A 56,717-nucleotide genomic window follows, 5' to 3' on the forward strand; every position below is an offset into this window, starting at 1 on the left:
TCACCGCCGGTCTCCAGACGGCCTGGGTGCGCACCGAGAACGAGAAGTACCTCAGGGCGACGAAGTTCTGGGGCAAGCTCTTCCTGATCAACATCGCCATGGGTGTCGTCACCGGCATCGTGCAGGAGTTCCAGTTCGGCATGAACTGGTCCGACTACTCCCGCTTCGTCGGCGACATCTTCGGCGCCCCCCTCGCCTTCGAGGCGCTGATCGCGTTCTTCTTCGAGTCCACCTTCATCGGCCTGTGGATCTTCGGCTGGGACAAGCTGCCGAAGAAGATCCACCTCGCCTGCATCTGGATGGTGTCGATCGGCACGGTCCTGTCCGCGTACTTCATCCTCGCGGCCAACTCCTGGATGCAGCACCCGGTCGGCTACCGGATCAACCACGAGCGGGGACGGGCCGAGCTCACCGACTTCTGGCTGGTGCTCACCCAGAACACCGCGCTCACCCAGTTCTTCCACACCATCACGGCGGCCTTCCTGGTCGGCGGCGCGTTCATGGTGGGCATCTCCGCCTTCCACCTGGCCCGCAAGCGGCACATCGCCGTGATGCGGACCTCGCTGCGGGTCGGCCTGATCACCCTGATCATCGCCGGCCTCGGCACCGCGATCAGCGGTGACCTGCTCGGCAAGGTCATGTTCAAGCAGCAGCCCATGAAGATGGCCGCGGCGGAGGCGCTCTGGGACGGCCAGGCACCCGCACCCTTCTCCGTGTTCGCCTACGGCGACGTCGAGAAGGGCCACAACACGGTCGCGATAGAGATCCCGGGCCTGCTGTCCTTCCTCGCGAACGACGACTTCACCTCGTACGTCCCGGGCATCAACGACGTCAACAAGTCCGAGCAGGAGAAGTTCGGCCCCGGCGACTACCGGCCGAACATCCCCGTCGCCTACTGGGGCTTCCGCTGGATGATCGGCTTCGGCATGACCTCGCTGGCCCTCGGAGTCCTGGGCCTCTGGCTGACCCGCAAGAAGTTCATGCTGGCGCCGGGGCTGCGGACCGGTGACGACGAGGTGCCGAATCTGGTGCTGTTCAGGCGGAAGGCGCTCAGCCCCCGCCTGGGCAAGTGGTACTGGATCGTCGCCCTGTGGACCATGGCCTTCCCGCTGATCGCCAACTCCTGGGGCTGGATCTTCACCGAGATGGGCCGCCAGCCGTGGGTCGTCTACGGCGTGCTGCGCACCCGTGACGCCGTCTCCCCCGGGGTCTCCCAGGGCGAGGTGCTCGCGTCGATGATCGCCTTCACCCTCCTCTACGCCGTGCTCGCCGTGATCGAGGTGAAGCTGCTGGTCAAGTACGTCAAGGCCGGCCCGCCCGAGCTCACCGAGGACGACCTCAACCCGCCCACCAAGATCGGCGGGGACCCCGACCCCGACCGGCCCATGGCCTTCTCGTACTGAGGCTCAGGAGATCGAGGCATGGAACTCCACGACGTCTGGTTCGTACTCATCGCCGTCCTCTGGATCGGCTACTTCTTCCTCGAAGGCTTCGACTTCGGGATCGGAGTCCTGACCAAGCTGCTCGCGCGCGACCGCACCGAGAAGCGGGTCCTCATCAACACCATCGGCCCCGTCTGGGACGGCAACGAGGTGTGGCTGCTCACGGCCGGCGGCGCGACCTTCGCCGCCTTCCCCGAGTGGTACGCGACGCTCTTCTCCGGCTTCTACCTGCCGCTGCTGATCATCCTGCTCTGCCTCATCGTGCGGGGTGTCGCCTTCGAGTACCGGGCGAAGCGGCCCGAGGAGAACTGGCAGCGCAACTGGGAGCAGGCCATCTTCTGGACCTCGCTCATCCCCGCGTTCCTGTGGGGCGTGGCCTTCGGCAACATCGTGCGCGGGGTGAAGATCGACCGCGAGATGGAGTACGTCGGCACCTTCTGGGACCTCCTCAACCCGTACGCCCTCCTCGGCGGACTGGTCACGCTCACCCTGTTCACCTTCCACGGAGCCGTCTTCGCCTCGCTCAAGACGCTCGGCGACATCCGCACCCGGGCCCGGGCGCTCGCGCTCAAGCTGGGTCTGGTCACCGCGGTGCTCGCGCTCGTCTTCCTCATCTGGACCCAGGTGGACAACGGCGACGGCTGGAGCCTGCTGGCGCTGGTGATCGCGGCGGTGTGCCTGGTCGGGGCGATCGGGGCGATCAGGATCGGGCGCGAGGGCTGGTCGTTCGCGCTCTCGGGCATCACGATCGCCGCCGCGGTGGCGATGCTCTTCCTGGCGCTGTTCCCGAACGTCATGCCGTCCTCGCTCGACCCCGCGTGGAGCCTCACGGTCACCAACGCCTCGTCGAGCCCGTACACGCTCAAGATCATGACGTGGTGCGCGGCCATCGCGACCCCGCTGGTGCTGCTCTACCAGGGCTGGACCTACTGGGTGTTCCGCAAGCGGATCGGCACACAGAGCATCGCCCAGGCCCACTAGGCAGTGTCCTGCCCGTCCGACAGGCCGTAGCCGGACCCGCACCGGCCTCCTCAGGGGAGCATGTTTCACGTGAAACCGATCGATCCGCGGCTGCTCCAGTACGCCCGCGCCACCCGGGTCTTCCTCACAGCGGTGGTCGTGCTCGGCCTCGTCGGGGCGGCGCTGGTCGTCGCCCAGGCGATGCTCATCGCCGAGATCGTGGTGGGGGCCTTCCAGAAGGGCCTGTCGGTTTCCGCGCTCACCACGCCCCTGCTGCTGCTCGCCGGAGTGGCGGCGGGGCGGGGTCTGGTCGCCTGGCTGACCGAACTCGCCGCCCACCGGGCGAGCGCGGCGGTCAAGTCCGAGCTGCGCGGGCGACTGCTCCGGCACGCGGCCCGGCTCGGGCCGGGCTGGCTGAGCGGCCAGAAGGCCGGTTCGCTGGCCGCCCTCGCGACGCGGGGCGTGGACGCGCTCGACGATTACTTCGCGCGCTATCTGCCGCAGCTGGGGCTCGCGGTGGTGGTCCCGGTGGCGGTCCTCGCCCGGATCGTCACCGAGGACTGGGTCTCGGCCGCGATCATCGTGGTGACGCTGCCGCTCATCCCGGTCTTCATGATCCTGATCGGCTGGTACACCCAGGCCCGGATGGACCGTCAGTGGAAGCTGCTCTCCCGCCTGTCGGGGCACTTCCTCGACGTGGTGGCCGGGCTGCCCACGCTCAAGGTCTTCGGCCGGGCCAAGGCCCAGGCCGAGAACATCCGGTCGATCACCGCCGACTACCGGCGGGCGACCATGCGGACGCTGCGGATCGCGTTCCTCTCCTCCTTCGCCCTCGAACTGCTTGCCACCCTCTCGGTGGCCCTGGTCGCCGTCACCATCGGCATGCGGCTCGTCCACGGCGAACTCGATCTGTACACCGGCCTGGTCATCCTGGTCCTGGCGCCGGAGGCCTATCTGCCGCTACGGCAGGTGGGGGCGCAGTACCACGCGGCCGCCGAGGGGCTCGCCGCTGCCGAGGAGATCTTCGAGGTCCTGGAGAGCCCGGTGCCGGACGCCGGTACGGGGCCGGTGCCCGCGTCCGTACGGCTGGAGCTCGACCGGGTGACGGTACGTCACGCGGGACGCGCGGAACCCTCGCTCGACGCCGCCACGCTGAGCGTGGAGCCCGGCGAGACGGTGGCCCTGGTGGGGCCGAGCGGGGCCGGTAAGTCGACGCTCCTCGACGTGGTCCTCGGCTTCGTGCCCCCGGAGGAGGGCGGCTCGGTCCGGGTCGACGGCACCGAGCTGGCCTCCCTGGACCTGGAGGAGTGGCGGTCGCGGATCGCCTGGGTGCCGCAGCGCCCCTACCTGTTCGCCGGGACCATCGCCGAGAACGTGCGCCTGGCCCGGCCGGACGCCCCCGACGAGGCGGTGCGCCGGGCCCTGCGGGACGCGGGCGCCGAGGATTTCGTCACCGAGCTGCCCGAGGGCACGGAGACCGTGCTCGGCGAGGACGGCGCCGGTCTGTCGGCCGGTCAGCGCCAGCGCCTCGCCCTCGCCCGAGCCTTCCTCGCCGACCGGCCGCTGCTGCTCCTCGACGAGCCGACGGCCGCCCTGGACGGCGCGACCGAGGCCGCCGTCGTGGACGCCGTCCGCCGCCTCGCCGCGGGGCGTACGGTCCTGCTCGTCGTGCACCGGCCGGCGCTGCTCGCGGTCGCGGACCGGGTGGTACGGATCGAGGGCGCCCCGGCCGCCGACGAGACCGCCGCCCCGGACTCCCCCGTCGTGGCGGCCCGCCTCACCGACGAGCTGGGCGAGCCGCTCCCGTCGCACGCGAACGACACGGCCGCGATCGACGCGAACGACGCGGCCGACCGAGACGCGCCCGCCGGAGACGCGCCCGAGGGCCGGGAGCCCGTGCGGGACGCCTCCGGCTCCCCCGCGCGCTCGGTCCTCGGGCGGGTCCGGGCCATGGCCGGGGAGCTGCGGGGCCGCATGGCGCTCGCGCTGCTGCTCGGCAGCCTGGCACTCGGCTCCGCCGTCGGGCTCATGGCCGTCTCCGGCTGGCTCATCTCCCGGGCCTCCGAACAGCCGCCCGTGCTCTATCTGATGGTCGCCGTCACCGCGACCCGCGCCTTCGGCATCGGGCGGGCCGTGTTCCGCTACGCCGAGCGGATCGTCTCGCACGACGCCGTGCTGCGGATGCTCGCCGACCTGCGGGTGGCCGTCTACCGGCGCCTGGAGCGGATCGCCCCCGCCGGACTGCGCCGCACCCGGCGCGGCGACCTCCTCGCCCGGCTCGTCCACGACGTCGACGCCCTCCAGGACTACTGGCTGCGCTGGCTGCTGCCCGCGGGCGCCGCCCTGGTCGTCGGCGCCGGCTCGGTCGGGTTCACCGCCTGGCTGCTGCCCGAGGCCGGCGCCGTGCTCGCCGCGGGCCTGCTGCTCGCCGGCGTGGGCGTCCCGCTGATCGGCGGCGCGCTCGCCCGCCGGGCCGAACGACAGCTCGCGCCCGCCCGCGGCACCCTCACCACCGCCGTGGTCGACCTGCTGCGGGGCTGCGCCGAACTCACCGTCGCCGGAGCCCTCAAGGACCGCGTGGAGCGGACCGGCGCGGCCGACCGCACGCTCACCGGCATCGCCTCCCGGCAGTCCGCCGCCACCGCGCTCAGCGCCGGTCTCTCCGCCCTGATCTGCGGGCTCACCGTCGCCGGGGCCGCGTTCGTGGGCGTCCAGGCGGTCCTCGACGGGCGCCTGCAGGGCGTCGCGCTCGCCGTCGTCGTGCTCACCCCGCTCGCCGCCTTCGAGGCCGTCACCGGGCTGCCGCTGGCCGTCCAGTACCGCCAGCGGGTGCGGCGCAGCGCCGAGCGGGTCTTCGACGTGCTCGACGCGCCCGTGCCCGTACACGAGCCGGAGGTCCCCGCGACGCCGCCGGCCGCGCCCTTCCCGCTGGAGCTCGCCGGGCTCACCGCCCGGCACGCCGGGCAGGGGCGGCCCGCGCTCGACGCCTTCGCGCTCACCCTGGAGGCCGGGCGGCGGGTCGCCGTGGTCGGCACCTCCGGCTCCGGCAAGACCACGCTCGCGCAGGTCCTGCTGCGCTTCCTGGACGCGGAGTCCGGCACGTACCGGCTCGGCGGCACCGAGGCCGCCGCCCTCGACGGGGACGAGGTCCGGCGCTTCGTCGGCCTGTGTGCCCAGGACGCCCACATCTTCGACAGCACCATCCGGGAGAACCTGCGGCTCGCCAGGACCGGCGCGTCCGACGCCGAACTGCGCGGCGCTCTCGGCCGGGCCCGGCTCCTGGAGTGGGTGGACGGGCTGCCGGACGGGCTCGACACCCTGGTGGGCGAGCACGGCTCGCGGCTCTCCGGCGGGCAGCGGCAGCGCCTCGCGCTCGCCCGCGCGCTCCTCGCCGACTTCCCCGTCCTCGTCCTCGACGAGCCGGCCGAGCACCTGGACCTGGCCACCGCCGACGCGCTCACCGACGACCTGCTCCGGGCGACCGAGGGCCGCACGACCGTCCTGATCACCCACCGTCTGCACGGCCTCGACGCCGTCGACGAGGTCCTCGTCCTGGACCGGGGCCGGACCGTGCAGCGCGGGACGTACGCGGAGCTGGCGGCGGCCGACGGACCGCTGCGGCGGATGCTGACGCGGGAGCGGGAGAGCGATCTGCTGCTCGCTTCCGACCACACCCCGACTTTTCTTGCCAAATAGGACTAACTAGGCTCAGGTCCATGACCGCCGCCGTGCCCGACGCCCCGGACCCGCTCGAAGCCGCGACCCAGGCCACGCGCAGCCTGCACGGCCTCTCCACGGAGCTCACCGCCCGCGTGCCCCAACTCCTGGAGGCCATGCGCTCGGTCGGCACCGGCCTCGAACTGCACTCCACCCTCGACCGGATCTGCGAGACCGCCGCCGAGCTGGCCGACGCCCGCTACGCCGCGATCGGCGTGGTCGACGAGGAGGGCGAGGGGCTCTCCGACTTCGTCACCTACGGCGTCGGGGACGACGTGGCCCGCCGGATCGGGCGCCGCCCCGACGGACACGCCGGGCTGCTCGGCGCGCTCATCCGGGACCCGCAGACGATCCGGCTCGCCGACCTGTCCGCCGATCCGCGCGCGGCCGGCTTCCCGCCGGGACACCCCCCGATGCGCACCTTCCTCGGCGTCCCGATCCGGGTGCAGGGCGAGATCTTCGGCAATCTCTACCTCGCCGAGAAGCACGGCGGCGGCGATTTCAACGACTACGACGTGCACATGGTCCGGGTCCTCGCCACCGAGGCCGGGATCGCGATCGGCAACGCGCGCCTGTACGAGGCCGCCATGCAGCGCGAGCGCTGGATCGACGGCTCGGTCGCCGTCACCACCGCGCTGCTCTCCGGCGGCGACGCCGACGACGCCCTCACCGTCGTCGCCGAGCAGGCCCGCCGGCTCGCCGACGCGGCCGTCGGGATCGTGCTGCTGCCCGCCGAGGACGGCGGCCTGGAGATCGTCGCCGCCTCCTCTCCGCACCCCACCAAGTCGCTCGGGGTGGTGATCCCGCCCGAGAGCCCCGTGGTGGAGCGCCTGATGGAAGGCGAGGCGGTGTTCGTCGCCGACGCCTCCAGCGACGTACGGATGGTCCACCGGCTCTCCGACCAGTACGGGCCCGCGATGCTGCTGCCCTTGCAGAGCGGCGGCCGGGTCCTGGGCGCGCTCGCCACCCCGCGGGCCCGGGGCGCCCGGCAGTTCACCGAGGCCGAGCGGACCCTCGCCACCCAGTTCGCCTCGCAGGCGGCGCTCGCCCTGATGATGGCCGAGGCGCAGCGGGACCGGGAGCGGCTCGCGGTCTACGAGGACCGCGACCGGATCGCCCGTGACCTGCACGACCTGGTCATCCAGCGGCTCTTCGCCACCGGGATGATGCTGGAGAGCGCCCAGCGGAAGTCGGTCGTGCCGGCCGTGCAGGAGGGCGTCGGCAAGGCGGTGGACGAGCTGGACGTGACCATCCAGGAGATCCGTACCGCGATCTTCGCGCTCCAGCAGGGGCCTGCCGAGGCCCCCTCGGGGCTGCGCACCCGGGTGCTGCGGGAGATCAACATGGCGGCCGTGCCGCTGGGCTTCAAGCCCTCGCACCGCTTCCTCGGCGCGATCGACGCGACGGTCGGCGAGCTCACCGGCAAGAACCTCATCGCCGCCCTGCGCGAGGCCCTGTCGAACGCCTTCCGGCATTCGGGGGCGAGCCGGATCGAGGTGGTCCTGGACGCCGGCGTCACGCTCCCCGACGGCACCCCAGGGGTCCGCCTCTCGGTCGCGGACGACGGCGTCGGCCTCCCCGACGGCGGCCGGCGCAGCGGCCTGCGCAACCTGGCCCGACGGGCCGAGTCGCTCGGCGGGGCGAGCTGGTGCGGCCCGGGCATCGGGGAGGACGACGGCGGGACGACGGTGGTGTGGGAGGCGCCGCTGTAGGCCTGGCGGCTCGGAGCTGCGGGGCGGATCGCGGGCGGTCCGGCGGTACCTCAGGGCCTGGCGTACGGACCGGTCTGGCGTCCGCCGCGGCCTGGCGGCTCGGACCCGCCTGGTGGGCCTAGCGCTTGGCCAGGGCCTCTGCCACGAGCTGTTCGATGATCACGGCGACGCCGTCCTCGTTGTTGCCGACGGTGTGTCCGGAGGCGGCGGTGAGTACGTCCGGGTGGGCGTTGCCCATCGCGTACGAGCGGCCTGCCCAGCTGAGCATCTCGATGTCGTTCGGCATGTCGCCGAAGGCCACGACCTCCTGCGCGGTGATGCCGCGCTCGGCGCAGCAGTGCGCGAGGGTGGAGGCCTTGGAGACGCCGAGGCCGCTGATCTCGATGAGGGCGGTGGGGCTGGAGCGGGTGAACGAGGCCAGGTCGCCGGCGGCCTCGCGGGCGGTGGCGAGGAAGGCGTCGGGGTCGAGCTCGGGGTGCTGGGCGAGCAGCTTGAGCACGGGCGCGGCGGCCCCGGGGGCCTCCTCGAACAGCAGCTTCTCGGCGGAGGCGACGGTGGCGCCGGGGTCGAGGTGGAACGGCGGGTACTCGGGCTCGTAGTGGATCCCGGTGGTGAGCTCGACCGCGAAGGAGGTGCCGGGCGCGGCGGCCCGCAGCGCGCGGACGACGTCCAGGGCGACGGGTCGCTCCAGCGGCCTGACCTCCAGGAACGTGCCGCCCGCGTGCAGGTCCACGACCGCGGCGCCGTTGGCGCAGATGGCGAGGCCGTGGCCGTGGACGTGGGCGCTGACGACGTCCATCCAGCGGGCCGGGCGGCCGGTGACGAAGAAGACCTCGATGCCCGCGCGCTCGGCGGCGGCGAGGGCCGCGACGGTGCGCTCCGAGACGGACTTGTCGTCCCGCAGCAGGGTGCCGTCGAGGTCGGTGGCGATCAGCCGGGGGGCCGGGGCTTCGGGGCGCGCGCGATGGGGTGAGGTCACCGATCCATTGTTCCGCAGAAAGTGCACGAGCGTGCGAGGGGGTGCACATCTGAGTGTGACGGTGTTCCAGCCGTGGGTGACGGTCCTGCCCCGCTCCGCCCGCCGGTGCGGGAGGAGCGGGGCTGCCGTTCAGGAGGAGAGGCGCTTCAGCGCCGCGGTGGCGATGCCCGCGACGGAGGTCGTGGGCCGGCCGGTCAGCTCGACGACGGCGACCCTGGTGCCGCTGCGCAGGACCGCGACCCCGCCGCTGACGGCGCCGTCGCCGTTGTAGGCCGCGTACCAGCGGGCGGTGCCGCCCGGGGTGGTCAGGGTGTGGGCGGCGCCGTAGCGCCAGTGGCCGGCGGGCTCGTCCTGGCAGTCCTGGACGAGCGCGACGAGCTGCTTCTCCCAGGTGGCGGCCGTGGTCTTGGCGGGGGCGTTCGCGGCCGACTCGGTCAGGAGGCCGGCGGTGTCGAAGGTCCAGGTCACGGACGCGTACCCGGTGGCCTTGCCCTTGGTCAGGCCGCGCATCGTCTCCTCGCCGGAGCACGCGGACAGCGCCTGGCGCCCGTTCAGCGTGACGGTCGCGCCGACCGGCTTCAGGCTCTTCGGGAAGTCCTCGCTCTGAACGAGGTCGGCGGAGCCGAGTCCGGGTGCGGCGGCGACCGCGGCCGGGCGGGCGGAAACCGCGGTGCGGTGCGCGGAGTTGTGCGCGGCCTCGGCGGCGGCCGTCTGGACGCCGACGGTGCCGGCCGTGATCAGTGCGGCGGCGAAGCAGGCCGCGGCGGCGACGCGGTTGCGGCGAGCGGACTTCTGCTGGACGGTCCGGTTCTCGGTCATCTGGTCCCCCTGTCGGTCGGGACGCCTGCTGCGTCCTCGTACAACCGGGGGAGATGCCGCCGGCGCAGGGAAAGTTGGAGTCCTGACCGGCTGTTTCACAGCCGTGACAAAGCGGTCCTGACGACGCGGTCCATCGCGGCCGTCCCCAGGCAGGCGTAGACCTCCAGCACCCCGTAGTGGCTGCCGCTGCGCAGCACGGCGATGCCGCCGCAGGGCTCCTCGCCCTCGGGCGCCGTGCCGGTGGTGTTGAGGTCCCCCCGGTACAGGCCCATCCAGTTCGCGGTGACGTCCGGGGCGAGCCGCACCGTCGTGGTCCTTCCGTAGACCCAGTGCCCCGGCGTCTCCTCCTGGCAGGGCACCTGCTCCAGCAGCAGGCGATCGGCGAAGTTCTGCGCCAGGGAAGCGCTCCGGGCCTCGGCGGCGACCTCCCGGGCGACCTGGTCCGCGACGTCCAGGGCCAGCGTGGGGTCGCTCGGGTCGGTGCGGGTGCTGGTCATGAGTCCGCGGAAGTGGGCACCGGGCCCGCCCAGGGTCTCCTCAAGGGTCTTCTCCCCGGTGCAGGCGGCGTTGGCGTAATGCCCGTCGCCGTACCGGTCGGTGACGTGGATCTTCCCGAGGCCGGCGTCCGGGCCGAACGCGGCGGGTTCCAGAAGGTTCGCGGTCGTCACCGGCCCGGTCGCACCGGTCCTGCCGGTCGCACCGGTCGTACCGGGCTTCCCGGCCGACGAGGCGGAACCGGATCCGGAGGCCGAGGCCGAGGGCGCCGGGACGGACCCGCCGGGCGTCGCGGGAGCGGACGCGCCCTGGGACGCCCCGCCGGCCGCGGCAACCGACCGCGCTGCCGGGTGCGCGGTGGCGCCGGGAGGCGGTGGCAGGAGGAACCGGCCGGTCGCCAGTCCGAGCGCGGCGGCCGCCACCAGGGCGGCGACGGCGGACCGGGTCCGCACGACGGCGTGGCCGCCGCCCGGGGAGGGACCGCCGGTCACGGACCGGTGACCAGGCGCTCGCGCATGAAGCGGCGGGCCTGGTGGATGCGGTCCTTGACGGTGCCCAGCGGGGCGCCCAGCTGCTCGGCCACCTGGGCGTAGGGCAGGTCGCCCAGGTCGCGCAGCACGAAGGACTCCACCAGGGCGGGGTGCTGCTGCTCCAGCGCGGCCAAGGCCTCCATCAGGTCGAGCCGGCTCCCGGCGATGACGCTGGTGGTGCGCGGGTCGACGGACTCGGGGAGGTCGGCGTGGCTGTCCTCGGCGCGTCGGCGCATCGAGCGGTAGGTGGTCCGGGCGGCGTTCGAGGCGATCACTGTCACCCAGCCCAGGAAGGAGCCGTGGCCGCCGTACTCGCCCAGGTGCGTGCTGATGGACAGCAGCGCGTCCTGCGCGGCCTCCTCCGCGTCGGCGTGGTGGGGCAGGAAGCGCGAGCAGCGGCGCAGCACCACCGGCCGCAGCTTGGCCAGCAGGTACTCCATCGCACCCGGGTCCCCGGCCTGAGCGGCCGTCACGAGCCTTTCCAGCTCGCCTTCCTCGAACACCCGCATCCCCCGTTTCGTCCCGCCTGGCATCCCGCCCGCCGAACGGGAGTTCCCCACTCCCCCCCGACTCCGGCAGAATGCTGCCACATGCGCAAGCTCGGCCGTTACCTCCTTCTGGAGCGGCTCGGAGCCGGCTCCTTCGCGACGGTCTGGAAGGCCTACGATCCGGAGCTCGACACCGAGGTCGCGGTGAAGGTGCTGGCCGACAACTGGGCCGCCAACGCCGATGTGCGCGAGCGGTTTCTCGCGGAGGCGAGGCTGTTGCGCAGGATCGCCAGCCCGCGGGTGGTCCGGGTGCACGACGTCGGGGTGCAGGAGGACCGGCCCTACTTCGTCATGGACCACGTACGCGGCGGCACCCTGGCGGACCGGGTCGGGCAGTGCGATCCGCAGGAGGCGCTGCGGCTGGCCGCGGAGGCGGCCTACGCGGTCCAGGTCCTGCACGAGGCGGGTGTGGTGCACCGGGACGTCAAGCCGTCCAACCTGCTGCTCGCGACCGGCCCCGCGCCGGCCGCGGTGCTGGTGGCGGATCTGGGCAGCGCGAAGCAGCTGGCCGACGCGTCGGGTCTGACGGTGACCACGGGCACGCCCGCGTACATGGCACCGGAACAGGCTTTCCAGACCGGCGGGTTCGACGGGCGGGCCGACGTGTACGCGCTGGCCGTCGTGGCCTACGAGCTGCTGACCGGGCAGAAACCGTTCGGCACGGGCGGGCGTGCCACGGCCCTGATGACCGAGCAGCCGACCGCCTCGACGCTGCCGGCGCTTCCGGCCGGCACGGAGCTGCCCCCGAACGTCGCCCTGCTGCTACGGGCCGCGATGTCCGTCGAGCCGGCGGACCGCCCGCCGACCGCCCAGGTCTTCGGGGACGCGCTGCTGGCTCCGGTGCCGCAGTCCCGGCCCCGGGAGGGCCGCCGGTCGCCGACCCCGCGCGCGGTCGGTCTGGCGGCGGGCGCGGTGTTCCTCGCGACGACCCTGCTGAGCTGGCTGCTGCGCTGAGTCCGGCAGAGAGGGCGCCGTCCGCTGACGGCTCCCGTAGGGTCGGTGGTATGCGTCTGAGTACCGTGATCCTTCCTTCCCGTCGTTGGCACGAGGGGGGCCGTGACCAGTGGCTGCGCGCTGAGCAGCTCGGCTTCCACACCGCGTACACCTATGACCACCTGTCCTGGCGGAGTTTCCGCGACGGTCCGTGGTTCGGGGCGATCCCGACGCTGACCGCGGCCGCCGGGGCGACCGAGCGGATGCGTCTCGGCACGCTCGTCACCTCGCCGAACTTCCGGCACCCGGTCACGCTCGCCAAGGACCTGATCTCGCTCGACGACATCTCGGGCGGGCGGATCACCCTGGGCATCGGCGCGGGCGGCAACGGCTTCGACGCGACCGCGCTGGGGCAGGAGGCGTGGACGCCGAAGGAGCGGGCGGACCGGTTCGCCGAGTTCGTCCCGCTGCTCGACCGGCTGCTCACCGAGGACACGGTCTCCGCGCGGGGCACGTTCTACTCGGCGGACGAGGCCCGCAACATCCCGGGCTGCGTGCAGCGTCCCCGGCTGCCGTTCGCGGTGGCGGCGACCGGCCCGCGGGGGCTGAAGCTGGCCGCGCGGCACGGGCAGGCGTGGGTGACGACGGGCGACCCGAAGCTGTTCGAGGACGGCACCCCGGAGCAGTCGGTGGAGGCGCTGCGCGGGCAGCTGGCCAAGCTGGGCAAGGCGTGCGCGGAGATCGGCCGGGATGTCGCGCCGATGGAGAAGGTGCTGCTCACGGGGTTCACCCCGGACCGTCCGCTGGACTCCTTCGACGCCTTCGTGGACTTCGCGGGGACCCATTTCGAGCTGGGCTTCACCGAGCTGGTCGTCCACATGCCGATCGCGGACTCGGTGTTCGCTGCCGACGAGTCGGTCTTCGAGAAGATCGCCACGGAGGCGCTCGACCAGCTCCGCTGAGGCGGCGGGCCCGGCCCGGTCAGCGGACCTGGCTCGACAGCCACGATGTGAGCGAGACCCCGGTGACGAGCTCCTTGTAGGTCTCGTCGCCGGGGAGCGGGACGATCAGCCACCAGCCGGGCGGGAAGAAGCGGCCCTTCACATGGGCCAGGCCGCCGTGGGCGGAGCGGAGGAACGCGGGGACCGCGTCACGGGGGACGTCGTCGAAGGCGATGCCCTCGACCGTGATCCTCGCGTCGTCCTCGGGGTGCAGCCGGACGGTGATCGAGGGGGAGCCGCCGAGTTCGACGTAGGCCTCGTGGGGGAGCGAGCCGTCCGGGTCGAGGACGGTGAAGGCGCCCGCGGAGGTGCGGCGGGAGGTCTGGTCGGCGCCGATGTCGTCGGTGACGGTCATCTCCAGGTTGAACTCCCGGGCGATCTCGCGGATCGCGGTGACGGCCGACTCGGTGGTGGGCAGGTGCGGATGTCCCATGGGAACGATCATGCCTCAGGCCGGGAAGCGGATGAAGTGCGCCGGAACGGCGTCGGTGAGCCAGACGCCGTTGGCGCTGACGTGGAAGACGTGGCCGGCCCGGTGCATCGCCCCGGCGTCGACGGCGAGCACCACGGGGCGGCCGCGGCGGGCGCCGACGCGGGTGGCGGTCTCGCGGTCGGGCGAGAGGTGCACATGGTGGCGGGCCATGGGGCGCAGGCCCTCGGTCCGGATGGCGGGGAGCACGGCGGCGACCGTACCGTGGTAGAGGTACGCGGGTGGTGTGGCGGGCGGCAGGTCCAGGTCCACCTCGACGGTGTGGCCCTGGCTGGCGCGGATGCGCGTCCCCTCGATCGCGAAGCGCTTCTTGTCGTTGGCGGCGACGACGTGGTCGAGTTCGGCTCGGGTGATCGGGAAGCCGTGCGCGGCGGTGGCCCGCAGGAGCGCGTCGATCTCGGTCCAGCCGTGCGGGTCGAGGGTGAGGCCGATGCGTTCGGGCTGGTGGCGGAGGTGTTTCGCCAGGTACTTCGACACCTTCACGGTGCGTTTCTCGTCGTTCATGAATTCATTGAAGCCGCAGGTTTGATCCACAGCCAAGTGGGTTTATCCACAGGGCAATTGACGATTCTGTGGACAACGACCCGATGTCCCCAGGTGAATTGACCGATTTAGGCGTCATTCTTGGCATTTGAGGCAAGGGTGTCCAATGTTCTTTTCTGTACCTCTCGTTCGGTGGCCGCGGCGATGAACGCCGGCACGTCCTGCGGGCCAACGAGCCGCTGAACGGCCCGAATCGTCTCCGCGGGGAGCGCCACCGCGAGCGGCTCCTGGCCCCTCGGCAGCGGGGTGTCCGCCGCGAGGTGCTGCTGGAGGTGGCGGGTCGCGAACAGGCGCATCGCCCGCGCGAGTTCGGCGTCGACCGTCTGCTGGGCGAGCGGGCGCAGCCGCCGCACCAGGGTCGCCGCCTCCGTCGCGTCGGCGTCCGTCGGCGGGCGGTGCTCCAGATAACGGGCGAAGACGTGCTCGGTCGTGAACTCCAGGAAACGGGAGGCGATGTGCTCGACCTGGCCGCGAAGTTCCCTCAGATGCCCCGTGATCGCGGGCAGCGGGACGCCCGCCGCGTACAACTCGGCGGCCACCGCCAGCTCTTGAGGGCTGGGCACCAGGTACTCCTCGGTGTCCCGGCCGGGGACGCGCTCCAGGACGCCGAGCTCTATCGCCTCCCGGACCGCGTCCTCGTCGGGCCGGCCGCCGAAGCGCGCGTCGAGCTCGGCCCGCGAGATCCGGTCCGCCTCCTCGTCCGTCCACGGCCCGTCGACCTCGGCGACCAGACCGAGCACCCCGCCGAGACCGCGGCCGGCGTCCCAGGCCTCCAGGAGCTCCTTGATGGAGGCCAGGGTGTAGCCGCGGTCCAGCAGGTCCGCGATCTGCCGCAGCCTGGCCAGATGCGTGTCCCCGTACACGTTCGACCGGCCGCGCCGCTCGGGGCGGGGCAGCAGACCGCGGTCCTGGTAGGCGCGGATCGTCCGGACCGTGGCCCCGCTGTGATGGGCCAGATCCTCGATCCGGTACTCCGGCTGTGCTGCCTGCTCCGACGAATGCACCGAGAACCCACTCCCACCGACCGCTGCCTTCTGCCCTGCGAGGGATCGTACGACCGCCCGCCCCGTCGTTACGCCGGCGGCTGCCAGCGGGCCAGCGCCCGCAGCAGGCCCGGGGAGAACCGGGAGGCCAGATGGGCGCCCCGGGCCTCCGGGGTCACCGGGACCACGGCCTGGTCGCGCAGCACCGCGCGCAGGACCGCGTCCGCGACCTTCTCCGGCGGGTAGTTGCGCAGCCCGTACAGCCGGGAGGCCTTCTTCTGGCGCCGCTTCTCCTCCGCCTCGTCGGTGACGCCGGCGAACCGGGTCGTGGACGTGATGCCGGTGTTCACGATGCCGGGGCAGATCGCCGAGACCCCGATGCCCTGGTCGGCGAGCTCGGCCCGCAGGCACTCGCTCAGCATCAGCACCGCCGCCTTCGACGTGCTGTACGCGGGCAGGGCCCGGGAGGGCTGGAAGGCCGCCGCGGAGGCCGTGTTGACGATGTGGCCGCCCTGGCCGCGCTCGGCCATCTGCGCGCCGAACAGCCGGCAGCCGTGGATGACGCCCCACAGGTTGACGTCGAGGACCCGCTTCCACTCCTCGCTCGTCGTCTCGAAGAAGGAGCCGGTCAGGCCTATGCCCGCGTTGTTGACCAGCACGTCGACCACGCCGTACTCGCTCGCCACCTTCGCGGCCAGCTTCTCCATCGCCGCCTCGTCGGCGACGTCGGCGGTCTCGCCCCAGGCGGCGGGCGCGCCGATCAGCCGGGCCATCTCGGCCGTACGGGCCGCGCCCTCGGCGTCCCGGTCCACCGCCACGACCCGGGCGCCGGCCTCCGCGAACGCGAAGGCGGTGGCCCGGCCGATGCCGCCGGCCGCGCCGGTCACCAGGACCAGCTGGCCGCCGAAGCGCTCCGCGTACTCCGGCCGCACCCCGCTCTTGGCCGCCGTCTTCGGCGCCTTGGTCGCCGGGTCCTCGTTGGCCTCGACGAACTCGGTTATCCAGGAGGCCAGTTGGTCGGGCCGGGTGCGCGGCACCCAGTGCTTGGCCGGCAGGGTGCGCCGGGTCAGGTCCGGCACCCAGTCGGCCAGGTCGTCGTAGAGCCGCTCGGAGAGGAAGGCGTCCCCGGTCGGGGTGATCAGCTGCACCGGCGTGTGCGCGTAGGCGTCGGCGCGCGGCCGGGAGAGCCGGGCCCGCACGTTGTCCCGGTAGAGCCAGGCGCCGTGCGCCGCGTCGCTCGGCAGCGACGGCGTCGGGTAGTCGCCCGCCGGGATCCGCTCCAGCCGCTCCAGGAGGCGCGGCCAGCGCTTGCCGAGCGGCCCGCGCCAGGCGAGCTCCGGCAGGACCGGGGTGTGCAGCATGTACACGTACCAGGACTTGGCGCCCTGGCCGAGGAGCTGGCCGACCCGGCGCGGGGTGGGCCGGGTCATCCGGCTCTTGATCCAGTGCCCGAAGTGGTCGAGGGACGGGCCGGACATCGAGGTGAAGGAGGCGATCCGGCCCTCGGTGCGCGGGACCGTCACGAACTCCCAGGACTGCACCGAGCCCCAGTCGTGGCCCACCAGGTGGACCGGGCGGTCCGGGCTGACGGCGTCGGCCACGGCCAGGAAGTCGTCCGTCAGCTTCTCCAGCGTGAACCCGCCGCGCAGCGGGGTCGGCGCCGTCGACCGGCCATGGCCCCGGATGTCGTACAGCACTACGTGGAACCGCTCGGCGAGGCGGGCCGCGACCTCCGACCAGACCTCCTTGGAGTCCGGGTAGCCGTGCACCAGCAGCACGGTCGGCCGGGTCTCGTCGCCCAGCTCGGCCACGCACAGCTCGATCCCGCCCGTGCGGACCCAGCGCTCCCGTGCCCCGTCGGTCGTCACGCCGCCACCTCTTCCTCGTTCCAGCGCCGCACGTGCGGCAGGTCGTCGTCCAGCCAGAACGCGCTCTGCTCGGGGTCCCGGGAGTCGGTGACGACCAGGATCTCCTCGAACTTCGCGCCCGTACCCCGGAATCCGAGGTGCGGCTCGACCGCCCACAGGCCCGGCCTGGGCGGGTGGTCGGAGAACCTGTACGGCGACCACAGCGGCGACCAGCCGTCCCGGTGGCCGTGCAGGGCGTCGCTCGCCAGGCCCTTGAGGGACTGGGTGCCGAAGCCGAACAGCGTCGGCGACCAGCGGCGCTCCTTCACCCGGTCGATCTTGTGGGCGATGACGCCGAAGGGATAGGCCCGGTGCCGGTTCGCGTACCCCTGGCGGACCATCAGGCGGTCCACGTCCTCGTAGATCTCCCGCAGCGTGCGCTGCTCGCGCACCTCGCGCAGGATCAGCTCGCGGTGCTCCCTGAGGTCGGCGAGCAGCTTGTCGTGGACGGGGTTGAGGCCCAGGGAGCCCGAGTAGCCGATGTCCGCCGTGTAGCCCTTGTACACCGGGGCCATGTCGAGGATGAACGGCATCCCGGCCTCCAGCCGCCGGTTCGTCGGGAAGAACTGGAGCGGGATCTTGAAGTCCACGAAGGCCGTGCGGTCGCCGAACCAGGCGAACGGCCGGTGGAACCAGTCCCGCACCCCGCGCTCGTACAGCCACTCCCGCTGCATCCGGGCCGCGTCCCGCTCGGTCACACCCGGTTTGAGCTGGGCCGCGACGGCCTCCGCGCACTCGTACGAGAGGCGCTGCACCTCTCTGAATCCGCGCAGCTCCGCGGTGAGCTCACGCGTCCCTGCCGTGCCTGCTGAGGTCATGCCACCCGCCCGTCCCGTGTGAGCGCCCGGCGACGCTACGCGTACGTAACTTGACATCGATGAATGTGACAATGCTCGGCGGCTGCGTCAAGGGGTCCGGCGCAGCCTGTGGAAAACCCGTGGCCGGAACGACTTTGGTCTCGACTCCCCTACGGGCTTGTACGTCTGGAGTCGGAGAGGGATCGAGCCGTTGGGCTGACGACCCGTGTGGCGCAGACCACTACCGTCGTAGGCGTGACTGTGATCGCGACCGAAAGCCTCAGCAAGCGGTTCCCCCGGGTGACCGCTCTCGACCGGCTCTCCCTGGACATCGGGCCCGGTGTGACCGGACTGGTGGGCGCCAACGGAGCCGGCAAGTCGACGATGATCAAGATTCTTCTTGGTCTGTCCCCGGCCACGGAGGGCCGCGCCGAAGTCCTCGGACTCGACGTCGCGACCTCCGGCGCCCAGATCCGTGAGCGTGTCGGCTACATGCCGGAGCACGACTGCCTGCCGCCGGACGTCTCGGCGACCGAGTTCGTCGTCCACATGGCGCGCATGTCCGGCCTGCCCGCGACCGCCGCCCGCGAACGGACCGCGGACACCCTGCGCCATGTCGGCCTGTACGAGGAGCGCTACCGCCCCATGGGCGGCTACTCGACCGGCATGAAGCAGCGCGTGAAGCTGGCCCAGGCCCTCGTCCACGACCCGAAGCTGGTCCTCCTCGACGAGCCGACCAACGGCCTCGACCCGGTCGGCCGCGACGACATGCTCGGCCTGATCCGGCGCGTGTGGACCGACTTCGGCATCTCGGTCCTGGTCACCTCGCACCTCCTCGGCGAGCTGGAGCGCACCTGCGACCACGTCGTCGTCATCGACGGCGGGCAGCTGCTCCGCTCCAGCTCCACCAGCGACTTCACCCGCACCACCACGACCCTCGCGGTCGAGGTCACCGACTCCGACGCCCACCCCGACGGCACGGAGGCGCTGCGCGCCGCCCTGACCGCCGCCGGAGTGACCCTGCACGGAGGGACGGAGGAGGGCCTGCCGGGCGCCGGGCACATCCTGCTCCTGGAGGCCCCGGGCGAGGAGGTCTACGACCTGGTCCGCGACACCGTCGCCGACCTCGGCCTCGGCCTGGTCCGCATGGAGCAGCGCCGGCACCACATCGCCGAGGTCTTCAAGCCGCAGCAGCAGGAGGAGGTGCCGACGCGATGAGCTCCCAGGCCCCCGAGAACACCCAGATCCACAACATCGGCTACCGCGGCTACGACGGCCCGCGCCTCGGCCGCTCCGCCGCGCGCCGGGCGCTGTTCTCGCAGTCGCTGCGCGGCGCGTACGGACTGGGCCGCAGCGCCAAGTCCAAGGTGCTGCCGATGCTGCTCTTCGCCGTGATGTGCGTGCCGGCGCTGATCATCGTCGCGGTCGCGGTCTTCACCAAGTCGTCGAAGCTGGCGATCGAGTACACCCAGTACGCGATCTTCCTCCAGATGGTGATCGCCATCTTCGTGGCCTCCCAGGCCCCGCAGTCGGTCTCCCGCGACCTCAGGTTCCGCACCGTCCCCCTCTACTTCGCCCGCCCGATCGAGCGCGTGGACTACGTGCTCGCCAAGTACGGGGCGATGGCCTCCGCGATGTTCATCCTCACCGCCTCCCCGCTGCTGATCCTCTGGATCGGCTCGCTGCTCGCCAAGATGGACTTCGTCGAGCAGACGAAGATGCTCGGCCAGGGACTCGTCTCCGTGGCGCTGCTCTCGCTGCTCTTCGGCGGCATCGGCCTCGTCATGGCGGCCCTCACCCCGCGCCGCGGCTTCGGCGTCGCCGCCGTCATCGCCACCCTGGTGATCTCGTACGGAGCGGTCTCCACCCTCCAGGGCATCGCCTACGGCACCGACAACATCGGCGCGGTCAAGTGGATCGGCCTGTTCTCGCCGATCACCCTCATCGGCGGCGTGCAGGACGCCTTCCTCGGAGCGCCCACCGCCGCCCCGGGCGGGGAGGCAGCCGCACCCGGCACCGCGGTCGGCGCGCTCTACGTGCTGGTCGTCCTCGCGCTGATCGCCGGTTCGTACGGCGTGCTGATGCGCCGCTACCGAAAGGTCGGGCTGTGACAACCCTGAACATCGACCACGCCTCGCGCTGGTTCGGCAACGTCGTGGCCGTCAACGACGTCACCATGACCGTCGGTCCCGGGGTCACGGGCCTGCTCGGCCCCAACGGCGCCGGAAAGTCGACGCTGATCAACATGATGGGCGGCTTCCTGCCCCCCTCCACCGGCACCGTCACCCTCGACGGCGAGGCGATCTGGCGCAACGAGTCGGTCTACCGGAAGGTCGGCGTCGTCCCCGAGCGGGAGGCGATGTACGACTTCCTCACCGGCCGCGAGTTCGTCGTCGCCAACGCGGAGCTGCAGGGCCTCGGCGACGAGGAGGCCCGCCGGGCCCTCGCCACCGTCGAGATGGAGTACGCCCAGGACCGCAAGATCTCCACGTACAGCAAGGGCATGCGGCAGCGCGTGAAGATGGCTTCGGCCCTCGTCCACGAGCCGTCCGTGCTGCTGCTCGACGAGCCCTTCAACGGCATGGACCCGCGCCAGCGCATGCAGCTGATGGACCTGCTGCGCCGGATGGGCGCCGAGGGCCGCACGGTCCTGTTCTCCTCGCACATCCTGGAGGAGGTCGAACAGCTCGCCTCGCACATCGAGGTGATCGTGGCCGGACGGCACGCCGCCTCCGGCGACTTCCGCCGTATCCGCCGCCTCATGACGGACCGGCCGCACCGCTACCTCGTCCGCTCCAGCGACGACCGGGCCCTGGCGGCGGCGCTCATCGCCGATCCGTCGACGGCCGGCATCGAGGTCGACCACACGGCCGAGGGCGGACTGCGCGTCCAGGCCGTCGACTTCGGGCGGTTCACCGCACTGCTGCCGAAGGTGGCCAGGGAGCGGGGCATCCGGCTGCTCACGGTCTCGCCCTCGGACGAGTCCCTCGAATCAGTCTTCTCGTATCTCGTAGCGGCCTGAAAGGAGCCCGACCGATGTACAACCCCACAGTCGCCCGGCTCACCTACCGGGCCCTCCTCGGCCGCCGACGGGCGCTGATCCTCTTCCTGCTGCCCGCCATGCTGATCCTGATCGCCGCCGCGGTCCGCCTGTTCAACGGCGCCGACGACCAGGTCGCCGCCGACGTCCTCGGCGGATTCGCGCTGGCGACGATGGTGCCGCTGATCGGTGTCATCGCCGGCACCGGCGCGATCGGCCCGGAGATCGACGACGGCTCGATCGTCTACCTGCTGGCCAAGCCGGTGAAGCGGCCGACGATCGTCTTCACCAAGCTGATCGTCGCCATCGCCGTGACGATGGTCTTCTCGGCCGTGCCGACGTTCATCGCCGGATTCATCCTCAACGGCAACGGGCAGCAGGTGGCCGTCGCCTACACGGTGGCGGCCCTGGTGGCCTCCATCGCGTACAGCGCGCTGTTCCTGCTGCTCGGCACGGTCAGCCGCCACGCGGTCGTCATCGGCCTGGTCTACGCCCTGGTCTGGGAGGCCCTGTTCGGCTCCCTCATCGCGGGCGCCAAGACCCTCAGCGTCCAGCAGTGGGCACTGGCCCTCGCTGAGAAGGTCACCGGCGACGGCCTGGTCACCTCCGACGTGGGCCTGCCGACCGCGGTGGTGCTCCTGGTCGCCGTGACGGTCGCGGCGACCTGGTTCGCCGGCCGGAAGCTGCGGACGATGACGCTGGCGGGCGAGGAGTAACCCGCCCCCGGGGAGGGGTGCACCGCCCCTGGATCCCGCCCCCGGATCCCGTCCCCGGAGCCGTACGTGTCCTCAGACCGTACGGTTCCGGGCCGCGAGCAGGCCGACCGCGAGGGCCGCCGCGCACACGCCGAGGACGGCGACGATCGGCGTCGTCCAGGAGCCGGTCGCCTGGTGCAGGGCGCCGGCGGCCAGCGGGCCCGCAGCGGCCATCAGATAGCCGACGGTCTGCGCCATCCCGGACAGCCGGGCCGCCGTCACCGCGTCGCCCGAGCGCAGCACGATCAGGGTGAGCGCGAGCCCCACCGCACCGCCCTGGCCCACGCCGAGGAGCCCCGACCAGAGCCAGGCGCCCTCCACCGGGGCCACCATCAGCCCGGCGTAGCCCGCCGCGACCAGCGTCGTGACCAGCACGATCAGCGGGCGCTGGCTGCGCATCCGGCCGGCGAGCAGCGGTACGGCGAAGGCGCCGGCCACCTGGATCAGGTTGTTGAAGGCGAAGACCACACCGGCCGTGGAGCGGCTCATCCCGTGGTCCGTGAAGATCGTCGGCATCCAGGCGATCAGGACGTACGACCACAGCGACTGCAGCCCCATGAACAGCGTCACCTGCCAGGCCAGCGCCGAGCGCCACACCGACCGGACGGGCTTGGCGGCCGGGCTCCCGGCCCGCACCTCGTGCCCGGTACGGCCCCGGGCGATCAGCACCTGCGGCAGCCAGGCCAGCGCCGCCACCGCGGCGAGCAGCGACCAGAAGCCGAGCGAGGCCTGCCAGCCGCCGAGCGCCCGCTCCAGCGGCACCGAGGAGGCCGCGGCGAGGGTGGCGCCCGCGATCATCGCGCCCGTGTAGACGGAGGTCATCGAGGCGGCCCGGTCCGGGAAGTCCCGCTTGATGAGGCCGGGCATCAGGACGTTCAGCAGGGCGATGGCGGTGCCGGCCAGGACGCCGCCCGCGTACAGCGCGGCCGACGAGGGCAGGACCCGCACGAGGATGCCGACGCCGAGCAGCAGCAGCGCCGCGAACAGCACCCGTTCCGCGCCGAAGCGGCGCCCGAGCCAGGGCGCGACGAGCGCGCCGAGGCCCAGGAAGAGCACCGGCACCGAGGTCACCAGGGAGGACGCGGCCGCCGACAGGCCGTACGCCTCGGACATCTCGCCGACCAGCGGCGACACGCTCGCCAGCGCGGCCCGCATGTTGAGCGAGGCCAGCACGATCCCGACCATGAGCACCGCCGGACGGGCGAGCAGGGCCCGCCGGGCCGCCGTCCCCGCCGCGGAGGGCCGTACGTCCGCCTCGGCGTCGACGAGCAGGGGTGCCACGGGTGCCCCGGAGGTCTCCCGGCTCACCGCGACTCCTCCGTCAGGGCCGCGACCGTCTCCATGGGGAGCCGCAGCAGTTCGCGCGTCTGCGCCTCCGCCGCGTCCGGGTCCGCCGCCTCGATCGCCGCGACCAGCGCCTCGTGCGCGTCGATGTCGACCGGCGGCATGGCGTGGTCGCCGAGCGCCTCGGTCAGGGACTCGTGGACCTGGGCGGAGAAGAAGCGGTACACCTCGCGGAAGGCCGTGTTGTGCGTGGCCTCGACGATCGCGAGGTGGAAGGCGACGTCGGCGCCGGCGTCCCGGTCGCCCCGCTCGCGCAGGCCGGTCAGGGCGGCCCGCAGCCGCAGCAGGTCATGGGTGTCCCGCCGGACGGCCGCCAGGCGCGCCGCCTCCGCCTCCAGGGCGACCCGGAGCTCCAGGACGTCCAGGGCGCCCGCGTGCCGCACCCCGCGCAGCACGGCGGCGGGGTCGGCGGTGGACCTGACGAAGGTGCCGTTGCCCTGCCGGGACTCCAGGAGCCCGGCGTGGACCAGGACGCGGACGGCCTCGCGCACGGTGTTGCGGCCGACGCCGAGGAGTTCGGCGAGCTCGTGCTCGGTCGGGATGCGGTCGCCGACGGCCCATTCGCCCTCGGCGAGCTGGGTCCGCAGCTGTTCCACCACGGAGTCCACCAACGAGACCCGTCCCGCCGCCTTCAGCGCCATCACCGCTCCACCAACTCCTTGATTCGCCCGGTTGCCCAGTCATCCTACAACTGTGCTCCCGACTCTCCCCGCCCCTCCGCAGCGGCGGGACTACTGTGGGCTCGTACGCGGACCGAACACCCTCACCACCCTCGGGAGTCAGTCATGTCAGACCGCTTCGACGTCGTCGTACTCGGAGCTGGCCCCGGCGGCTACGTCGCCGCCATCCGCGCCGCCCAGCTGGGCAAGCGGGTCGCGGTCGTCGAGGAGAAGTACTGGGGCGGTGTCTGCCTGAACGTCGGCTGCATCCCCACCAAGGCGCTGCTGCGCAACGCCGAGCTCGCCCACATCTTCAACCACGAGGCCAAGACCTTCGGCATCAAGGTCGACGGCACGGTGACCTTCGACTACGGCGACGCCTTCGCGCGCAGCCGCACGGTCGCGGACGGCCGCGTCAAGGGCGTCCACTTCCTGATGAAGAAGAACGGCATCACCGAGTTCGACGGCCGGGGCACCTTCCTCGACGCGAACACGCTCCAGGTGAACAAGGCCGACGGCACCGCGCAGACGATCACCTTCGACCACTGCATCATCGCGACCGGCGCGACCCCGCGACTCCTGCCGGGCACCGCGCTGAGCGACCGTGTCGTCTCCTACGAGCAGCAGATCCTCGCCGAGGACGCCCCCAAGTCGATCATCATCGCCGGCGCCGGCGCGATCGGCATCGAGTTCGCGTACGTGCTGAACAACTACGGCACCAAGGTCACCATCGTCGAGTTCCTCGACCGCATGGCCCCGCTGGAGGACGAGGAGGTGTCCAAGGAGCTCGCCAAGCAGTACCGCAAGCTGGGCATCGACGTCCTGACCTCCACCCGCGTCGAGGCCATCGACGAGTCCGGCCCGCAGGTCCGCGTCACCGTCACCGGCAAGGACGGCGCCCAGAAGGTCCTGGAGGCCGACAAGGTCCTCCAGGCCATCGGCTTCGCCCCGAACGTGTCCGGCTACGGCCTGGAGAACACCGGCGTCGCCCTGACCGAGCGCGGCGCCATCGAGGTCGACGGCCGCTGCCGCACCTCCGCGCCGCACATCTACGCGATCGGCGACGTCACCGCGAAGCTGATGCTCGCGCACACCGCCGAGGCCATGGGTGTCATCGCCGCCGAGACCATCGCGGACGCCGAGACCATGGAACTCGACTACGTGATGATCCCCCGCGCGACCTACTGCCAGCCGCAGATCGCCAGCTTCGGCTACACCGAGGCGCAGGCCCGCGAGAAGGGCTACGACGTCAAGGTCGCCAAGTTCCCCTTCATGGCGAACGGCAAGGCGCACGGCCTCGGCGACGCGACCGGCTTCGTGAAGATCGTCGCCGACGCGAAGTACGGCGAGCTCATCGGCGCCCACCTCATCGGCCCCGACGTCACCGAGCTGCTGCCCGAGCTCACCCTGGCGCAGCAGTGGGACCTCACCGTCCACGAGGTCGCCCGCAACGTGCACGCCCACCCGACGCTGGGCGAGGCCGTCAAGGAAGCGATCCACGGCATCGCCGGACACATGATCAATTTCTGAGGTTCCTCCCGTATGTCACCCGGCTCCGGGTGATAGGCACGGATATGTGCCACGCGAAACCTCTCCCCATGCCCCGGGTGGCGAACCGTCCCGGCCGATCAGGTCGTGGGTGCGTTCGTCACCCGGTACGCATGTCTGGCTGGCCGTCATCGCGATCACCAGCCTGTTCATCGCGCTCTCCTCGGACGGCCTGGAGCACTATCTGCTGCACCGCAACAGCAGCAATCTCCACGAGCTGTCCCGCCACCCGATGCGGGCGCTGCTCGGCAGCGCGTTCTGGATCGAGAACCCGGAGAGCCTGCTCCTGTACGCGGTCCTCTTCGAGTTCTTCCACGCGCCCGTCGAGCGCTGGCTCGGCACGGCGAAGTGGCTGGTCGTCGTCGCGACGGCGCACATCGCCGCCACCCTCATCAGCCAGAAGGTCGTCCTGGAGGAGATCCAGGACCACGACGTGCCGCGCAGCATGGCGCACGTCGTCGACATCGGGGTGAGCTACGGCCTGGCCGCCTCGGTCGGCATCCTGACCTACCGGCTGCCGCGCCCCTGGCGCTGGTTCTACCTGGCGGGGGCGGTGGCCTTCTTCGCGGCCCCGCTGGTCTCCACCCACACGTACACCGATCTGGGGCACGCGATCTCGCTGGTCATCGGGCTCGCGTTCTGGCCGCTGAGCCGGCACCCACGGACCGGGGAGGACCCGGCGCACCCCCGATAAACCGGTGGTCCGCGCGCGGCCGTCCGGCCCACACTGGGGGTACGGAAACGGGGCGGCCGCTTCGAGCGCGCGGGGGCGAACCGCGCGGGCCGCCCCGCTTCTCACGTCGTGCGTCGCGCGCTCAGGCGCTCAGCAGGCGCTCCAGGACGAGCGCGATGCCGTCCTCCTCGTTGGACGCGGTCACCTCGTCGGCGACCGCGCGCAGCTCCGCGTGGGCGTTGCCCATCGCCACGCCGTGCGCCGCCCAGCCGAACATCGGGATGTCGTTGGGCATGTCGCCGAAGGCGATCGTCTCCGCGGCCTTCACGCCGAGCCGGCGCGCGGCGAGCGAGAGGCCGGTCGCCTTGCTCAGGCCGAGCGGCAGGACCTCCACGATCCCCGGGCCCGCCATGACGACGTCCACGAGCCCGCCGACCGTCTCGCGCGCGACCCGGGTCAGCTGGTCGTCGTCGAGCGTCGGGTGCTGGAGGTACAGCTTGGTCAGCGGGGCCGCCCACAGCTCCGCCGGGTCCTCGTACGGGACGTACGGCAGCGGGCCCTCCTGGACCCGGTAGCCGGGGCCGATCAGGACCTCGCCCTCCAGGCCGTCGCGGCTCGCGGCGAGGGCCAGCGGGCCGACCTCGGCCTCCAGCTTGGACAGGGCGAGGCCGGCGAGCTGCCGGTCGAGGGTGAGCGAGGTCAGCAGCCGGTGCTCACCGGCGTGGTAGACCTGCGCGCCCTGCCCGCACACCGCGATCCCCTCGTAGCCGAGGTCGTCGAGGATGTGCCGGGTCCAGGGCACCGCCCGGCCGGTGACGACGATGTGCGCGGCGCCCGCCTCCGTGGCGGCGACGAGCGCGTCACGCGTACGGCCCGAGACGGACTCGTCGGCCCGCAGCAGCGTGCCGTCGAGGTCCGTCGCGACCAGGCGGTAGGGGAAGGTGCTCACTTGGAGATCGGCTCCAGGACCTCACGGCCGCCGAGGTAGGGGCGCAGCACCTCGGGCACGCGCACCGAGCCGTCCGGCAGCTGGTGGTTCTCCAGGATCGCCACGATCGTGCGCGGTACGGCGCACAGCGTGCCGTTCAGGGTGGCCAGCGGCTGCACCGTCTTCTTGCCGCCCTGCTCCTCGCGCATGCGGACGGAGAGGCGGCGGGCCTGGAAGCCGTCGCAGTTGGAGGCGGAGGTCAGCTCGCGGTACTTGCCCTGGGTCGGGATCCAGGCCTCGCAGTCGAACTTGCGGGAGGCGGAGGAGCCCAGGTCGCCGGTGGCGACGTCGATCACCTGGAAGGGCAGCTCCAGGGAGGTCAGCCACTGCTTCTCCCAGTCGAGGAGCCGCTTGTGCTCGGCCTCGGCGTCCTCCGGAGCGACGTACGAGAACATCTCGACCTTGTCGAACTGGTGGACGCGGAAGATGCCGCGGGTGTCCTTGCCGTAGGTGCCGGCCTCGCGGCGGAAGCACGGCGAGAAGCCGGCGTACCGCAGCGGCAGCTTGTCGGCGTCGATGATCTCGTCCATGTGGTACGCGGCGAGCGGGACCTCGGAGGTGCCGACCAGGTAGTAGTCGTCCTTCTCCAGGTGGTACACGTTCTCCGCGGCCTGGCCGAGGAAGCCGGTGCCCTCCATGGCGCGCGGGCGGACCAGCGCGGGGGTGAGCATCGGGATGAAGCCGGCCTCGGTGGCCTGGGCGATCGCCGCGTTGACCAGGGCGAGCTCCAGGAGCGCGCCGACGCCGGTCAGGTAGTAGAAGCGGGAGCCGGAGACCTTGGCGCCGCGCTCGACGTCGATGGCGCCCAGCGCCTCGCCGAGCTCCAGGTGGTCCTTGGGCTCGAAGCCCTCGGCGGCGAAGTCGCGGATCGTGCCGTGCGTCTCGAGGACGACGAAGTCCTCCTCGCCGCCGACGGGCACGTCGGGGTGGACGATGTTGCCGAGCTGGAGGAGGAGCGCGCGGGCCGTCTCGTCGGCCTCGTTCTGCTCGGCCTCGGCGGCCTTGACGTCGGTCTTGAGCTGCTCGGCCTTCTGGAGGAGCGCGGCTCGCTCCTCGGGGGAGGCCTTGGGGATCAGCTTGCCGAGCGCCTTCTGCTCGGATCGGAGCTCGTCGAAGCGGACGCCGGACGACCTGCGCCGCTCATCGGCGGAGAGCAGGGCGTCGACGAGCGCGACGTCCTCTCCACGGGCGCGCTGGGAGGCGCGAACACGGTCGGGGTCCTCACGGAGCAGGCGAAGGTCAATCACCCCACCAGGCTACCGGTGCGCGATCGTGCGGCCCCACTCGATAAGGACTTGCGTGTCGCTTTGCCCTAATTGCTTTGTTTTTCCATGATTTCCCCTTCGGGCTTCCGGGGAGATCTTCCAGGGCTTCCCCCGGGGTTCTCCACAGGAATGCGAAACTCCGGAGGGTTATCCACAGGCTGTGTGGAAGATCTGTGGACCAAGCGGGGGCTCCGGCATTTTCCCACTCCTTCGAGTGGGAATACCTCGCCCCAAAGGGTGGGCCCCCGGAGCAGGGGTGACGACGATTTGTCGACTGTGCCGGACATGCGACAGGACGCGGTGGACGCGCTTGTCGACTTGTCCCCAGGTCGAGTCGCAAGCCTGTGGATAACTTTGTGGGCACCGGCCCCGCGGGGCTACGCCCGGCCGTCCTGGGCCCGCGCCAGCCAGTCCGAGGCGTCCGTGAACTCCCCGTCCGAGGTCCCCCGCCGCAGCGGCCGTACGTCCTCGACCGCCACCCCCGCGCGCGGATACGAACCGAGGAAGCGCACCTTCGGACAGATCCGCTTCAGCCCCATCAGCGCCTCGCCGACCCGCCGGTCCGAGATATGGCCCTCGGCGTCCACCGCGAAGCAGTAGTTGCCGATGCCCGCGCCCGTGGGACGGGACTGGATCAGCATCAGATTGACCCCGCGCACGGCGAATTCCTGGAGGAGTTCGAGAAGCGCGCCCGGGTGGTCCTCGCCCAGCCACAGCACGATCGAGGTCTTGTCCGCACCCGTCGGCGCCGCGGGCCGGGCCGGCCGGCCCACCAGGACGAAACGTGTCTCGGCGTTCTCCGCGTCGTGGATCTCGGTGACCAGGGCCTCCAGGCCGTACGTGGCCGCCGCGAACTCGCCCGCGAAGGCCGCGTCGAAGCGCCCTTCCTGGACGAGCCGGGCCCCGTCCGCGTTGGACGCGGCCGACTCCCACAGCGCCTCCGGCAGATGGGTCCGCAGCCAGTTCCGCACCTGCGGCTGGGCCACCGGGTGCCCCGTGACGGTCTTGATCTCCGACAGCTTCGTCCCGGGCCGTACGAGCAGGGCGAAGGCGATCGGCAGCAGCACCTCGCGGTAGATCATCAGCGGCTCGCCCGAGGCCAGCTCGTCCAGGGTCGCGGTCACCCCGCCCTCGACCGAGTTCTCGATCGGCACGAGCGCGGCCGCGGCCTCGCCGTTGCGGACGGCGTCCAGCGCGGCCGGGACCGAGACCATCGGGACGAGCTCCCGCGTCGCGGCCTCGGGCAGCGTACGCAGCGCGGCCTCCGTGAAGGTGCCTTCGGGACCGAGATACGTATACCGGGTGGCTGACATACGGTCACCCTAATGGGCGCCGGTCACCCGCGGCGTGCCTACGACTCCAGCAGCCGCTGGCCCACGTACTCACCCTCCGCAGCCCCGCCCGGCACCGCGAAAAGCCCGCTCGCCTCGTGCCGGACGAACGGCGACAGCGCGTCGCCCCGGTCCAGCTTGCGCTGCACGGGCACGAAGCCCCGCAGCGGATCCGCCTGCCAGCAGACGAAGAGCAGACCGGCGTCCGGGGTGCCGTCCGCGGCGATCCCGTCGTGGAAGGAGAAGGGCCGGCGCAGCATCGCCGCGCCGCCGTTCTGTTCGGGGGCGGAGATCCGGGAGTGGGCGTTGTCCGGGATGACGGTCCTGCCGTCCGGGCCGATCTTGTTCAGATCCAGCGGGGTGGTCTCGCTCCCGCCGGTCAGCGGCGCCCCGTCCGCCTTGCGGCGCCCGATCACCTTCTCCTGCTTGTCCAGGGACAGCTTCTCCCAGTCGTCCAGCAGCATCCGGATCCGCCGCACGACCGCGTACGAGCCGCCGGCCATCCACTCCTGGAAGCCCTGAGAGCCCTGAGAGCCCTGGGCGTCCTGGGCGCTCTGCGGGACGAAGATCCGGCGGTCGAAGTCGGTGTCCGCCGGCTTCGGGTTGTTCGTGCCGTCGACCTGGCCCATCAGGTTCCGGGCGGTCATCGGCCGGGCCGTGGCACCGGCCGAACGGTTGAAGCCGTTCATCTGCCAGCGCACCCGCGCCGCGCCGTCCGCGTCCTTCTGGAGCGCGCGCAGCGCGTGGAAGGCGACCAGCGCGTCGTCGGCGCCGATCTGCACCCACAGGTCGCCCTCGGAACGCTTCGGGTCGAGCGCGTCGGAGGAGAAGGCGGGCAGCGGGTCCAGCTGTCCGGGGCGGCGCGCGGTGAGCCCCGTGCGGTCGAAGAAGGTGCGGCCGAAGCCGAAGGTCACGGTCAGCGAGGAAGGTCCGGCGTCCAGCGCGATGCCGGTGTCGCCGGTCGAGGGCTTGCCCGCCATCAGCGCCTTCGCCGTGGCCGACCAGCGGCGCAGCAGCGCGGCGGCCTCCTTGCGGCCCGCGCCCGGGGCGAGGTCGAAGGCGACCAGATGCCCCCGGGCCTGAAGCGGAGTGGTGATCCCCGCTTGATGTTTCCCGTGAAACATCACCTCGGTCGAGCCGACCGAGGCCAGCGCGGGAGAGCCGCCGGAGCCCGCGCCGGCACCGCCCCCGTCCTCCGACGAGGCGAAACCGGCACCGCCGGCCGCGCCGATCAGCAGACCGGTCGCACCCGCGGCGCCGACGGTGCCGAGCAGCCGCCGCCGGGAGATGTCGAGGTGGTCGCCGGTCGCGGAGGCGTCCGCGGGGTCCGCGGAGGCGTCCGCGGGGGCGTTCGCAGGGGCGTTCACGGGCTTGTTCACGGGGCTCAGCCGATCTTCACGTTCTTGTCGATGGTGGTCTGGTCGATCTCGGACGTACGCACGGTGACCTGCATCTGCCACTCGCCCGCCATCGGGAGCTGCACGCTGGAGGCCGTCCAGTGGCCGGTCTGGATCCGGTCCGGCAGCACCGGCAGCGGGCCGATCTGCTTCTCCTTGAGGGTGAAGGCCACCTTCACCTCGGGCACGTCCAGGGGCCGCCCGTTGGGCCGCAGCACGAAGATGTGCAGCGCGTTGGCGCCGGTGCGCCCCGGGGAGAGGGTCAGCTGCACGGTGCCCTTGCCGTCCACGCCACCTGTGTCGAAGGGCAGCCGGACGTCGATCGGACGGTTGGGCACGGCGGAGGAACCGGACGACGCCTTGAGGCGGCCCGCCTCCTCCTCCGTACGGGCCGGCTCGGTCGAGGTCAGCACGGTCGTCACGGCCAGGAGCACGACCGCGACGGCCGCCTCCGTCAGCACCGAACGGCGCAGCCCGGCCCGCTCGGGGTCCGCGTCCCGCTCCCGCTTGCGCCGAGCGGTGGCGACGGCGGCCCGCTGCCGCGCGAGCTGCTCGGCACGAGCGGCGTCGACCCGGTCGGTGTCGTCGGCGTCCCTACCTCCGTCGGCGGCCTCGGAGGCGGTGCCCTCGGCGCCCTCGGAGGCATCCACCTCCCAGGAGGCGTCCACCTCGTCAGCGACGTCTGTGGCCTCCGGGGTCTCAGAGGCCTCCGGGGTCTCCGAGGCCTCCGCCGCCTCCCCCAGCCGCCGCACCCACCGCCGCGACACCCAGGCGATGCCCACGAGGACGGCGACCAGGCCGATCTTCACCAGGAGCAGCTGCCCGTACCGCGTGTCCGTCAGCGCCGACCAGGTGCCGACCTGCCGCCAGGACTGGTAGATCCCGGTGGCGACGAGCACGACGACCGAGCCGAACGCCAGCTTCGAGTACCGCTCGACCGCCGCCCGTCCGACCGACGGCGCCCGGTACAGCGCGACCAGCAGCGTCGTCAGGCCGCCGAGCCAGCCGGCCACCGCCAGCAGGTGCAGGATGTCGACCGGCATGGCGATGCCCGGCTGGAGCCCGGTCGAGGCGTGCTCGGCGAGCGCCCAGGTGCCGGCGATGCCGGCGGCGACGACGGTGCCGCCGAGCGCGAGGCCGAAGGTGAGGTCCTTGAGTTCCTTCTCGTCGGTGCGCCGGGCGTACGCGCCGAACAGCACGGCCACGAACAGCGCCGCCGCGCCGAGGAGCAGCAGCCGGGAGGAGAGCGCCGCCCCCGTCTTCGTGGCCAGGACGGCCTGCAGCCCGGCCAGGTCGAAGACGTCGGCCAGCTTGCCCGAGCCGGTGTACGGGTTGCGGAGCAGCAGCATCGCGAGAGTGGCGCCGGTCAGGGTCAGCCAGCCGCGGACCACGAGCCGCTGCACCGGCCGGACGCCCGCCCCGCGCGGCCAGCAGGCCAGGACGAAGGCGCCGCCGCCGACGAGGACGACGAAACCGGCGTACGAGAGGTAGCGCGCGATCCCGTAGAGCGCGCCGACGATCCCGCCGCCCGCGGTCTGTTCGGGCAGGGCGACGGAGGTGGTGGAGGGCGCTCCGACGGAGAAGGTGAAGGCGCCGGAGACGGGGTGGCTGTCGGCGGAGACGGTCTGCCAGGCCACCGTGTAGGTGCCGTCGGGCAGTCCGGGCAGCAGCTCGACGCCGTAGCGGACGATCGAGCCGCTGCACATGTCACGGATCTCGCCGGTGTCTGCCCGCTTCCCCGAGGGGTCGAGGACCCGGATCGAGTCGGCGCCCATGGCGACCTGCTCGGAGAAGGTGAGGTTGACGTCCTTGGGAGCGGTGGCGACCACCGCCCCGTCCTGCGGGTCGCTGCCGGTCAGGGCCGCGTGCGCGGACGCGGGGCCCGCGGTGGCGAGCAGCGTGCCCAGGAGCGCGGCCACGACGAGCAGCAGCCGGGTGAGGGCGTGCCCGAGGCGCGGGGCGGTGGTGGTCATCGTCCTGTTCTCCCTCGACTGGCTCAGTGCTGCTTCGGGTCGTGGTTCGGCGCCTCGACGGGAAGGTCGACCTTGACGGGGCCGGACTTCTCGAAGTGGAGCTCGATGCTCACCTTCTCGCCCTGCTTGGGCTGCTTCTTCAATTCCATGAACATGAGGTGGTTGCCCCCGCGTTCCAGCTTGAGCTCGCCGTTGGCCGGGATGTCGAAGGCCTTCACCTGCTGCATCTTCTGGTTCTTCGTCTCGTGCATCGTGACGTCGTCCGAGAGACCGCTGGTGACGGAGGTGAGCTTGTCGGCGACGTCGCCGTCGTTGCTGATGGTGAGGAAGCCGCCGGCCATGTCCATCACCGGCTGCGGCATGAACGCGCCGCTCACCTTGAGTTCGGGCTTGTCGTCGCCGGAGGACGAGCAGCCGGTCAGGGCGAGCGCGGCGGCGAGGGCGACGGAGGCGGTCAGGGCGGTGGTGCGGCGGTTCACGGGTTCTCCCCCTTGATGAGCTTCGGCAGGTCCTTGGCGTAGTCGTCGGCGCTGGTGCTCTCGCCGTAGAGGACGTAGCCCTGGTCGGTGGTCGGCGAGAACGCGATCACCTGGGCCCCGTGCATGGAGACGACGGTGCCGTTCTCCTTCTTCGCCGGGTCGATGCCGATGCCCATGGAGCGGGCGCCCGCCTGGATCGTCTTGAAGTCGCCGGTGAGGCCGACGAAGGACGCGTCGCCGGCGGCGGGCAGCCACTTGCCCAGCTCGGCGGCGGTGTCCCGCTCGGGGTCGGTGGTGACGAAGACGACCTGGAGCTTGTCCTGGTCCGCCTTGGGGAGCTGCTTGCGGGCGATGGCGATGTTGCTCATCGTCAGCGGGCAGACGTCGGGGCAGTGGGTGTAGCCGAAGTAGACGAGCGTCGGCTTGCCCTTGGTGGCCGCGCGCAGGTCGTACTTCTGGCCCTTGGTGTCGGTGAGGACGAGGTCGGGCTTGGTGAACGGCCGGTCCAGGACGGTGGCGGCCTTGTCGCTGTCGGTGCCGCCGGAGACCTCGGCGACCGGCCCGGTGGTGGTGCCGGGCTTCTTGTCGTCGCCGCCGCCGAGACCGACGGCGGCCGTGATCCCGAGCGCCGCGACGATCGCCACGGCGGCGGCGATCAGCGGGGCGCGGCGGCCGGGGCGGCCGCCGTCCTTCGCGGCGTCGGAACCGGACTTCTGAGCAGCTGTCTTGCTGTCGGACATGGTGATTCTTCCGGGTCGATGGATCGGCCGTCAGGCCGAGCGGCGGCGTCCGGCCAGGACGCCGAAGGCGATGCCGGCGAGGCCCACGAGGATGCCGACCACGCCGAGGACACGGGCCGCGCTGTCGGTGGAGCCGGCGGCCTCCTTCTCCTTGTGCTCGCCGGCCTTCTCGTCGTGGCCGGCCTTGTCGTCGGCGGCCGGGGCGGCGCCGCCGTGGTGGTCGGCGGTCGCCGCGGACAGCTTCAGCACCGGGGCGGGGTTCTCGGGCTCCGGCGCGCCGTCCTTGGGCTCCTCGATCCAGCGCACGACCTCGTTGTTGTCGTAGGTCTGGATGGCCTTGAGGACGAGCCGGTCGGTGTCCTCGGGCAGCTGGCCGAGGGAGAGCGGGAACTGCTGGAACTGGCCGGGCCCGATCTTCGAACCGTCCGCGGTCCAGGTGACCTTGGCGACCGCCTCGTTGATCTTCTTGCCATGCAGCTCCAGCGGCTTGGCCAGCTTGGCCTTGGTGACCTCGACCTTCCAGCCGGGGACCGGCTGCGGCATCACGGAGGCCAGCGGGTGGTCGGTGGGGAAGTTGACCTCGACCTTGACGGTGGAGGCGTTGTCGCGCTCGTTCGGCACCTTCACGTTGACGGTCGCGTAGCCGCCCTTGGCGGCCTCGCCCTGCGGCTGGACGCCGACGTGCGCGGAGGCGGTGCCGGCGAGCAGCAGGACGGAGGCGACGGCGGCACCGCCGGTGAGGACGGCGCGGGAGACGTGGGTACGGGAAACGCTCATGGCAGAAGACACTCCAGCTCGGAGGAGAGGTCGGAAGCGGACGACCGGACACGGCGTCACGTCACCGCGTGAGGCGCGGCGGCGGATCGACGGGCTGCCGGACCGACGGGCCGACGGTGGTGGTCGGCGGTGGTGGTCGGCGGTGGTCGGCGGTGGTCGTCCGGGGGGTCGTCCGCGAGCGCGGACGACCGCGGATCCGCTCCCTGCGAGCGGTCCGCGTCAGGCTGCGAGGACGCAGGAGGCGGCCGGGGGGCCGCGCCTGATCACGGTGTGCTGGAGCGCCTCGGTCACCGGCGGCGGCGAGGAGTCGAAGGCGGTACGGGCGGGCCCGCGCGGTCCGGTGGCCGGAGCCCCCGGCAGTCCGGCGAGCAGGGACCGTACGAGGAACAGCGCGGCGCGCAGGGAGCGTACGAGCGCGCACGCGGCGAGCTCGGCGGCGCCCTGTGCGGACAGCCGGACCAGCCGGCCGAGCGCGAGGTCGCCGCGGCGCAGCAGCCAGCCGGTGGCCAGCGCGGCCAGCAGGTGCCCGAGCAGCATGGGCAGACTCGGCATCAGCTCGGCGGCCCCGGCGGCGGTCGCGCCACCGGTCATGCCGGCCATGTGGCCGTGCCCGCCGGTGGCGGCCGGGGTGAGCCCGGCGTCGCTGACGATCCGGGCCGCGTCGGCGGGGCTCAGGGACGTGCCGCCCTGGCCGCAGACCAGCTTGGCGGCCAGCCGGACGAGGGCCTGGTCGGTCTCCGCGCCCATGGTGAGCCGGCGCTGGCCGAACCCGAACAGGGCGTGCAGCCCGAGCTGTCCGACCGTCAGCGCGCCGACGATGGCGGGCAGCGAGCGCTCGCGTCCGGTGAAGAGCACCGTGATGCCGAAGACGCCGAGGAATCCGGCGGCGATCGACCAGAGCGCGATCCCCGCGCAGGCGGCCAGCGCGTGGCCGAGCGCGGACAGCACGACGCAGACCGCGGTGAACACCGCGGCCCTCAGCATGCGTGGTGCGAGCGCGGGGGCAGACATGGCGGGCCCATCATCGCACCAGCCTCACCCCTCCCATACGGCAGGTCCGGAAGGTCACTCTTGGGGGCGTTCGGGGTGACATACACCGGCGCACGGGAGGAGGGCATCCGCCGAACGGGCGCTGTTGACGTGGCTCGGGGCTTATGGACCACGTGGGGGGGCAATACGTATCGGTATGTCGTGCCGCAGTATGTCGAGCCGCAGCCAGGAGGCTGGAGCATGAGCATCTGGTGGTCCCTGCATCTGCGGCGCGAGGCTGCGAGCGTGCCGCTCGCCCGGCGGCTGCTGCTCGGCACGATGGAGACCGCGGGCGTCGACCCGGACGTGTCGTACGAGCTGTCGGTGGCCCTGACCGAGGCGTGTGCGAACGCCGTCGAGCACGGCGGGACGGTGGGCCGGGGCGGGGGCTCGCAGGCGTACCGGGTCACCGCGTACCTCGACGGCGAGACCTGTCGCATCGAGGTGGCCGACTCGGGCCCCGGTTTCGCCGCGGCCCCCGGGCGGCGCCCGGCGGCACCCGACGCGGAGAACGGGCGCGGGCTGCGCCTGATCGAGGAGCTCGCCGATCACGTGCACTTCGGGCGGACGGGCCGGGGCGGAGCCCTGGTCAGCTTCGACAAGATCATCAAATGGAGGCCGGACGCCCCGCTGGCGCTGACCTGACACGCGAAGACCCCGCCGCGTACGGGAAGGGCCCCGCCGAAACGAATCGGCGGGGCCCTTCCCGTACGAGCGGCGGACGAGCCGCGGACGGATCAGCCCTTCAGGCCGGCCATCCACGCCTCGACCTCGTCGGACCGGCGCGGCAGCGCGGCCGAGAGGTTCCGGTTGCCGTCCTCGGTGACGAGGATGTCGTCCTCGATCCGGACGCCGATGCCCCGGTACTCCTCGGGCACGGTCAGGTCGTCGGCCTGGAAGTAGAGACCCGGCTCGACGGTCAGGCACATGCCCGGCTCCAGCGTGCAGTCGACGTACGCCTCGGTGCGCGCGGCGGCGCAGTCGTGGACGTCCATGCCGAGCATGTGGCCGGTGCCGTGCAGGGTCCAGCGGCGCTGGAGGCCCAGCTCCAGGACGCGCTCGGCCGGGCCCTCGACGAGGCCCCACTCGACCAGCTTCTCGGCGAGCACGCGCTGGGCGGCGTCGTGGAAGTCGCGGTAGCCGGCGCCCGGCTTCACCGCGGCGATGCCGGCCTCCTGCGCCTCGTACACCGCGTCGTAGATCTTGCGCTGGATCTCCGTGTACCGGCCGTTGACCGGCAGGGTGCGGGTGATGTCGGCGGTGTAGAGCTCGGTGGTCTCCACGCCGGCGTCGAGCAGCAGCAGGTCGCCGGAGCGGACCGGGCCGTCGTTGCGGACCCAGTGCAGGGTGCAGGCGTGCGGGCCGGAGGCGCAGATGGAGCCGTAGCCGACGTCGTTGCCCTCGACCCGGGCGCGCAGGAAGAAGGTGCCCTCGATGTAGCGCTCGCTGGTCGCCTCGGCCTTGTCGAGGACCTTGACGACGTCCTCGAAGCCGCGGGCGGTGGAGTCGCAGGCCTTCTGGAGCTCGGAGACCTCGAACGCGTCCTTCACGAGGCGGGCCTCGGAGAGGTAGACGCGCAGCTCCTCGTCGCGCTCGGCGGTGACCTTGTCGGTCAGGGCGGCCTCGATGCCGGCGTCGTGGCCGCGCACGGCGCGGACCGGCCCGGTGGCCTCCTTGAGCGCCTGGGGCAGCTCGCGGACGTCCTTCGCCGGGATCCCGAGCAGCCGCTCGGCCTCGGTGAGGGAGTGGCGGCGGCCGACCCAGAGCTCGCCCATGCCGTCCAGCCAGAACTCGCCGTTCTCGCGGTTGGAGCGGGGCAGCAGGTAGACCGTGGCGCGGTGGCCGTCCTCGGCCGGCTCCAGGACCAGGACGCCGTCGTGGGTCTGGTCACCGGTGAGGTACGCGTACTCGGTGGAGGCGCGGAAGGAGTACTCGGTGTCGTTGGACCGGGTCTTCAGGTTGCCGGCCGGGATCACCAGGCGCTCGCCCGGGAAGCGGGCGGACAGCGCGGCGCGGCGGTCGGCGGTGTGCGAGGCCTGGGCGATCGGCGCCAGGTCGTGCAGCTCGGTGTCGGCCCAGCCGGACCGCATGTTCTCGGCGAGCTCGTCGGAGACGCCCGGGTACAGGCCGTTCTTCCGCTGCTTGATCGCCTGCTCTTCGGACTCTTCCGGGGTCTCCGGGTTGTCCGGCGTGAGCTCATCGGCCACGGGTCTGCCTCCTCTGGTACGACACTGAACCCTTCCCATCGTACGGTCGTGCGGAAGGGGGCCCAGAGCCGGAAGACCCATTACCGGCGGGTCAGGACGGTGGCGGTTCTCACTCCGGTCCCGCTCCGGTGTCCCTCCGACCGGCGTCGGAGATCCCCGCCGGACCTCACTCGAAGCGCGCGGCGAGCAGCACGACGTCCTCGCCGTCGAGGTCCGGATCGTCCAGTCCCTCCGGCAGTACGGTCCGCAGGACGTGATCGGCGACGGCGCCCGGATCGGCCCGGTCCGCCTTGGGTACGCCGGCGGCGGCGGCGTGCAGCCGCGCGAAGGCCCGGTCCATGGCGTCGCCGGTCCGCCGGAGCAGTCCGTCCGTGTAGAGCAGCACCGTTTCTCCGGGCTGCGGGGAGAGCTCCACGCTCGGCGCCTCCCAGCAGGCCAGCATGCCCAGCGGGGCGGAGAGCGAGGTCTCGACGTACTCGGTGCGCTGCTCGCCGATGATCAGCGGCGGGGTGTGGCCGGCCCCGGCGAGCACGATCCTGCGGGCCTGCGGCTCGCAGAAGGCGAAGAGCGCGGTCGCCGAGCGCGCGGGCTCGGTCAGCCGCAGCAGCAGCTCCAGGTCGGAGAGGACGGCGACCGGGTCCTCGCCCTCCATCACGGCGTACGCGCGCAGCGAGGCGCGCAGGCGTCCCATCGCGGCCAGGGCGCTCGGCCCGCTGCCCGTGACGGAGCCGACGGCCAGACCGAGAGCGCCCTCGGGCAGTGGCAGCGCGTCGTACCAGTCGCCGCCGCCGCGGGGGCCGGTGCGGTGCCGGGCGGCGAGCTGGACGCCGGGGATCCGGGGGAGGCGGCTGGGCAGCAGTTCCTCGGCGACGGTGGCGACCTGGGCGCGGGCGCGCTCGACCTCCAGGAGGCGGGCGAGGTGCTCGGTGGCGAACCTGCCGTAGAGCTGGACGAGGTGCCGCTGGCGCTCGACGGGCTCCGCAGGCTCGTCGTACAGCCAGACGACGGCGCCGAGCCGGCCGGCCTGCTCGGTGGCGAGCGGCAGCGCGTAGCTGGCGGCGTAGCCGAGGCGGGCGGCGACCTCGCGGTGGCGCGGGTCGAGGCCCTGCTCGCCGCGCAGGTCGGGGATGGCGATCGGGCGGGGCAGCGAGCCCTCCGGCAGCGGGTCGAGCCCGTCGAGGATGCGCCCGTACGAGGTGACGCTGCGCGGCACGGTCTCGATGGTGCCGAGGTCGGCGTGGGCGAGGCCGAGGCCGACGGTGGAGGTCGGGCCGAGGCCGTCGGCGGGTTCGAGCACCGCCATCCCGCGACGGGCCCCGACCAGGGCGGCTCCGGCGCGCAGCAGCTCGCGCAGGGCGTCGTCGAGCGATCCGGTCCTGATCAGGGACTCGGTGAGTTCATGGAGGAGGGTGAGGTCCGAGACCCAGCCGGCGAGGCGGTCCTGGAGGAGGGCGTCGGCCGGGACCGGCGGGGCGACCGCGGGGCGCGGAGGAGCTGCCGCCGGGTGCGGGGGAGCCGCAGTGTGCGGCGGAAGAGAAACAGCGGAATCGATTCCGGCCACTTTCGGCGCACGCGGCGTACTCATGGCACGCGGCTTTCAGACTTGCGCGTTTCATGCAATAGCATCGCAAACCCCCAAGTCATTCTGCGCCACTACCCATCGATCCACATCTACACGCACATGTAGAGCGATGTCCAGCATTGCCACCATGGGACTTGTGGTGTCCGTGGGATGTGGCGAGGGGGTTGAAGACTAGGGGAAGTTGGCTGAAAATTGCCCCCAGTGTGCACCATTCGCGGTCGACTGGCGTCGTTTGAAAGCGCGTCATTTTGAGCGTGACGGGTACGTAATCGGTGACGGGCAGGGGCAGTTGGACACGCCCCGGAATACGGACGCGGAACCCGGGCGTCCTCATCACCGCAGGCCGCACCCTCCAACCGAGTGGCGGGGAACCTCTCCCGCCAAGGACCGGCCGGCAGCGACTGCCGAGCCTGGATGCAGCTCGTACGCGCTGAGATGCATGCTGACACGCACGCTGAGACGCACAGTGATACGCACGGTGAAGAGATCCGCACGTGGAGTCACGCACGTGGTGTGATGTGGATTCGGCGTTCAACGGAAAGGAACGAGCGCTCATGCGCGAGATCCTCGGAAGGCGACGCAGGCTCCGGTTCCGGCGCAAGAGGCGCGAGGAGCGCGCGGAGCGCGAGACAGTCGTCGCACAGCTCGACTCGGCGCTCCTGTGCGCCCATGAATGGAACTGGCCCGTCCTGCCCGGCGTGGGCCTGCGGACCGCGGGAACGAAGGCGACGGGAGCGCGCGCACTGCTCGGCGCGCCCCCCGCCGTGACCTGCGCCTGTCCCGACCCCCAGTGCGTGGTCCCCGGCGCGCACCCCTTCGATCCCGGGCTGCTCGCGGCCACCACCGACGCCCGCATGATCCGCTGGTGGTGGGGCGAACGCCCGGACGCGCCGGTCCTGCTCGCCACCGGCGGCCGGGCCCCCTGCGCGGTGAGCCTGCCGGCCGTCGCGGGCGCCCGCGCGCTCGTCGCGCTGGACGCGCTGGGGATGCGGCTCGGCCCGGTCGTGGCCTCGCCCACGCGCTGGGCGATCCTCGTCGCCCCGTACGGCCTCGAACGCCTGGGCGAACTCCTCTACACGAAGGACAGCGTGCCCAGTTCGCTGCGCTTCCATGGAGAGGGCGGCTATCTACCGCTGCCGCCCTCCACCACCGGGACCGGACAGGTCCGCTGGGAGCGGGCGCCGCTGGCGGGCTCGGCACGGCCGTGGCTGCCGGACGTGGAGGCGGTCGTGGACGCCCTGGTCGAGGCGAGCACGAGCATGCCGGGTGGCGGCAGCAGACTCACGTACTGAGCGGACCAACGCGGGCGTTCACCCGAACGGGTGTGTCCCACCCCGACTTCCAGGGGAAACGGGCGCGCGGCCCGTCGCCCGCCCGCCGGCCGCCGCTATCTTCGCCCCGAGGGGTCGTTCCGACGGAACAGGTGGCTGCGGCATGGGGCAGATGAGTCCGGCGAAGCTCCGCGCGATCGGGCTCGGGGCCGCGGTGGTGATCGCCGTCCTGGTGCCGATCGCGGCGACGGCGGGCCCTTCGGGGGCGGGGCCGGGTTCCGGTCGCGACGACGCGAAGCCGCAGGGTCTCCTCTCGGAGCTGGGCCTGACCCCCGGGCGTCCCGCCACGGCCGCCGGCTCCGCTCCCGCCGCCGTTCCCGACGTACTGCCCTCCGCCACCCGGTGCGGACCCGAACTCGCCTCCCCCGACGGGGTCGAGGCGCAGACCTGTGTGGCGACCGAGGGCGCGGACATCCGGGCGCGTACCTACTACCGCAACGCCACCGGCCAGGAACTCGACGCCGTCCTCACCCTGATGGCCCCTGGGGGCCGCACCGTACAGGTGCGCTGCACGGTCGAGGCGCGGGATGAACCGGGTACGTGCGAGACGCCGCGAGAGCCGGTCAGGGGCGGCGCCGAGGGCTATTCGGCGGTCTCGGAATTCGCCGGTGCGGGGGAGGGTGACACCACTCCGCTGCTGCTGCGCTCGGGGAGCAACGCGGCCGGGCCGGACGGTAGTTGAACCGTACGCGGGCTTACGCGGGCACACGCGGGCATGAGAAGGCCCGATCGCTGGCGACGGGGGATGCACCAGCGACCGGGCTTCTAGAACGGTAACAAGAGATCTGCCGTTCGCAAATTCGATCTCGGTTATTCGGACAGGGATTTAGGCCTGCGAACGAGGGGTTGTGGCGGAAGTCACCGACTGGTCGGTCTGTCCGTCACGGATACCACCTGGGGTATCAGCTGAGCGTGACCTGACGGTTGGTGAGACCGCCCCGCGCGCGCCGCTCCTCGATGCTGAGCGGGGCGTCGGAGGCGAGGGCCTCCGCGAGCCGCTCGGCGAACTCGGCCGCCGGCTTCTCGCACTGCTCCGCCGTCATGCCGGTCGGCAGGTCCCACACGGGGACCATCAGGCCGTGCGCGCGGAAGGAGCCGACGAGCCGGGTGTCCTCGCCGAGCGAGGTGGCGCCGGCGGCCTGGAGCCGGGCCAGCGCGTCGAGCAGCTTCTCCTCGGCGTGCGGCATGACCCAGCGCAGGTGGTTCTTGTCCGGGGTCTCGCACCAGTAGGCCGCGTCCACACCGGTCAGCTTGACCGTGGGGATGGCGGCGGCGTTGGCGCGCTCCAGAGAGGCGCTGACCTCGGGGCTGGAATTGTCCGAGGACTCGGGGATCCAGAATTCGAAACCGGTGTGCACGTCCGGCGCGAAATCGCCGTTCGGGTCGAGCAGGTCCTGGAGGCGCGGACCCTCCGGCGTCACGCGGCGGGGCTCGACCGGCGTGCCGGGCTCCACCTCCAGCGCGCGCTGGAGGGTGTCGGCGAGGTCGCGGGCGAGGTCGCCGGAGGACGAGTCGTTCTGCAGCGCGAGCAGCACGGAGCCGTCGTCGCGGCGCAGCGCGGGCCAGGCCATCGGCAGCACGGTCGCCAGGGTCACCGACGGCACGCCCTCGGGCAGCCCGCCCTTGAGGGTGAGCGGCACGGTGGCGGCGGGCACCAGCTCGCGCAGCGCGACCCAGTCGCACTCGCCGGGCAGCCCCTCGAAGGGACGCTGGACGACCTCGGTCACGGCGTGCGAGGCGGCCCGCCCGTGACACGCCTTGTAGCGGCGGCCCGAGCCACAGGGGCACGGCTCGCGCGCACCGACGACCGGGATCTCCCCGCTCGTGACCTGTGCCTGGCCGGTCTTGCCGGGCTTCGTCTGGGGGCGCTTCTTCGCCATGGTGTGGCATTCTCCCGATCGCGGCGGTGCTGTCTAGGGCGCGAGCCTAGCCGCACGGGATCCCGCATGCCGGGAAGCCGCCGTCACCGGGGCCGCTCCGGCCCGCAACAGGACGACATCCGGACATCCCGCGCCGTCGTCCGGACGACGGCTCCCGAAGAGTGGGAGGCGGTGCCGGCGGTCCAGCCAGCGGTCCCATCGGCGGTCCTACCGGCCGCCCCCTAGGCGGTCCCATCGCCGCCCCACCGGCGGTCCAGCCGGCAGTCCCACAGGCGGTCCAGCCGACGGCCCCACCGGCGGTTGGTTCCGCCACTGTGCCCGCCGGCCGCCGCCCCGGTCTCATTCCAGTTCGTCGTACGCGTCCAGGAAGTCCAGCCCGGAGCCGCCGCCGACCCGTGCCGCGAAGTCCTCGCGGCGGTGGCCCTCGGTGACGACCACCCAGACCGTGACCTCGCCGGTCGCGCTGTCCCGTACGCCCCAGTCCTGTGCCAGCGCGCTGATGATGTTCAGCCCGCGGCCGCCACGCGCGGTGACCGAGGGGGTGGCGGGGACGGGGCGGGTCGGGCCACCGCCGTCCGTCACCTCGACCGTCAGCCCGCCGGATCTGTCGATGCTCCAGGCCGCCCGGACGTCACCGTCGCCCACGTCCGCGTGACCGAGCGGCCTGCCGTGCCGACACGCGTTGCTCAGCAGTTCGGAAAGGATCAGCACCGCGTCGTCGACGACCGTTTCGGACATCCCGCTGCGGTGCAACTGCTCCCGCATCCGGTGTCGCGCCTTACCCACGCCCGCAGGGCCATGGGGTACGGCCATGCTCGACGACGTGGGCACCTCCTGTGCCACCACCAACGCCACCCCCGAGACCTCCTTTGCCCCACGCCACGGTGTGAATGCCCCAATGGCCTGGACCGGAAACCGGCCAGTACGGGTCCGGTGACGCACTCGTGACGATCGCGTACGTCCCGAACGCGCCGGGGCACACCCCATACCCCTGTGACAGGGGGGACGCGAGGGGCTAAAGGCGGCCCAACTGGGACAGCACGTGCTTCGGCCGGTTGGTGATGATCGCGTCCACGCCGAGCCGCTCGCACAGCTCGACGTCCTCGGGATCGTCGACGGTCCAGACGTGCACCTGGTGGCCGGCCTTCTGGAGCCGCAGGATCACGGCGGGGTGGTGCCGGACGATCCGGATCGAGGGCCCGGCGATCCGCGCGCCCGCGGGCAGCCGCCCGTCGCGCAGGCGCGGGGTGACGAACTGGGCGAGGGAGACGGTGGGCAGGGTCGGCGCGGCGGCCGCGACGCGGTGCAGGGAGCGGGCCGAGAAGCTCATGACGCGTACCTGGGAGTCCTCGGGCGCGGCGGGCGCGGCGAGGCCGAAGCGGCCGAGGAGCTGGAGCAGCTTGTCCTCGACCTGCCCGGCCCAGCGGGTGGGGTGCTTGGTCTCGATGGCGAGCTCGATCCGGCGCCCGGCGTCGGAGACCAGCTCCAGGAGGCGCTCGAGGGTGAGGACGGAGGTGGCGCCGGGGTCGCCCCAGTCGGGGCTCTCGCCGGCCTCCTCGCGTCCCTTCCAGGTGCCGAAGTCGAGGGCGGCCAGATCGGCGAGCTCCAGGGCGGAGACGGCGCCGCGGCCGTTGGAGGTGCGGTCGACGCGCCGGTCGTGGACACAGACGAGGTGCCCGTCGGCGGTCAGCCGCACGTCGCACTCCAGGGCGTCGGCGCCGTCCTCGATGGCCTTCACATAGGCGGCCAGAGTGTGTTCCGGGGCGTCCTCGGAGGCCCCGCGGTGGGCGACCACCTGGACGGGGAGACGGTTCGGTTGCTGCGGTGCGTGGGTCACGGCGACATGGTAAGGCTGTGTCGTATTTGCACCCATATAAAGAAGAGGGGTGCGAACACACAGCTCCGGCTTACAGTGGCCTGACGTCCGGTGGGAAAAGCTGAGCACAGCACCATGGACAGGCATCCACCCACCCGCATCCGTGCAGTGAACGAGGAGAGAGCTGTGAGCACCGAGAACGAGGGCACGGCGGTTCCGGCGGACCGGAGTGCCCCGTCCGTCCCTCCCACGCCTCCCGCCCCGCCCGTGGCCCCTCCGACGCCTGCCGCCCCCGCGGGAACGCCCGAGCCGCCGCGGACCGAGCCCCAGGCCGAGTCCCAGCCCCAGGCCCCGGCCGGTTCCGAGTCCGAGCCCCAGGCCCCGACCGGTTCCGAGCACGAGCCGCAGGCCCCGACCGAGACCCTCCCCCAGGTCCAGGCCCAGGCCCCCGCCGCGCCCCCCGCTCCTGAGCCCGCCCCGGCGTACACCCCGGCCTACGCCCACGCTCCCGCCCCCGCTCCGGCCCCGGACGCGGCGGCCGGCGGCTGGCCCCCCGCCCCGCCGGTGACCCCGTCGTGGGGCGCGCCGGCGCAGCCGGTCCCCGAGGCCCCGCGCAGGCGCGCGGGCGGCCTGGTCGCGGCCGTCCTGGTCGCGGCGCTGGTCGCGGGCGGCGTCGGCGGCGGCATCGGCTACTGGGCGGCGTCGCAGCGCGACGACGACCCGACCGCGTCGACCACGGTCTCCTCGGGCGACTCCCCCGCCTCCTTCAAGCGCGACCCCGGCACGGTCGCCGCGGTGGCGGCGAAGGCGCTGCCGAGCGTCGTCACGATCCAGGCGAAGTCCGGCGGCACGGACGGCGAGGGCGGCACGGGCACCGGCTTCGTCTACGACAAGGAAGGCCACATCGTCACGAACAACCACGTGGTGGCCTCCGCGGCGGACGGCGGCACGCTGTCGGTCACGTTCTCCAACGGCAAGACGTACGACGCGGAGGTCGTCGGCCGTGCCGAGGGCTACGACGTGGCCGTGATCAAGCTGAAGAACGCGCCGTCGAACCTGACGCCGCTGGCCCTGGGCGACTCGGACCGGGTGGCGGTCGGCGACTCGACCATCGCGATCGGCGCGCCCTTCGGCCTGTCGAACACGGTGACCACCGGCATCATCAGCGCCAAGAACCGTCCGGTCGCCTCGGGCGACGGCGCCAGCGGCAAGAACTCGTACATGAGTGCCCTGCAGACCGACGCGTCGATCAACCCGGGCAACTCGGGCGGCCCGCTGCTCGACGCGAGCGGCGCCGTGATCGGCATCAACTCCGCGATCCAGTCGGCCGGCAGCGGCTACGGGCAGTCCCAGGCGGGCTCGATCGGCCTCGGCTTCGCCATCCCGGTCAACCAGGCCAAGAACGTCGCCGAGCAGCTGATCAAGACCGGCAAGCCGGTCTACCCGGTGATCGGCGCGACGGTGAACATGCAGGACAAGGGCGAGGGCGCCACCATCGCCCCGCAGGGTTCCGGCGGCACCCCGTCGGTCACCCCGAACGGCCCGGCGGCCAAGGCGGGCCTGAAGGCCGGCGACGTGATCACCGCCTTCGGCGACCACCCGATCGACAGCGGCCCGGCCCTGATCAGCGAGATCTGGACCCACAAGCCCGGCGACACGGTCAAGATCACCTACGAGCGCGGCGGCAAGACCGCCACGGCCACCGTCACCCTCGGCGAACGCACGGGCGACAGCTGATCCTTTACGGTCCCGGTAGTCTGTACTCGCTCCGCCCCTGGCGGACGGAGCGAGGGTGGGTTGCCCGAGCGGCCTAAGGGAACGGTCTTGAAAACCGTCGAGGCAGCGATGTCTCCGTGGGTTCAAATCCCACACCCACCGCGGTGCCTGGAACGGCCCCCGACCGGTAGCGACCGGTCGGGGGCCGTTCGGCGTTTCCCGACCCTTCCCGGGCCGTTCTCGGGCCGTTCTCGACTCCTGCCTGGGTGTTTTCGGGCAGAAGGGCAGATTGGCCGAAAAGCTGCTGAAACGGTTCAGCCCTTGGGAGGGGCGGGGTCCGGCGGGCTTCCGGGCCTCCGTGTGGGTGACCTGGGGCTTTGCCGTGGTCGAGGGGGTTTATCGACTTGTCCTCACGCTTGAGGGGGAATCAGGCGCTAGGGGATGGTTCGCCGGGGATTCGGTGGGCAACTCTGATCTTGCGACGTCGAGCAGGAAACGACCGGGGCGGTCGGCCAACCGCCTTGGGATCAGCAGCAGTTCGCAGCATCCAGAGCTTTCAGTTCCCGGAGGAACAGACATGGCAAGCATCCGTACCGCCCGCGTCATCGCCGTTGTCGCCGCCCTGCCTCTCGCCGCCGCCCTCTTCACCGGGGTGGCGCAGGCCGACAACGGAGGATTCGCGGACAACGGATCGAACACCAGCGTCGCCACGATCATCGGCAGTGGTGTGGGTGGCAACAACCACGGCAACTCGACCACGACCCAGCAGGTGGCGACGGGTTCCGGTGCCTCCAACCAGAACAACACCGCGAGCGTGAACGGCTCCGCCTTGACGCACATCGACCAGGCCAACGTGAACTCGGTCGTCAACTTCTATCCGTGGTGGTGACCGGCCCGACGGGGGGATGGTTCGAGGGGTGAACAGCGGCCCGTGCGGCGGCGCTTCGGCGCCGGCGTGCGGGCCGCTTTCCGTCGCGGGACGAGGGGGACGCGGCGGGCGCCGTGACCTTGACAGGGCGAGCAGATCTGACTGACAGTCAGAAACCTTAGGTGGAAGTCCTGTCCCGACGAGAGGCGTCGCCGTGCACCTCGCCCCGACCGAACGGCAACTGCGGCTGCGCGCCGAACTCCGCGCGTACTTCCGCGACGTGATGCCCGACGGGCCCCCGCCCCCCGCCGACTCCGCCGCGCAGCGCCGGCTGCTGCGCCGCATCGGCGGCGACGGCATGCTGGGGCTCGGCTGGCCCGAGGAGTACGGCGGCCAGGGCCGCGGCCCCGACGAGCAGTTCGTCTTCTTCGACGAGGCCTACCGGGCCGGCGCCCCCGTCTCCATGGTCACCCTCAACACCGTCGGCCCGACCCTCATGAAGTACGGCACCGACGAGCAGAAGACGTACTTCCTCCCCCGCATCCTCAGCGGCGAGATCGTCTTCGCCATCGGCTACAGCGAGCCCGAGGCCGGCACCGACCTGGCCTCGCTGCGCACCAGGGCCGTACGCGACGGCGACTCCTGGCTGATCGACGGGCAGAAGGTCTTCACCTCGAACGCCCAGAACGCCGACTGGATCTGGCTCGCCTGCCGCACCGACGCCGACCCCGGCACCCCCCGCCACCGGGGCATCTCGATCGTCCTCGTCCCCACCGACGCACCCGGCTTCTCCTGGACCCCGATCGAGACCGTCGGCGGCCTCACCACCACGGCCACCTACTACGACGCGATCCGCGTCCCGGCCGCCAACCTCGTCGGGCCCGAGCACGGCGGCTGGGGGCTCATCACCAACCAGCTCAACCACGAACGGGTCGCGCTCGCCGCGATCGGCATGCAGGCCGAGGACTTCTTCGCCGCCGCCCTCCAGCACGCCCACACCCCCGATCCGGTCACGGGAGCCCGCCGGATCGACGAGCCGTGGGTCCGTATCCGCGCCGCCGAGGCGCACGCCCGGCTGGCGGCCACCCGCCTGCTCAACTGGCGCCTCGTCGGGGAGGTCGGGGCGGGCCGGCTGGCCCCGGGCGACGCGAGCGGGGTGAAGTTCGCGGGCACCGAGTCGGCGGTCGAGGTCTACCGGATGTGCCAGGAGATCGCGGGTGGCGCCGGACTGGTCCGGGCGGGATCGCCGGGCGCGTTCGACGGCGGCGAGCTGGAGCGGATGAACCGGGCCGCCCAGATCAACACCTTCGGGGGAGGCGTGAGCGAGGTGCAGCGCGAGATCGTCGCGACGATGCGGCTCGGCATGAAGGGGAGGGGGCGGCGATGAGCAAGGAACCGCATGACCCGACCCATGACGAGCCCCACGACCCGCCCCATGACGAGCACCACGACCCGTTCCACGAGCGGCTGAAGGCGTACGAAGGGCGGCCGGCCGCCGTCGGCGGCACCGGCAAGGACCCCGTCAACGAGCCCATGATCCGGCACTGGTGCGAGGCGATGGGCGACACCAGCCCCGCCTACCGGGGCCCCGACGCCGTCGCCCCGCCCACCATGCTCCAGGCGTGGACCATGGGCGGCCTCTCCGGCCACACCGACCGCTCCGGCGCGTACGACGAACTCTCCGCCCTCCTCGACGCCGCCGGCTACACCTCGGTCGTCGCCACCGACTGTGAGCAGGAGTACCTGCGGCCGCTGCGGCCCGGCGACGCGATCACCTTCGACGCCGTCATCGAGTCCGTCTCGCCGCGCAAGAGCACCAAGCTGGGCACCGGTCACTTCGTCACGACCCGGATGGACATACGGGCCGGCGGCGAGCTCGCCGGCACCCACCGGTTCCGCATCCTCAAGTACACGCCCGCCGCCCGCCCCGAGCAGCGGGAGAAGACCGCGCCCCAGGCGCCCCAGGCCGCCGACCGGCCCCGCCGCCCCCGTCCCGTCGTCAACCGCGACAACGCCGGCTTCTGGGACGGCGTGGCCGAGCACCGGCTGCTCGTCCAGCGCTGCGCCGACTGCGCGACCCTCCGCTTCCCCTGGCTGCCCGGCTGCAACGCCTGCGGCTCCCGCCAGTGGGACACCGTCGAGGCGAGCGGCGAGGGCACCGTCTACTCGTACGTCGTGATGCACCACCCGGCCTTCCCGGCCTTCGACCCCCCGTACGCGGTCGGGCTCGTCGAACTGGCCGAGGGCGTACGGATGATCAGCAACATCGTCGGGGTCCCCTACGACAAGGTGCGGATCGGGATGCCGGTCCGGCTGGAGTTCCTGAAGGTGGACGAGGAGCTCGAACTCCCCGTCTTCCGCGCGGGAGGCGAGGACTGACATGGACTTCACGCCCACGGAGGAGCAGCAGGCCGCGCGGGAGCTGGCCGCGCGGATCTTCGGCGACCTCTCCACGCACGAACGCCTCACGGCCACCGGCACCGGCACCGACGCCGAACTGTGGAAGGCCCTGTGCGCCGCCGGACTGCCCGAGGCCGTCGAGGAGACCGGACTCCTCGGCCTCGTCCTCCTCGCCGAGGAACAGGGCCGCACGACCGCGCAGGTCCCCTTCACGGTGAGCTGCGTGTACGGGCTGCTCGCCGTCGCCCGGCACGGCACCGAGGACCAGCGCGCCCGGCTGCTGCCCGGCCTCCGCGACGGCACGACGGTGGTGACCGGGGCGTTCCCGGCGCTCGCGGGAGCGGGCGCGGTACGGTCCGACGCCGAGGGCCGGCTCACCGGCACCCTGGACCGGGTGCCCTGGCTGCGGGACGCCACCCACGTCCTCGTCCCGGCCGACGACCGGACGCTGTGGCTGGTGCGCACGGCGGACGCCGGCCGCCCGGTCGAGCCCGTCGACCTCACCGCACCCTGGTCCGCCGGCCGCCTCACCCTCGACGGGGTCCGCGGGGAGCGGCTCGGGGAGGGCGCGGGGGAGGAAGCGGGAGCGGACCCCGGGGCAGACGAGAGCGCTGCCATCCGCCCGTACGAGAGCGAGAGCGCCGCCGTCCCCCCGTACGGCACCCCCTACGCCGACGTCCTCGCCGCCGCCAGGATCGCGTTCGCCGGGCTCCAGGCCGGGGTCTGCGCCGGGTCGTTGGCGCGGGCCGTCGCGTACACCTCGGAGCGTGAGCAGTTCGGGCGTCCGCTCTCCTCCCATCAGGCGGTGCAGCTGCGGGCCGCCGACGCGCACATGGACACCGAGTCCATCCGCGTCACCGCCTACGAGGCCGCCTGGCGCCACGACCAGGGCTTGCCCGTGGGCGAGCACGCGCTGACGGCGGCCTGGTGGGCCTCCGAGGCGGGCAAGCGGGTCGTGCACGCCGGCCAGCACCTGCACGGCGGGCTCGGCGCCGACCTCGAACACCCCGTGCACCGGCACTTCCTCTGGGGGCGGCAGCTCGACGCGTACCTGGGCTGCGGCACCGAACTCCTCGCCGAACTGGGCGATCTGCTCGCGAAGGGAGCGGCCGCATGACCGCCGTGCAGGCGGGGGACGAGCTCGCCCCGCTCGTCGTCCCGATCACCCGCACCCTGATCGTCGCCGGGGCCGTGGCCTCCCGCGACTACCAGGACGTGCACCACGACGCCGAACTCGCCCGGGCCAAGGGCTCCCCGGACATCTTCATGAACATCCTCACCACCAACGGCCTGGTGGGCCGGTACATCACCGACCGGTTCGGCCCCGGGGCCGTGCTCCGCAAGGTCGCCATCCGGCTCGGCGCGCCCAACTACCCGGGAGACACGATGACGCTCACCGGCACGGTCACGGAGGTCGACGGCGACACCGCCCTGGTGCGGGTCGTCGGCGCCAACGGCCTCGGCCACCACGTCACCGGGACGGTGACGGTGCGGCTGCCCGGAGAGGAGCGGGACCGATGAGCGTCCGCGGCCGGGACTCCCTCGGCGGCCGGGCCGCCATCGCCGGGATCGGGGCCACCGAGTTCTCGAAGGACTCGGGGCGCAGCGAGCTCACCCTCGCCGTCGAGGCCGTGCACGCGGCACTCGACGACGCCGGGCTCACCCCCGCCGACGTCGACGGCATGGTCACCTTCACCATGGACACCAGCCCCGAGATCACCGTCGCCCAGGCGGCCGGCATCGGCGAGCTGTCCTTCTTCTCCCGCGTGCACTACGGCGGCGGCGCCGCCTGCGCCACCGTCCAGCAGGCCGCCCTCGCCGTCGCCACCGGCGTCGCCGAGGTCGTCGTCTGCTACCGGGCGTTCAACGAGCGTTCCGGGCGCCGTTTCGGCTCCGGGGTGCAGCGGCGCGAGCCGTCCGCGGAGGGCGCGGCGCTCGGCTGGCAGCTGCCCTTCGGGCTGCTCACGCCCGCCTCCTGGGTGGCGATGATCGCCCAGCGCTACCTCCACGCGTACGGGCTGACGCCGGAGGCCTTCGGCCACGTCGCCGTCACCGACCGCCGGCACGCGGCCCGCAACCCCGCCGCGTACTTCCACGGCAAGCCGATCACCCTCGAAGAGCACGCCGCCTCCCGCTGGATCGCCGAGCCGCTGCGGCTCCTCGACTGCTGCCAGGAGACCGACGGCGGCCAGGCCCTCGTCGTCACCTCCGTCGAGCGCGCCCGCGACCTGCGGCGCCCGCCCGCCGTGATCGTGGCCGCCGCGCAGGGCGCCGGGCGCAACCAGGAGGCGATGACCAGCTTCTACCGGGACGACCTGACCGGGCTTCCGGAGATGGGTGTGGTGGCCCGGCAGCTGTGGCGCACCTCGGGGCTCGCGCCCGACGCCATCGACGTGGGCATCCTCTACGACCACTTCACCCCCTTCGTGCTGATGCAGCTGGAGGAGTTCGGCTTCTGCGGGCCCGGGGAGGCGGCCGACTTCGTGGCGGCGGACGCGCTGCCGCTGAACACCCACGGGGGCCAGCTCGGGGAGGCGTACCTGCACGGCATGAACGGCATCGCGGAGGCGGTACGGCAGATGCGCGGCACGTCCGTGAACCAGGTGCCGGGGGCGGCCAGGACCCTGGTCACGGCGGGCACCGGGGTTCCCACGTCCGGGTTGATCCTGGGCACGGACGGCTGAGGACAGGGCCCCAGCGGTGGCCGCGCGGGGCGCGGCGCTCTTCACTCGCGCCATGGACGCCAGGAATGCCGAGGACGCCACGGACGCCGTGGACGCACCCGAGACGCTCGCGCTACCTCCACCCGCGCCCGCGACCGCACCCGCGCCCCGCCCCCGAGTCCGCCGTCGGGCCCGGGTCTCCCCGCGTGCCCGGGTCCCCCGGCGGCCCCGCCCGGCAGCGGTCGCCGTCGCGCTCCTGGCGGCCGTCGCGCTCCTCGCGGCTGTGGGACGGGGGACCGGCGAGCGGCGGACCGGCGAGCGGGGGACCGACGAGCGGGGGCCCGGTGTCCGGGCGGCCGCCCCCGCCGTCCCCCGCTACTACACCGGCCGCGCCTTCGACACCTGCGACGCCCCGCCCCTCTCCGTGATGCGGGCCTGGCGGGCGTCCCCCTACCGGGCCGTCGGGGTGTACTTCGGGGGCCGCGGGCGGGGCTGCCGTGCGCAGCGGCAGCTCACTCCCGGGTGGGTCGCCTCGGTCCACGGCCTGGGCTGGCGGCTGCTGCCGCTGTTCGTCGGCTCGCAGGCCCCGTGCGTGCTGTCCGAGGCGAAGCGGCGGTACGCGATCGGCCGCACCCCCTGGGCCCAGGGCACCCGCGAGGCCGGGGAGGCGGTGCGGGCGGCCCGCGCCCTCGGGTTCGACGCGGCGAGCCCGCTGTACCTCGACATGGAGGCGTACCGGCTCGGCGACACCCGCTGCGCCGCGACGACGCTGCGTTTCGTACGGGGGTGGAGCCGGGAGGTCCGGCGGCTCGGCTATCTGCCGGGCTTCTACAGCAGCGCCGACACGGGCGTCCGGCACCTGGAGCGGGAGCGGCGGGCGGGGACGGAGGACCTGCCGTCGGTGGTGTGGTTCGCGCGCTGGCGTGGGGTGCCGACGCTGGCCGCGGAGGCGGTGCTCGCCGGGCCCGGGTGGTGGCCGCACGGCCGGATCCACCAGTACGCGGGGAACGTCTCGGAGGCGTACGGCGGCCGGCGGCTGCTCATCGACCGCAGCCTCGTCGACGCCCCGGTCGCCCGTGTCCGACCCTGACCCGGGCCTCCGGGGGCTCCACCTGAAGGAGGTCCGGCAGGCCCTACCCCTACAACCTGAGGGGGAGTGCGGTTCGGGACCTGGGGCCGATCCCCGGGGCGGTCGCGCGCTCATAGCGTGGAGCCATGACTCCGCCGCCTTCTGGCCCCGTCTGTGCCGGCGCCTCGCAGTACGCGACGTACCCGTCGCTCGCGACGCGCCCGACCGCCGCTCCGTACGCGTCCGCCTCGACGTACGCGTCCGCCGCGAGCCGCCCGTCCGCCGCGACGTACCCGTCGTTCACCTCGTACGTACGGGCTCGCGGCCCCGTCCTCCTCCGCACGGCGCGCTCGCTGACGGCGAACCCGTCGGACGCGGAGGACCTGCTGCAGACGGCGCTGGCCAAGACCTTCGTCGCCTGGGAGCGCATCGAGGACCACCGCGCCCTGGACGGCTACGTCCGCCGCGCGCTCCTGAACACCCGTACGTCCCAGTGGCGCAAGCGCAAGGTCGACGAGTTCGCCTGCGACGAGCTGCCGGAGCCGGCCGGGGTGCCGGAGCCGGACCCGGCCGAGCGGCAGGTGCTGCACGACGCGATGTGGCGTGCGGTGATGAAGCTGCCCGACCGTCAGCGCGCGATGGTCGTCCTCAGGTATTACGAGGACCTGAGCGAGGCGCAGACCGCCGAGGTGCTCGGTGTCTCCGTCGGCACGGTCAAGAGCGCGGTCTCGCGGGCGCTCGGCAAGCTCCGCGAGGACCCGGAGCTGTCGCCCGTCCGCTGAGGCCCGGCCCCGGCCGCTCCGGCCGGCCCCGACCAGCCCCGCCCGGGCGTCACCCGGTCCCGGACTACCCCCGCCCGGGCCCCCGTTCGGGCGTTACCCTCGGTTATGCCAGTGATCACTGGCAAATTCGTACTCCTGGGTAGTGACATACCGCCTGGTACGCGCGCAGAATCGGCACATCCTTACTGCCGCGTAGCGCCCTCGGGAGGACGCCCGTGCTCAGCACCATGCAGGACGTACCGCTGACCGTGACCCGCATCCTGAACCACGGGATGCGCATCCACGGGAAGTCCACCATCACCACGTGGACGGGGGAGGGCGAGCCACAGCGCCGTACCTTCGCCGAGACCGGTGCCCGGGCCGCCCAGCTGGCCCACGCCCTGCGTGACGAACTCGGCGTCACCGACGACGAGCGGGTCGCCACCCTCATGTGGAACAACGCCGAGCACGTCGAGGCGTACTTCGCGATCCCCGCCATGGGCGCGATCATCCACACGCTCAACCTGCGCCTCCCGGCCGAGCAGCTGGCCTGGATCGTCAACCACGCCGCCGACCGCGTGGTCCTCGTCAACGGCTCGCTCCTCCCGCTCCTCGCCCCGCTCCTGCCGCACCTGCCGACCGTCGAGCACGTCGTCGTGACCGGCCCCGGCGACCGCTCCCTCCTCGACGGCGCGGCCCCCCGGGTGCACGAGTACGAGGAGCTGATCGCCGGCCGCCCCACCACGTACGCGTGGCCCGAGCTGGACGAGCGCGCGGCGGCCGCCATGTGCTACACCTCCGGCACCACCGGCGACCCCAAGGGCGTCGTCTACTCCCACCGCTCGATCTACCTGCACTCCATGCAGGTGAACATGGCCGAGTCGATGGGCCTGACCGACCAGGACACCACCCTCGTCGTGGTGCCGCAGTTCCACGTCCTGGCCTGGGGTCTGCCGCACGCCACCTTCATGACCGGCATCAACATGCTGATGCCGGATCGTTTCCTCCAGCCGGCCCCGCTCGCCGACATGATCGAGGCCGAGAAGCCGACCCACGCCGCCGCCGTCCCCACCATCTGGCAGGGCCTGCTCGCCGAGGTCACCGCCCGCCCCCGCGACCTGACCTCCATGGCCCAGGTCACCATCGGCGGCGCCGCCTGTCCGCCCTCCCTCATGGAGGCGTACGACAAGCTGGGCGTCCGCCTCTGCCACGCCTGGGGCATGACGGAGACCTCCCCGCTCGGCACCATGGCGCACCCGCCGGCCGGCCTCACCCCCGAGGAGGAGTGGCCCTACCGCGTCACGCAGGGCCGCTTCCCCGCCGGCGTCGAGGCCCGGCTGGTCGGCCCCGGCGGCGAGTTCCTGCCCTGGGACGGCGAGTCGGCCGGTGAGCTGGAGGTCCGCGGCAACTGGATCGCCGGCGCCTACTACGGCGGCGCCGCGGGCGGGGAGCTGCGCCCCGAGGACAAGTTCAGCGCGGATGGCTGGCTCAAGACCGGCGACGTCGGCGTCATCAGCCCCGACGGCTTCCTCACCCTCACCGACCGCGCCAAGGACGTCATCAAGTCCGGCGGCGAGTGGATCTCCTCCGTCGAGCTGGAGAACGCCCTGATGGGCCACCCGGCCGTCGCCGAGGCCGCCGTCGTCGCCGTACCGGACGAGAAGTGGGGCGAGCGCCCGCTCGCGACCGTCGTGCTCAAGGAGGGTGCGAGCGCGGACTACGAGGAGCTGCGGGCCTTCCTCGCCACCGAGGGCGGCATCGCCAAGTGGCAGCTCCCGGAGCGCTGGGCCATCGTGCCGACCGTCCCGAAGACGAGCGTCGGGAAGTTCGACAAGAAGGTGATCCGCAAGCAGTACGCGGAGGGCGACCTGGACGTCACCCAGCTGTAGCCCCCGCGCCGACCGGCACCGACCGGCCCGTACGTACGTATCTCCCGTACGTACGGGCCGGTCGGCGGCTAGTTGGTGCCGATCTTCGCGAGCAGGTCGACGATCCGGGCCTGCACCTCGTCGCTGGTCGAGCGCTCGGCGAGGAACAGCACCGTCTCGCCCGAGGAGAGCGTGGGCAGTTCGGCCTCGTCGAGCCCGGCGGACGTGTAGACGACGAGCGGGGTGCGGTTCAACTGCCCGTTCGCGCGCAGCCAGTCGATGATCCCGGCCCGGCGGCGGCGCACCTGCATCAGGTCCATCACCACCAGGTTCGGGCGCATCTGCGCGGCCAGCGTGACCGCCTCCGTGTCGGTCGCCGCCCGCGCCACCTGCATCCCGCGCCGCTCCAGCGTCGCCGCGAGCGCCTGCGCGATGTCCTCGTGCTCCTCGATGAGCAGCACGCGGGACGGGTGCTGCTCGCTGTCCCGCGGGGCCAGCGCCTTCAGCAGGACGGCGGGATCGGCACCGTACGCCGCCTCCCGGGTGGCCTGCCCGAGCCCGGCCGCGAGCAGGACGGGCACCTCGGCGGCGACGGCCGCCTGGCGCAGCGACTGCAGCGCGGTCCGGGTGATGGGCCCGGTCAGCGGGTCGACGAAGAGCGCGGCCGGGAAGGCGGCGATCTGCGCGTCGACCTCCTCGCGG

General features: G+C 72.6%; 51 protein-coding genes and 1 tRNA gene (2 of these 52 running past the window's edge). 26 read left to right on the forward strand and 26 right to left on the reverse strand.

What is annotated here, in order from left to right:
• The 4 genes from ACZ3ZE_RS20955 to ACZ3ZE_RS20970 all read left to right on the forward strand — a co-directional run.
• Positions 1-1,403, forward strand: the 3' portion of a protein-coding gene (locus tag ACZ3ZE_RS20955) for a cytochrome ubiquinol oxidase subunit I (RefSeq protein ID WP_361168237.1). It extends 103 nt beyond the left edge of the window; 1,403 of the gene's 1,506 nt are visible here — the last part of the coding sequence; its start codon lies beyond the left edge, outside the window; its stop codon occupies positions 1,401-1,403.
• Positions 1,404-1,421: 18 nt separating this feature from the next.
• Positions 1,422-2,423 (forward strand): cytochrome d ubiquinol oxidase subunit II, encoded by a 1,002-nt coding sequence (cydB, locus tag ACZ3ZE_RS20960; protein WP_442304606.1) that lies wholly within the window; start codon positions 1,422-1,424, stop codon positions 2,421-2,423.
• Positions 2,424-2,492: 69 nt separating this feature from the next.
• Complete coding sequence (gene cydD / locus ACZ3ZE_RS20965) at positions 2,493-6,098, forward strand: thiol reductant ABC exporter subunit CydD (RefSeq protein ID WP_467260083.1); 3,606 nt, start codon at positions 2,493-2,495, stop codon at positions 6,096-6,098.
• A gap of 20 nt (positions 6,099-6,118) precedes the next feature.
• Positions 6,119-7,831: a GAF domain-containing sensor histidine kinase gene (locus tag ACZ3ZE_RS20970; protein WP_363290545.1), complete on the forward strand. Its 1,713-nt coding sequence runs from the start codon at positions 6,119-6,121 to the stop codon at positions 7,829-7,831.
• Positions 7,832-7,949: 118 nt separating this feature from the next.
• On the opposite strand, the gene ACZ3ZE_RS20975 is transcribed toward ACZ3ZE_RS20970, so the two are convergent.
• The 4 genes from ACZ3ZE_RS20975 to ACZ3ZE_RS20990 all read right to left on the reverse strand — a co-directional run bounded on the left by ACZ3ZE_RS20975 (position 7,950) and on the right by ACZ3ZE_RS20990 (position 11,163).
• On the reverse strand, positions 7,950-8,810 hold the full coding sequence (locus tag ACZ3ZE_RS20975; protein WP_467260086.1) for an HAD hydrolase family protein: 861 nt from the start codon (positions 8,808-8,810) through the stop codon (positions 7,950-7,952).
• Between the two features lie 129 nt (positions 8,811-8,939).
• Entirely contained in the window at positions 8,940-9,629 is a 690-nt protein-coding gene (locus ACZ3ZE_RS20980) for a hypothetical protein (protein ID WP_467260088.1), read from the reverse strand.
• A 95-nt stretch (positions 9,630-9,724) separates the two neighbouring features.
• On the reverse strand, positions 9,725-10,615 hold the full coding sequence (locus ACZ3ZE_RS20985) for a hypothetical protein (RefSeq protein WP_361168220.1): 891 nt from the start codon (positions 10,613-10,615) through the stop codon (positions 9,725-9,727).
• On the reverse strand, positions 10,612-11,163 hold the full coding sequence (locus ACZ3ZE_RS20990) for an RNA polymerase sigma factor (RefSeq protein ID WP_361168217.1): 552 nt from the start codon (positions 11,161-11,163) through the stop codon (positions 10,612-10,614). Before ACZ3ZE_RS20990 ends, ACZ3ZE_RS20985 begins: the two co-directional genes overlap by 4 nt.
• Before the next feature lie 81 nt (positions 11,164-11,244).
• On the opposite strand from ACZ3ZE_RS20990, the gene ACZ3ZE_RS20995 reads away from it, so the two are divergent.
• The gene (locus ACZ3ZE_RS20995) at positions 11,245-12,156 is read left to right on the forward strand and encodes a serine/threonine-protein kinase (protein WP_467260091.1); all 912 of its coding nucleotides are present in this window, start codon (positions 11,245-11,247) and stop codon (positions 12,154-12,156) included.
• A 50-nt stretch (positions 12,157-12,206) separates the two neighbouring features.
• The gene (locus ACZ3ZE_RS21000) at positions 12,207-13,097 is read left to right on the forward strand and encodes an LLM class flavin-dependent oxidoreductase (protein ID WP_361168211.1); all 891 of its coding nucleotides are present in this window, start codon (positions 12,207-12,209) and stop codon (positions 13,095-13,097) included.
• Positions 13,098-13,116: 19 nt separating this feature from the next.
• Here the strand turns inward: ACZ3ZE_RS21000 and ACZ3ZE_RS21005 are convergent, their stop codons facing one another.
• The 5 genes from ACZ3ZE_RS21005 to ACZ3ZE_RS21025 all read right to left on the reverse strand — a co-directional run bounded on the left by ACZ3ZE_RS21005 (position 13,117) and on the right by ACZ3ZE_RS21025 (position 17,877).
• Positions 13,117-13,569, reverse strand: a complete 453-nt coding sequence (locus tag ACZ3ZE_RS21005; RefSeq protein ID WP_363290547.1) for a hypothetical protein — start codon at positions 13,567-13,569, stop codon at positions 13,117-13,119.
• 15 nt (positions 13,570-13,584) lie between these two features.
• A complete protein-coding gene (locus tag ACZ3ZE_RS21010) occupies positions 13,585-14,130 on the reverse strand; it encodes an RNA 2'-phosphotransferase (RefSeq protein WP_467260094.1) in 546 nt (181 codons plus the stop codon).
• Positions 14,131-14,237: 107 nt separating this feature from the next.
• The gene (locus tag ACZ3ZE_RS21015; protein WP_363290548.1) at positions 14,238-15,173 is read right to left on the reverse strand and encodes a MerR family transcriptional regulator; all 936 of its coding nucleotides are present in this window, start codon (positions 15,171-15,173) and stop codon (positions 14,238-14,240) included.
• Positions 15,174-15,241: 68 nt separating this feature from the next.
• Positions 15,242-17,020, reverse strand: coding sequence for an SDR family oxidoreductase (locus ACZ3ZE_RS21020; protein ID WP_467260097.1), 1,779 nt, complete (start codon positions 17,018-17,020; stop codon positions 15,242-15,244).
• Complete coding sequence (locus ACZ3ZE_RS21025; protein ID WP_361168196.1) at positions 17,017-17,877, reverse strand: M24 family metallopeptidase; 861 nt, start codon at positions 17,875-17,877, stop codon at positions 17,017-17,019. The genes ACZ3ZE_RS21020 and ACZ3ZE_RS21025 overlap by 4 nt, the downstream gene beginning before the upstream one ends.
• A 240-nt stretch (positions 17,878-18,117) precedes the next feature.
• On the opposite strand from ACZ3ZE_RS21025, the gene ACZ3ZE_RS21030 reads away from it, so the two are divergent.
• From ACZ3ZE_RS21030 to ACZ3ZE_RS21045, 4 genes are read left to right on the forward strand one after another with little or no spacing between them, the layout of a single operon-like run.
• Positions 18,118-19,074: an ABC transporter ATP-binding protein gene (locus tag ACZ3ZE_RS21030; protein WP_361169058.1), complete on the forward strand. Its 957-nt coding sequence runs from the start codon at positions 18,118-18,120 to the stop codon at positions 19,072-19,074.
• Positions 19,071-19,967 carry an ABC transporter permease gene (locus ACZ3ZE_RS21035; RefSeq protein ID WP_363290550.1) on the forward strand — a complete coding sequence of 299 codons (897 nt, stop codon included), beginning with the start codon at positions 19,071-19,073 and terminating at the stop codon, positions 19,965-19,967. Before ACZ3ZE_RS21030 ends, ACZ3ZE_RS21035 begins: the two co-directional genes overlap by 4 nt.
• Positions 19,964-20,878 carry an ABC transporter ATP-binding protein gene (locus ACZ3ZE_RS21040; protein WP_363290551.1) on the forward strand — a complete coding sequence of 305 codons (915 nt, stop codon included), beginning with the start codon at positions 19,964-19,966 and terminating at the stop codon, positions 20,876-20,878. Before ACZ3ZE_RS21035 ends, ACZ3ZE_RS21040 begins: the two co-directional genes overlap by 4 nt.
• A 14-nt stretch (positions 20,879-20,892) precedes the next feature.
• Positions 20,893-21,612, forward strand: coding sequence for an ABC transporter permease (locus ACZ3ZE_RS21045; protein WP_363290552.1), 720 nt, complete (start codon positions 20,893-20,895; stop codon positions 21,610-21,612).
• 72 nt (positions 21,613-21,684) lie between these two features.
• Here the strand turns inward: ACZ3ZE_RS21045 and ACZ3ZE_RS21050 are convergent, their stop codons facing one another.
• Both ACZ3ZE_RS21050 and ACZ3ZE_RS21055 read right to left on the reverse strand, forming a co-directional pair.
• A complete protein-coding gene (locus ACZ3ZE_RS21050) occupies positions 21,685-22,959 on the reverse strand; it encodes a CynX/NimT family MFS transporter (RefSeq protein ID WP_361168184.1) in 1,275 nt (424 codons plus the stop codon).
• Positions 22,956-23,636 carry a FadR/GntR family transcriptional regulator gene (locus ACZ3ZE_RS21055; protein WP_361168181.1) on the reverse strand — a complete coding sequence of 227 codons (681 nt, stop codon included), beginning with the start codon at positions 23,634-23,636 and terminating at the stop codon, positions 22,956-22,958. The genes ACZ3ZE_RS21050 and ACZ3ZE_RS21055 overlap by 4 nt, the downstream gene beginning before the upstream one ends.
• Positions 23,637-23,780: 144 nt before the next feature.
• Between ACZ3ZE_RS21055 and lpdA the strand changes: the two genes are divergently transcribed.
• Together lpdA and ACZ3ZE_RS21065 are read left to right on the forward strand one after the other, a co-directional pair.
• Entirely contained in the window at positions 23,781-25,184 is a 1,404-nt protein-coding gene (lpdA, locus tag ACZ3ZE_RS21060; protein ID WP_361168177.1) for a dihydrolipoyl dehydrogenase, read from the forward strand.
• A 109-nt stretch (positions 25,185-25,293) separates the two neighbouring features.
• Complete coding sequence (locus tag ACZ3ZE_RS21065; RefSeq protein WP_467260099.1) at positions 25,294-25,896, forward strand: rhomboid-like protein; 603 nt, start codon at positions 25,294-25,296, stop codon at positions 25,894-25,896.
• 121 nt (positions 25,897-26,017) lie between these two features.
• On the opposite strand, the gene ACZ3ZE_RS21070 is transcribed toward ACZ3ZE_RS21065, so the two are convergent.
• The 9 genes from ACZ3ZE_RS21070 to ACZ3ZE_RS21110 all read right to left on the reverse strand — a co-directional run bounded on the left by ACZ3ZE_RS21070 (position 26,018) and on the right by ACZ3ZE_RS21110 (position 35,836).
• Positions 26,018-26,824: an HAD family hydrolase gene (locus ACZ3ZE_RS21070; protein WP_361168171.1), complete on the reverse strand. Its 807-nt coding sequence runs from the start codon at positions 26,822-26,824 to the stop codon at positions 26,018-26,020.
• The gene (gene serS / locus ACZ3ZE_RS21075) at positions 26,821-28,110 is read right to left on the reverse strand and encodes a serine--tRNA ligase (RefSeq protein ID WP_361168168.1); all 1,290 of its coding nucleotides are present in this window, start codon (positions 28,108-28,110) and stop codon (positions 26,821-26,823) included. The genes ACZ3ZE_RS21070 and serS overlap by 4 nt, the downstream gene beginning before the upstream one ends.
• A 395-nt stretch (positions 28,111-28,505) precedes the next feature.
• On the reverse strand, positions 28,506-29,441 hold the full coding sequence (gene pheA / locus ACZ3ZE_RS21080; protein ID WP_361620933.1) for a prephenate dehydratase: 936 nt from the start codon (positions 29,439-29,441) through the stop codon (positions 28,506-28,508).
• A gap of 38 nt (positions 29,442-29,479) precedes the next feature.
• Positions 29,480-30,838, reverse strand: coding sequence for an iron uptake transporter deferrochelatase/peroxidase subunit (efeB, locus tag ACZ3ZE_RS21085; RefSeq protein WP_467260102.1), 1,359 nt, complete (start codon positions 30,836-30,838; stop codon positions 29,480-29,482).
• 5 nt (positions 30,839-30,843) lie between these two features.
• A complete protein-coding gene (locus tag ACZ3ZE_RS21090) occupies positions 30,844-32,829 on the reverse strand; it encodes a copper resistance protein CopC (protein ID WP_467260105.1) in 1,986 nt (661 codons plus the stop codon).
• 23 nt (positions 32,830-32,852) lie between these two features.
• A complete protein-coding gene (locus ACZ3ZE_RS21095) occupies positions 32,853-33,308 on the reverse strand; it encodes a copper chaperone PCu(A)C (protein ID WP_361168159.1) in 456 nt (151 codons plus the stop codon).
• A complete protein-coding gene (locus tag ACZ3ZE_RS21100; RefSeq protein ID WP_361168156.1) occupies positions 33,305-34,048 on the reverse strand; it encodes an SCO family protein in 744 nt (247 codons plus the stop codon). Before ACZ3ZE_RS21100 ends, ACZ3ZE_RS21095 begins: the two co-directional genes overlap by 4 nt.
• A 30-nt stretch (positions 34,049-34,078) precedes the next feature.
• Positions 34,079-34,825 (reverse strand): YcnI family copper-binding membrane protein, encoded by a 747-nt coding sequence (locus tag ACZ3ZE_RS21105; RefSeq protein ID WP_361168153.1) that lies wholly within the window; start codon positions 34,823-34,825, stop codon positions 34,079-34,081.
• Positions 34,826-35,044: 219 nt separating this feature from the next.
• Positions 35,045-35,836: a hypothetical protein gene (locus ACZ3ZE_RS21110; protein WP_361620935.1), complete on the reverse strand. Its 792-nt coding sequence runs from the start codon at positions 35,834-35,836 to the stop codon at positions 35,045-35,047.
• 219 nt (positions 35,837-36,055) lie between these two features.
• Here ACZ3ZE_RS21110 and ACZ3ZE_RS21115 point away from each other — a divergent pair, with 219 nt between their 5' ends.
• On the forward strand, positions 36,056-36,499 hold the full coding sequence (locus tag ACZ3ZE_RS21115; protein ID WP_361168147.1) for an ATP-binding protein: 444 nt from the start codon (positions 36,056-36,058) through the stop codon (positions 36,497-36,499).
• 92 nt (positions 36,500-36,591) lie between these two features.
• Here ACZ3ZE_RS21115 and ACZ3ZE_RS21120 read toward each other — a convergent pair whose 3' ends face one another.
• Both ACZ3ZE_RS21120 and ACZ3ZE_RS21125 read right to left on the reverse strand, forming a co-directional pair.
• Positions 36,592-38,061, reverse strand: coding sequence for an aminopeptidase P family protein (locus ACZ3ZE_RS21120; protein WP_361620936.1), 1,470 nt, complete (start codon positions 38,059-38,061; stop codon positions 36,592-36,594).
• Between the two features lie 166 nt (positions 38,062-38,227).
• Positions 38,228-39,622 carry a PP2C family protein-serine/threonine phosphatase gene (locus ACZ3ZE_RS21125; protein ID WP_361168141.1) on the reverse strand — a complete coding sequence of 465 codons (1,395 nt, stop codon included), beginning with the start codon at positions 39,620-39,622 and terminating at the stop codon, positions 38,228-38,230.
• A 575-nt stretch (positions 39,623-40,197) separates the two neighbouring features.
• On the opposite strand from ACZ3ZE_RS21125, the gene ACZ3ZE_RS21130 reads away from it, so the two are divergent.
• Together ACZ3ZE_RS21130 and ACZ3ZE_RS21135 are read left to right on the forward strand one after the other, a co-directional pair.
• Positions 40,198-40,935, forward strand: coding sequence for a bifunctional DNA primase/polymerase (locus ACZ3ZE_RS21130; RefSeq protein ID WP_361168138.1), 738 nt, complete (start codon positions 40,198-40,200; stop codon positions 40,933-40,935).
• A 142-nt stretch (positions 40,936-41,077) separates the two neighbouring features.
• Positions 41,078-41,656 carry a hypothetical protein gene (locus ACZ3ZE_RS21135; RefSeq protein WP_361168135.1) on the forward strand — a complete coding sequence of 193 codons (579 nt, stop codon included), beginning with the start codon at positions 41,078-41,080 and terminating at the stop codon, positions 41,654-41,656.
• Positions 41,657-41,876: 220 nt separating this feature from the next.
• Here ACZ3ZE_RS21135 and ACZ3ZE_RS21140 read toward each other — a convergent pair whose 3' ends face one another.
• The 3 genes from ACZ3ZE_RS21140 to ACZ3ZE_RS21150 all read right to left on the reverse strand — a co-directional run bounded on the left by ACZ3ZE_RS21140 (position 41,877) and on the right by ACZ3ZE_RS21150 (position 44,691).
• Complete coding sequence (locus tag ACZ3ZE_RS21140) at positions 41,877-42,854, reverse strand: DUF5926 family protein (RefSeq protein WP_361168132.1); 978 nt, start codon at positions 42,852-42,854, stop codon at positions 41,877-41,879.
• Between the two features lie 339 nt (positions 42,855-43,193).
• Positions 43,194-43,796: an ATP-binding protein gene (locus ACZ3ZE_RS21145; RefSeq protein ID WP_361168129.1), complete on the reverse strand. Its 603-nt coding sequence runs from the start codon at positions 43,794-43,796 to the stop codon at positions 43,194-43,196.
• Positions 43,797-43,869: 73 nt separating this feature from the next.
• The gene (locus tag ACZ3ZE_RS21150) at positions 43,870-44,691 is read right to left on the reverse strand and encodes a glycerophosphodiester phosphodiesterase (RefSeq protein ID WP_361168126.1); all 822 of its coding nucleotides are present in this window, start codon (positions 44,689-44,691) and stop codon (positions 43,870-43,872) included.
• A 165-nt stretch (positions 44,692-44,856) separates the two neighbouring features.
• Here ACZ3ZE_RS21150 and ACZ3ZE_RS21155 point away from each other — a divergent pair, with 165 nt between their 5' ends.
• From ACZ3ZE_RS21155 to ACZ3ZE_RS21205, 11 genes are all read left to right on the forward strand, one after another.
• Positions 44,857-46,407 carry a S1C family serine protease gene (locus tag ACZ3ZE_RS21155; protein ID WP_467260108.1) on the forward strand — a complete coding sequence of 517 codons (1,551 nt, stop codon included), beginning with the start codon at positions 44,857-44,859 and terminating at the stop codon, positions 46,405-46,407.
• Positions 46,408-46,461: 54 nt separating this feature from the next.
• Positions 46,462-46,548, forward strand: a tRNA-Ser gene (locus ACZ3ZE_RS21160).
• Positions 46,549-46,963: 415 nt separating this feature from the next.
• A complete protein-coding gene (locus tag ACZ3ZE_RS21165; RefSeq protein WP_361168120.1) occupies positions 46,964-47,275 on the forward strand; it encodes a hypothetical protein in 312 nt (103 codons plus the stop codon).
• Between the two features lie 193 nt (positions 47,276-47,468).
• Positions 47,469-48,641: an acyl-CoA dehydrogenase family protein gene (locus ACZ3ZE_RS21170; RefSeq protein ID WP_467260111.1), complete on the forward strand. Its 1,173-nt coding sequence runs from the start codon at positions 47,469-47,471 to the stop codon at positions 48,639-48,641.
• Positions 48,638-49,633: a bifunctional MaoC family dehydratase N-terminal/OB-fold nucleic acid binding domain-containing protein gene (locus ACZ3ZE_RS21175; protein WP_467260114.1), complete on the forward strand. Its 996-nt coding sequence runs from the start codon at positions 48,638-48,640 to the stop codon at positions 49,631-49,633. The genes ACZ3ZE_RS21170 and ACZ3ZE_RS21175 overlap by 4 nt, the downstream gene beginning before the upstream one ends.
• Before the next feature lies 1 nt (position 49,634).
• Complete coding sequence (locus tag ACZ3ZE_RS21180) at positions 49,635-50,771, forward strand: acyl-CoA dehydrogenase family protein (RefSeq protein WP_363290556.1); 1,137 nt, start codon at positions 49,635-49,637, stop codon at positions 50,769-50,771.
• On the forward strand, positions 50,768-51,175 hold the full coding sequence (locus ACZ3ZE_RS21185) for a MaoC family dehydratase (RefSeq protein WP_361168108.1): 408 nt from the start codon (positions 50,768-50,770) through the stop codon (positions 51,173-51,175). Before ACZ3ZE_RS21180 ends, ACZ3ZE_RS21185 begins: the two co-directional genes overlap by 4 nt.
• A complete protein-coding gene (locus ACZ3ZE_RS21190) occupies positions 51,172-52,338 on the forward strand; it encodes a lipid-transfer protein (protein ID WP_361168105.1) in 1,167 nt (388 codons plus the stop codon). The genes ACZ3ZE_RS21185 and ACZ3ZE_RS21190 overlap by 4 nt, the downstream gene beginning before the upstream one ends.
• A gap of 52 nt (positions 52,339-52,390) precedes the next feature.
• The gene (locus ACZ3ZE_RS21195) at positions 52,391-53,407 is read left to right on the forward strand and encodes a DUF1906 domain-containing protein (protein WP_467260117.1); all 1,017 of its coding nucleotides are present in this window, start codon (positions 52,391-52,393) and stop codon (positions 53,405-53,407) included.
• 125 nt (positions 53,408-53,532) lie between these two features.
• Positions 53,533-54,168, forward strand: a complete 636-nt coding sequence (locus ACZ3ZE_RS21200; protein ID WP_361168099.1) for a SigE family RNA polymerase sigma factor — start codon at positions 53,533-53,535, stop codon at positions 54,166-54,168.
• Positions 54,169-54,383: 215 nt separating this feature from the next.
• Positions 54,384-56,036, forward strand: coding sequence for a long-chain fatty acid--CoA ligase (locus ACZ3ZE_RS21205; protein ID WP_361620942.1), 1,653 nt, complete (start codon positions 54,384-54,386; stop codon positions 56,034-56,036).
• A 68-nt stretch (positions 56,037-56,104) separates the two neighbouring features.
• On the opposite strand, the gene ACZ3ZE_RS21210 is transcribed toward ACZ3ZE_RS21205, so the two are convergent.
• Positions 56,105-56,717 carry the end of a PAS domain-containing protein gene (locus ACZ3ZE_RS21210; protein WP_467260120.1) on the reverse strand. The gene runs 3,203 nt beyond the window's last position, so the window shows 613 of its 3,816 coding nt (coding positions 3,204-3,816); its start codon lies beyond the right edge, outside the window; the stop codon is at positions 56,105-56,107.

This window comes from Streptomyces sp. NPDC023157 (assembly GCF_055560575.1).

Bases quoted from the DNA above. Each gene is read 5' to 3' on its own strand.
- lpdA (WP_361168177.1), top strand. From the start codon at position 23,781: ATGTCAGACCGCTTCGACGTCGTCGTACTCGGAGCTGGCCCCGGCGGC.
- ACZ3ZE_RS21035 (WP_363290550.1), top strand. From the start codon at position 19,071: ATGAGCTCCCAGGCCCCCGAGAACACCCAGATCCACAACATCGGCTAC.
- ACZ3ZE_RS21055 (WP_361168181.1), bottom strand. From the start codon at position 23,636: ATGGCGCTGAAGGCGGCGGGACGGGTCTCGTTGGTGGACTCCGTGGTG.
- ACZ3ZE_RS21195 (WP_467260117.1), top strand. From the start codon at position 52,391: ATGGACGCCAGGAATGCCGAGGACGCCACGGACGCCGTGGACGCACCC.
- ACZ3ZE_RS20995 (WP_467260091.1), top strand. From the start codon at position 11,245: ATGCGCAAGCTCGGCCGTTACCTCCTTCTGGAGCGGCTCGGAGCCGGC.
- ACZ3ZE_RS21105 (WP_361168153.1), bottom strand. From the start codon at position 34,825: ATGAGCGTTTCCCGTACCCACGTCTCCCGCGCCGTCCTCACCGGCGGT.
- ACZ3ZE_RS21165 (WP_361168120.1), top strand. From the start codon at position 46,964: ATGGCAAGCATCCGTACCGCCCGCGTCATCGCCGTTGTCGCCGCCCTG.
- ACZ3ZE_RS21025 (WP_361168196.1), bottom strand. From the start codon at position 17,877: ATGACCTCAGCAGGCACGGCAGGGACGCGTGAGCTCACCGCGGAGCTG.
- ACZ3ZE_RS21010 (WP_467260094.1), bottom strand. From the start codon at position 14,130: ATGAACGACGAGAAACGCACCGTGAAGGTGTCGAAGTACCTGGCGAAA.
- ACZ3ZE_RS20980 (WP_467260088.1), bottom strand. From the start codon at position 9,629: ATGACCGAGAACCGGACCGTCCAGCAGAAGTCCGCTCGCCGCAACCGC.
- cydB (WP_442304606.1), top strand. From the start codon at position 1,422: ATGGAACTCCACGACGTCTGGTTCGTACTCATCGCCGTCCTCTGGATC.
- ACZ3ZE_RS20970 (WP_363290545.1), top strand. From the start codon at position 6,119: ATGACCGCCGCCGTGCCCGACGCCCCGGACCCGCTCGAAGCCGCGACC.
- ACZ3ZE_RS21185 (WP_361168108.1), top strand. From the start codon at position 50,768: ATGACCGCCGTGCAGGCGGGGGACGAGCTCGCCCCGCTCGTCGTCCCG.
- ACZ3ZE_RS21200 (WP_361168099.1), top strand. From the start codon at position 53,533: ATGACTCCGCCGCCTTCTGGCCCCGTCTGTGCCGGCGCCTCGCAGTAC.
- ACZ3ZE_RS21175 (WP_467260114.1), top strand. From the start codon at position 48,638: ATGAGCAAGGAACCGCATGACCCGACCCATGACGAGCCCCACGACCCG.
- ACZ3ZE_RS21005 (WP_363290547.1), bottom strand. From the start codon at position 13,569: ATGGGACATCCGCACCTGCCCACCACCGAGTCGGCCGTCACCGCGATC.
- ACZ3ZE_RS21140 (WP_361168132.1), bottom strand. From the start codon at position 42,854: ATGGCGAAGAAGCGCCCCCAGACGAAGCCCGGCAAGACCGGCCAGGCA.
- ACZ3ZE_RS21000 (WP_361168211.1), top strand. From the start codon at position 12,207: ATGCGTCTGAGTACCGTGATCCTTCCTTCCCGTCGTTGGCACGAGGGG.
- ACZ3ZE_RS20990 (WP_361168217.1), bottom strand. From the start codon at position 11,163: ATGCGGGTGTTCGAGGAAGGCGAGCTGGAAAGGCTCGTGACGGCCGCT.
- ACZ3ZE_RS21115 (WP_361168147.1), top strand. From the start codon at position 36,056: ATGAGCATCTGGTGGTCCCTGCATCTGCGGCGCGAGGCTGCGAGCGTG.
- ACZ3ZE_RS21190 (WP_361168105.1), top strand. From the start codon at position 51,172: ATGAGCGTCCGCGGCCGGGACTCCCTCGGCGGCCGGGCCGCCATCGCC.
- ACZ3ZE_RS21100 (WP_361168156.1), bottom strand. From the start codon at position 34,048: ATGTCCGACAGCAAGACAGCTGCTCAGAAGTCCGGTTCCGACGCCGCG.
- ACZ3ZE_RS21180 (WP_363290556.1), top strand. From the start codon at position 49,635: ATGGACTTCACGCCCACGGAGGAGCAGCAGGCCGCGCGGGAGCTGGCC.
- ACZ3ZE_RS21045 (WP_363290552.1), top strand. From the start codon at position 20,893: ATGTACAACCCCACAGTCGCCCGGCTCACCTACCGGGCCCTCCTCGGC.
- ACZ3ZE_RS21110 (WP_361620935.1), bottom strand. From the start codon at position 35,836: ATGTCTGCCCCCGCGCTCGCACCACGCATGCTGAGGGCCGCGGTGTTC.
- ACZ3ZE_RS21135 (WP_361168135.1), top strand. From the start codon at position 41,078: ATGGGGCAGATGAGTCCGGCGAAGCTCCGCGCGATCGGGCTCGGGGCC.
- pheA (WP_361620933.1), bottom strand. From the start codon at position 29,441: ATGTCAGCCACCCGGTATACGTATCTCGGTCCCGAAGGCACCTTCACG.
- ACZ3ZE_RS21090 (WP_467260105.1), bottom strand. From the start codon at position 32,829: ATGACCACCACCGCCCCGCGCCTCGGGCACGCCCTCACCCGGCTGCTG.
- ACZ3ZE_RS21130 (WP_361168138.1), top strand. From the start codon at position 40,198: ATGCGCGAGATCCTCGGAAGGCGACGCAGGCTCCGGTTCCGGCGCAAG.